This window comes from Actinotignum timonense (assembly GCF_900155575.1).
Taxonomy (GTDB): domain Bacteria; phylum Actinomycetota; class Actinomycetes; order Actinomycetales; family Actinomycetaceae; genus Actinotignum; species Actinotignum timonense.
The window spans coordinates 1,478,444-1,533,576 of sequence record NZ_LT706966.1 but is presented as its reverse complement, the minus strand read 5'-3'; the positions used below and the strand labels follow the sequence as shown (position 1 = coordinate 1,533,576).

48 protein-coding genes, 2 tRNA genes and 1 CRISPR repeat array are annotated in these 55,133 nt (G+C 58.8%); of the genes, 15 read left to right on the top strand and 35 right to left on the bottom strand.

The annotated features are described in order from the left end of the window. Window positions 1–119: 119 nt before the first annotated feature. From CZ322_RS06460 to CZ322_RS06445, 4 genes are all read right to left on the bottom strand, one after another. On the bottom strand, window positions 120–587 hold the full coding sequence (locus tag CZ322_RS06460; RefSeq protein WP_087070655.1) for a hypothetical protein: 468 nt from the start codon (window positions 585–587) through the stop codon (window positions 120–122). A gap of 176 nt (window positions 588–763) precedes the next feature. Continuing rightward, the gene (locus CZ322_RS06455; RefSeq protein ID WP_087070654.1) at window positions 764–1,426 is read right to left on the bottom strand and encodes an HAD hydrolase-like protein; all 663 of its coding nucleotides are present in this window, start codon (window positions 1,424–1,426) and stop codon (window positions 764–766) included. After that, a complete protein-coding gene (locus CZ322_RS06450) occupies window positions 1,423–2,037 on the bottom strand; it encodes an L-threonylcarbamoyladenylate synthase (protein WP_087070653.1) in 615 nt (204 codons plus the stop codon). The genes CZ322_RS06455 and CZ322_RS06450 overlap by 4 nt, the downstream gene beginning before the upstream one ends. Before the next feature lie 48 nt (window positions 2,038–2,085). Beyond that, a complete protein-coding gene (locus tag CZ322_RS06445) occupies window positions 2,086–2,700 on the bottom strand; it encodes a hypothetical protein (RefSeq protein WP_087070652.1) in 615 nt (204 codons plus the stop codon). 34 nt (window positions 2,701–2,734) lie between these two features. Here CZ322_RS06445 and CZ322_RS06440 point away from each other — a divergent pair, with 34 nt between their 5' ends. After that, complete coding sequence (locus CZ322_RS06440; protein WP_087070651.1) at window positions 2,735–3,172, top strand: phosphopantetheine-binding protein; 438 nt, start codon at window positions 2,735–2,737, stop codon at window positions 3,170–3,172. Between the two features lie 18 nt (window positions 3,173–3,190). Here the strand turns inward: CZ322_RS06440 and CZ322_RS06435 are convergent, their stop codons facing one another. The 7 genes from CZ322_RS06435 to CZ322_RS06405 form a co-directional block, all read right to left on the bottom strand. Further along, window positions 3,191–3,697 (bottom strand): DUF3145 domain-containing protein, encoded by a 507-nt coding sequence (locus tag CZ322_RS06435; RefSeq protein ID WP_026428785.1) that lies wholly within the window; start codon window positions 3,695–3,697, stop codon window positions 3,191–3,193. A gap of 55 nt (window positions 3,698–3,752) precedes the next feature. Then, complete coding sequence (def, locus tag CZ322_RS06430) at window positions 3,753–4,265, bottom strand: peptide deformylase (RefSeq protein ID WP_087070650.1); 513 nt, start codon at window positions 4,263–4,265, stop codon at window positions 3,753–3,755. A gap of 114 nt (window positions 4,266–4,379) precedes the next feature. After that, window positions 4,380–5,804: an IS3 family transposase gene (locus tag CZ322_RS06425; protein ID WP_087070649.1), complete on the bottom strand. Its 1,425-nt coding sequence runs from the start codon at window positions 5,802–5,804 to the stop codon at window positions 4,380–4,382. 121 nt (window positions 5,805–5,925) lie between these two features. Then, window positions 5,926–5,997, bottom strand: a tRNA-Asn gene (locus CZ322_RS06420). 87 nt (window positions 5,998–6,084) lie between these two features. Then, window positions 6,085–6,402, bottom strand: coding sequence for a hypothetical protein (locus CZ322_RS06415; RefSeq protein WP_101595603.1), 318 nt, complete (start codon window positions 6,400–6,402; stop codon window positions 6,085–6,087). Window positions 6,403–6,411: 9 nt separating this feature from the next. Next, complete coding sequence (locus CZ322_RS06410; protein ID WP_087070647.1) at window positions 6,412–6,753, bottom strand: cupin domain-containing protein; 342 nt, start codon at window positions 6,751–6,753, stop codon at window positions 6,412–6,414. A gap of 11 nt (window positions 6,754–6,764) precedes the next feature. Continuing rightward, entirely contained in the window at window positions 6,765–7,661 is an 897-nt protein-coding gene (locus tag CZ322_RS06405; RefSeq protein ID WP_307886424.1) for a methyltransferase domain-containing protein, read from the bottom strand. Window positions 7,662–7,963: 302 nt separating this feature from the next. Between CZ322_RS06405 and CZ322_RS06400 the strand changes: the two genes are divergently transcribed. Genes CZ322_RS06400 through CZ322_RS06375 form a run of 6 tightly spaced genes read left to right on the top strand, consistent with a single transcriptional unit; the run spans window position 7,964 to window position 15,291 of the window. Next, window positions 7,964–9,388, top strand: a complete 1,425-nt coding sequence (locus CZ322_RS06400; protein ID WP_087069845.1) for an IS3 family transposase — start codon at window positions 7,964–7,966, stop codon at window positions 9,386–9,388. Window positions 9,389–9,446: 58 nt separating this feature from the next. Continuing rightward, complete coding sequence (locus CZ322_RS06395; RefSeq protein ID WP_159455011.1) at window positions 9,447–10,475, top strand: LacI family DNA-binding transcriptional regulator; 1,029 nt, start codon at window positions 9,447–9,449, stop codon at window positions 10,473–10,475. A 60-nt stretch (window positions 10,476–10,535) separates the two neighbouring features. Then, on the top strand, window positions 10,536–11,492 hold the full coding sequence (locus CZ322_RS06390; protein ID WP_016442592.1) for an ABC transporter substrate-binding protein: 957 nt from the start codon (window positions 10,536–10,538) through the stop codon (window positions 11,490–11,492). Window positions 11,493–11,494: 2 nt separating this feature from the next. Beyond that, the gene (locus CZ322_RS06385) at window positions 11,495–12,985 is read left to right on the top strand and encodes a sugar ABC transporter ATP-binding protein (protein ID WP_081690054.1); all 1,491 of its coding nucleotides are present in this window, start codon (window positions 11,495–11,497) and stop codon (window positions 12,983–12,985) included. Continuing rightward, window positions 12,982–13,956: an ABC transporter permease subunit gene (locus CZ322_RS06380; protein ID WP_026428778.1), complete on the top strand. Its 975-nt coding sequence runs from the start codon at window positions 12,982–12,984 to the stop codon at window positions 13,954–13,956. Before CZ322_RS06385 ends, CZ322_RS06380 begins: the two co-directional genes overlap by 4 nt. After that, complete coding sequence (locus CZ322_RS06375; protein ID WP_087070645.1) at window positions 13,957–15,291, top strand: hypothetical protein; 1,335 nt, start codon at window positions 13,957–13,959, stop codon at window positions 15,289–15,291. It abuts the gene before it with no gap. A gap of 155 nt (window positions 15,292–15,446) precedes the next feature. On the opposite strand, the gene CZ322_RS06370 is transcribed toward CZ322_RS06375, so the two are convergent. After that, window positions 15,447–16,229, bottom strand: coding sequence for a GntR family transcriptional regulator (locus CZ322_RS06370; RefSeq protein ID WP_087070644.1), 783 nt, complete (start codon window positions 16,227–16,229; stop codon window positions 15,447–15,449). A 246-nt stretch (window positions 16,230–16,475) separates the two neighbouring features. Between CZ322_RS06370 and CZ322_RS06365 the strand changes: the two genes are divergently transcribed. From CZ322_RS06365 to CZ322_RS06350, 4 genes are read left to right on the top strand one after another with little or no spacing between them, the layout of a single operon-like run. Next, window positions 16,476–17,966: a CoA-acylating methylmalonate-semialdehyde dehydrogenase gene (locus tag CZ322_RS06365; protein WP_087070643.1), complete on the top strand. Its 1,491-nt coding sequence runs from the start codon at window positions 16,476–16,478 to the stop codon at window positions 17,964–17,966. Window positions 17,967–17,991: 25 nt separating this feature from the next. Continuing rightward, on the top strand, window positions 17,992–18,981 hold the full coding sequence (iolC, locus tag CZ322_RS06360; protein ID WP_087071188.1) for a 5-dehydro-2-deoxygluconokinase: 990 nt from the start codon (window positions 17,992–17,994) through the stop codon (window positions 18,979–18,981). A gap of 2 nt (window positions 18,982–18,983) precedes the next feature. Beyond that, window positions 18,984–19,847: a Cgl0159 family (beta/alpha)8-fold protein gene (locus tag CZ322_RS06355; protein WP_087070642.1), complete on the top strand. Its 864-nt coding sequence runs from the start codon at window positions 18,984–18,986 to the stop codon at window positions 19,845–19,847. A 27-nt stretch (window positions 19,848–19,874) separates the two neighbouring features. After that, window positions 19,875–21,242 carry a GntP family permease gene (locus CZ322_RS06350; RefSeq protein ID WP_087070641.1) on the top strand — a complete coding sequence of 456 codons (1,368 nt, stop codon included), beginning with the start codon at window positions 19,875–19,877 and terminating at the stop codon, window positions 21,240–21,242. Between the two features lie 497 nt (window positions 21,243–21,739). Here the strand turns inward: CZ322_RS06350 and CZ322_RS06345 are convergent. From CZ322_RS06345 to CZ322_RS06325, 5 genes are all read right to left on the bottom strand, one after another. Further along, window positions 21,740–21,813 (bottom strand) — tRNA-Ile (locus tag CZ322_RS06345). Between the two features lie 160 nt (window positions 21,814–21,973). Continuing rightward, the gene (locus CZ322_RS06340; RefSeq protein WP_087070640.1) at window positions 21,974–22,864 is read right to left on the bottom strand and encodes a dihydrodipicolinate synthase family protein; all 891 of its coding nucleotides are present in this window, start codon (window positions 22,862–22,864) and stop codon (window positions 21,974–21,976) included. Window positions 22,865–23,008: 144 nt separating this feature from the next. Then, entirely contained in the window at window positions 23,009–24,433 is a 1,425-nt protein-coding gene (locus tag CZ322_RS06335) for an IS3 family transposase (protein ID WP_087069845.1), read from the bottom strand. Between the two features lie 146 nt (window positions 24,434–24,579). Then, on the bottom strand, window positions 24,580–26,037 hold the full coding sequence (locus tag CZ322_RS06330; RefSeq protein WP_016442581.1) for a GntP family permease: 1,458 nt from the start codon (window positions 26,035–26,037) through the stop codon (window positions 24,580–24,582). Window positions 26,038–26,173: 136 nt separating this feature from the next. Then, the gene (locus tag CZ322_RS06325) at window positions 26,174–27,457 is read right to left on the bottom strand and encodes an enolase C-terminal domain-like protein (RefSeq protein WP_087070639.1); all 1,284 of its coding nucleotides are present in this window, start codon (window positions 27,455–27,457) and stop codon (window positions 26,174–26,176) included. A 373-nt stretch (window positions 27,458–27,830) separates the two neighbouring features. Between CZ322_RS06325 and CZ322_RS06320 the strand changes: the two genes are divergently transcribed. Further along, a complete protein-coding gene (locus tag CZ322_RS06320) occupies window positions 27,831–28,589 on the top strand; it encodes an IclR family transcriptional regulator (RefSeq protein WP_087070638.1) in 759 nt (252 codons plus the stop codon). A gap of 28 nt (window positions 28,590–28,617) precedes the next feature. Here CZ322_RS06320 and dnaG read toward each other — a convergent pair whose 3' ends face one another. The 3 genes from dnaG to dusB all read right to left on the bottom strand — a co-directional run bounded on the left by dnaG (window position 28,618) and on the right by dusB (window position 33,449). Beyond that, window positions 28,618–30,714 carry a DNA primase gene (gene dnaG, locus CZ322_RS06315; protein WP_200807181.1) on the bottom strand — a complete coding sequence of 699 codons (2,097 nt, stop codon included), beginning with the start codon at window positions 30,712–30,714 and terminating at the stop codon, window positions 28,618–28,620. A 128-nt stretch (window positions 30,715–30,842) separates the two neighbouring features. Further along, window positions 30,843–32,093 carry a deoxyguanosinetriphosphate triphosphohydrolase gene (locus CZ322_RS06310; protein ID WP_087070636.1) on the bottom strand — a complete coding sequence of 417 codons (1,251 nt, stop codon included), beginning with the start codon at window positions 32,091–32,093 and terminating at the stop codon, window positions 30,843–30,845. 102 nt (window positions 32,094–32,195) lie between these two features. Continuing rightward, a complete protein-coding gene (gene dusB, locus CZ322_RS06305; protein WP_087070635.1) occupies window positions 32,196–33,449 on the bottom strand; it encodes a tRNA dihydrouridine synthase DusB in 1,254 nt (417 codons plus the stop codon). 288 nt (window positions 33,450–33,737) lie between these two features. Between dusB and CZ322_RS06300 the strand changes: the two genes are divergently transcribed. Then, window positions 33,738–34,547 carry a YsnF/AvaK domain-containing protein gene (locus tag CZ322_RS06300; protein ID WP_087070634.1) on the top strand — a complete coding sequence of 270 codons (810 nt, stop codon included), beginning with the start codon at window positions 33,738–33,740 and terminating at the stop codon, window positions 34,545–34,547. 100 nt (window positions 34,548–34,647) lie between these two features. Then, window positions 34,648–34,992 (top strand): PRC-barrel domain-containing protein, encoded by a 345-nt coding sequence (locus tag CZ322_RS06295; RefSeq protein WP_087070633.1) that lies wholly within the window; start codon window positions 34,648–34,650, stop codon window positions 34,990–34,992. 458 nt (window positions 34,993–35,450) lie between these two features. After that, window positions 35,451–35,783: direct repeats of the CRISPR family, unit length 28 nt; unit sequence CTCTTCCCCGCGTACGTGGGGGTAATTC. A 183-nt stretch (window positions 35,784–35,966) separates the two neighbouring features. On the opposite strand, the gene smpB is transcribed toward CZ322_RS06295, so the two are convergent. The 13 genes from smpB to CZ322_RS06235 all read right to left on the bottom strand — a co-directional run bounded on the left by smpB (window position 35,967) and on the right by CZ322_RS06235 (window position 46,430). Beyond that, on the bottom strand, window positions 35,967–36,497 hold the full coding sequence (gene smpB / locus CZ322_RS06290; RefSeq protein ID WP_026429507.1) for an SsrA-binding protein SmpB: 531 nt from the start codon (window positions 36,495–36,497) through the stop codon (window positions 35,967–35,969). A 15-nt stretch (window positions 36,498–36,512) separates the two neighbouring features. Next, on the bottom strand, window positions 36,513–37,268 hold the full coding sequence (locus CZ322_RS06285) for a YrzE family protein (RefSeq protein ID WP_087070632.1): 756 nt from the start codon (window positions 37,266–37,268) through the stop codon (window positions 36,513–36,515). Window positions 37,269–37,350: 82 nt separating this feature from the next. Then, entirely contained in the window at window positions 37,351–38,664 is a 1,314-nt protein-coding gene (locus CZ322_RS06280) for a murein hydrolase activator EnvC family protein (protein ID WP_234984490.1), read from the bottom strand. A gap of 86 nt (window positions 38,665–38,750) precedes the next feature. Next, window positions 38,751–39,665, bottom strand: coding sequence for a permease-like cell division protein FtsX (gene ftsX, locus CZ322_RS06275; RefSeq protein ID WP_026429510.1), 915 nt, complete (start codon window positions 39,663–39,665; stop codon window positions 38,751–38,753). Beyond that, a complete protein-coding gene (gene ftsE, locus CZ322_RS06270) occupies window positions 39,665–40,357 on the bottom strand; it encodes a cell division ATP-binding protein FtsE (RefSeq protein ID WP_026429511.1) in 693 nt (230 codons plus the stop codon). The genes ftsX and ftsE overlap by 1 nt, the downstream gene beginning before the upstream one ends. Before the next feature lie 117 nt (window positions 40,358–40,474). Then, a complete protein-coding gene (gene prfB, locus CZ322_RS06265; protein ID WP_087070630.1) occupies window positions 40,475–41,674 on the bottom strand; it encodes a peptide chain release factor 2 in 1,200 nt (399 codons plus the stop codon). A 9-nt stretch (window positions 41,675–41,683) separates the two neighbouring features. Continuing rightward, window positions 41,684–42,115 (bottom strand): hypothetical protein, encoded by a 432-nt coding sequence (locus CZ322_RS06260; RefSeq protein ID WP_087070629.1) that lies wholly within the window; start codon window positions 42,113–42,115, stop codon window positions 41,684–41,686. Between the two features lie 32 nt (window positions 42,116–42,147). Then, window positions 42,148–42,588: a hypothetical protein gene (locus CZ322_RS06255; RefSeq protein WP_087070628.1), complete on the bottom strand. Its 441-nt coding sequence runs from the start codon at window positions 42,586–42,588 to the stop codon at window positions 42,148–42,150. Further along, complete coding sequence (locus CZ322_RS09900; RefSeq protein ID WP_143231871.1) at window positions 42,585–43,019, bottom strand: hypothetical protein; 435 nt, start codon at window positions 43,017–43,019, stop codon at window positions 42,585–42,587. The genes CZ322_RS06255 and CZ322_RS09900 overlap by 4 nt, the downstream gene beginning before the upstream one ends. After that, window positions 43,016–43,228, bottom strand: a complete 213-nt coding sequence (locus CZ322_RS06250; RefSeq protein ID WP_219619189.1) for a hypothetical protein — start codon at window positions 43,226–43,228, stop codon at window positions 43,016–43,018. The genes CZ322_RS09900 and CZ322_RS06250 overlap by 4 nt, the downstream gene beginning before the upstream one ends. 41 nt (window positions 43,229–43,269) lie before the next feature. Continuing rightward, window positions 43,270–44,175, bottom strand: coding sequence for a type II secretion system F family protein (locus CZ322_RS06245; protein WP_087070627.1), 906 nt, complete (start codon window positions 44,173–44,175; stop codon window positions 43,270–43,272). Window positions 44,176–44,190: 15 nt separating this feature from the next. Then, window positions 44,191–45,222, bottom strand: coding sequence for a type II secretion system F family protein (locus CZ322_RS06240; RefSeq protein ID WP_087070626.1), 1,032 nt, complete (start codon window positions 45,220–45,222; stop codon window positions 44,191–44,193). A 2-nt stretch (window positions 45,223–45,224) separates the two neighbouring features. Continuing rightward, entirely contained in the window at window positions 45,225–46,430 is a 1,206-nt protein-coding gene (locus tag CZ322_RS06235) for a CpaF family protein (protein WP_087070625.1), read from the bottom strand. Window positions 46,431–46,695: 265 nt separating this feature from the next. Between CZ322_RS06235 and CZ322_RS06230 the strand changes: the two genes are divergently transcribed. Beyond that, window positions 46,696–47,754, top strand: a complete 1,059-nt coding sequence (locus CZ322_RS06230) for a phosphotransferase (RefSeq protein WP_087070624.1) — start codon at window positions 46,696–46,698, stop codon at window positions 47,752–47,754. On the opposite strand, the gene CZ322_RS06225 is transcribed toward CZ322_RS06230, so the two are convergent. Both CZ322_RS06225 and CZ322_RS06220 read right to left on the bottom strand, forming a co-directional pair. Beyond that, window positions 47,702–51,610: an ATP-dependent DNA helicase gene (locus tag CZ322_RS06225; protein ID WP_087070623.1), complete on the bottom strand. Its 3,909-nt coding sequence runs from the start codon at window positions 51,608–51,610 to the stop codon at window positions 47,702–47,704. The two genes, CZ322_RS06230 and CZ322_RS06225, sit on opposite strands and share 53 nt — an antisense overlap. After that, the gene (locus tag CZ322_RS06220) at window positions 51,607–55,050 is read right to left on the bottom strand and encodes an ATP-dependent DNA helicase (RefSeq protein ID WP_143231870.1); all 3,444 of its coding nucleotides are present in this window, start codon (window positions 55,048–55,050) and stop codon (window positions 51,607–51,609) included. Before CZ322_RS06220 ends, CZ322_RS06225 begins: the two co-directional genes overlap by 4 nt. Window positions 55,051–55,133 lie beyond the last annotated feature (83 nt).

Here is a 55,133-nt window from a genome sequence, read left to right as displayed (position 1 = left end):
CGCCCGCCTCTACGAAAGCCAGTGGGCCTGAGCTAGCGGCGGTTCGAGCCTGTGCTGGCGGCGGTGTGAGCTTATGCTGGTGGTGCGCCATGCTAACCGCGATCCTGAGATCTGCGAGCCTAGGCGACTGGAACCGCGAGCTTCTCCTCCACTGAAATTTCCCGGCTGGCAAGATACCTGGACATGAGCCGCGCTACCGCGCTGGCACCCAGGCTGAGCACCCACAGGGCAGCCATGAGAATGAGTATGCTCGGATGCCCGGCATCCTTAATAATGAGGAAGACCAGGAGGATCACTCCGAGGGCAGCCGCGATCACCGGGACGGCCTGCATGGTGGGGCGCAGCCACGCCGGTGCAGAGCGCCGGGGTTGTTCCAGCAGCCCAAACCACTGGTAGACCCCCAGGACATAAACCTGGCCGAGCGCGACCCAGAGCATGCCAAAACAGGTACAGGTCCAGATAGCGAGGCTAAATTCTGAGGCCCATTGCAAGATATCCAAGGCGTTAATGTAGAGGAGCGGATAACCAAGAAAACCACTGAGAACCGCAGCTCCCGCCGCGATCTTTCCAGCCTTATACGCGTTCATATCAGATCCCTCCGTTGAATTAGGTATTCAACCGCCACGGTGACGATCTTATGTGGGAGTCTAACGACGCCTCGGGGGGATGTATACGGCCGCACGCCTCGCTACTCAGATCTTAATCAAATTGTATCCAGCCTTAATGCTGCTGTGACCCTATGTTAATATGCCCGTGCCCGATATTAATGGGATTGTGACCGCTCCACCCCGGCGAAATCCCACAGGATCTCACCGAGCTCGCGTGCGGTTCCCACGTGCCGCCAGGCCAGCTCCCATTCGGAACGCGGGGCAGTCCCCCACTCCACGAGCACCGTGGGAAGGCCGTGCTGGCCTGCGCCGTCGACATCGTGAATACGATCCCCCACCATGAGGGCACGCGAGGTATCAATTCCCTGCGCCCGCAATTCGCGCAGCGCGGCCCCCACCACCTCAGCTTTCCCGTACCCGGGGATATCTTCGGGATCCCCGGCAATATAGCGGAAGTGCTGCGCCACGCCCTGGTGTTCCAGAATCGCGCGGGCATTCTTTTCGTTTTTCGACGTCGCAATGGCCAGCGGCACCCCGGCCGCATCCAGTTCCTCGACCAATTCGCGCATCCCGGGGAAAATCGGGGTGTCGAGCATGCGCTGTTCGTAACGCACCCGGTAGCGGCGCACCATCTCCACCGGGTCGGCCGCGCCGAGCTTCGTGAAAGTATCGATGAGCGGCGGGCCGATGAACTGCACGAAGAATTCTTCGGGGTGGTCCTCCCCCATTTCTTCGCGCAGGGTGGCCCGGAAAGTTTCTTTGACGATAGCGGCGGAATCGTGGAAGGTTCCGTCCAGATCAATAAGGATAGGGTTCACAGGTCAAGTCCGGCGGTATCGCCTGCTCCTTGTCTCGCGATTTCGTTAGTTACCAGGTCAAGTACGGTGGTGGGGCCGCGCCCCACAGGCCCGTTCACCACCACATCTAGGGCATAGCCCAGTTCATCTTCCACAATCCAGCCCTCTTCGAGGGGTTCTTCCGCGCCGGGAAGAATCAGCGTGGAGGAAAGTAGCGGTTCGCCCATTTCCGTGACCACAGCTTGGGTGATGCGGTGATCGGGAATGCGCACGCCCACCGTGTGTTTCTTCGGGTTGAGGGTCATGCGCGGCACTTCTTTGGTGCCCTTGAGAATGAAGGTGTAGGGCCCGGGCGTGAGGCTTTTGATGAGCCGGAAATCGGGATTATCTACGATCACGAGCTGCCCGAGCTGCGCGAAATCGTGGCATAGCAGGGTGAAATGGTGTTTATCACCCACCTGCCGGATGCTGCGAATCCGCTCCAGGCCCTCCTTATTGCCCATCTGGCACACAATGGCGTAACCGGAATCGGTGGGCAGGGCCACCACCTCACCGCGGCGCAGCCGATCCACCACTTTGGTGACGAGCCGCGGTTGCGGATCCTCAGGATGAATATCAATGAAGGTAGCCATAGCCCCTAGTCTAGTCGAGGCTGCGACACGAAAAAGCGGCGGTTTTGACTACTCCGCCGCGCTCACCGCCTCCCGCAGCTCCGCGAGCTCGGCCGCCCCGGCATAGGGTTCCATTTCCCGCAGGTAGGCGCGGGCTTCATTGGTGCGCCCGGCCGCCAGTGCGGTGCGCACCAGCGCCTCCCCAGCCTCGAAACTGTGGGTGGCCGGATCCCAATGGGCCAGCCCCAAACTGAGGGCCTGATCCGGGTGCCCGGCATCGCGCAGAATTGCCATGGCCCGGGCGAGGATGTGCCCATCCGGATTGCGATCCGTGGCGGTGGTGAGGAGCCGCAGGGCCCGCTCGGGATCGGACTCCACCGCAAGGCGAGCCATATGCAGCTGCGGGTACCAGGAAGCCGGTGAGCTGGAGAGTTCTTCGGCGAGGGCATAAATCGCCAGGTCCGCAGAAAGGATGCTTCCGGTTCCGATGCCCTCCGCGGTGAGCGGATCGGCGGGCGGGAGTTCACCTTCGGCCTCGCGTGCCAGGGTGACGAGCTGGGTGAAAGCCTCGACGTCGTTCGGATCCTCAGCAAGCCGATCACGCAGCGCCTGCGCGGTGGCCGTACCGGCTTCCGGGGCCCGGGTATGCTGGAAGAGTTGCTGCATCAAATCGAGGAATGCCATGATGCGAGCGTACCGAAAATAGGGAGGTCGTGCGATGGAGGTAGCGCAACTCATGTCGCTGGGCGCGGGTGTTCTGGAGCGCGAAGGCTACCCGGATGCCACCGAAAGTTTCGAGCTGAGCCGCGTGGATAGCGTGACACGCTGGGCTATTGCAGTCACCCTGGAAGATGCCAGCGGCGTGGTGGTGCCCGATAGCGAGATCTGCGCGGCGCGCACCCTCGGGGAGCTAGTGCGGCTCAGCTGCCCGGGCGCGGACCTCAGCCTCACCACCTCTTCTTCTCAGCACGACGGCGCAGCTGCGGCCCGCCCCACTCCCGCTGCCACAAGCGCGGATGCGGCGGCGGGGCCTAGCCCGGAGCAGTCGGATAAGGCGGATGCGCAGGATCAGTCGAATCAATCAAATGCACCGGATGTGCCGGATGAAAATGCCCCGCTGTCCGCGGAGGATTTGCGGGCTGCCCTGGGGCTTTAACCCGCTATTTCTCGGGCTTTAGCCCACGCGGTGCAGCCAGCGTACCGGTGCGCCCGCGCCGGCATAGCGGAAGGGCTCAAGCTCATCATCCCAGGCTTGGCCGAGGGCAATATCGAGGAGCCGGCGCATTTCTGCGGCGTCGTTCCCCGCGTTTTCCAGGGCGGCCCGCACCCGGTTTTCCGGGATCACCACATTGCCGGTCAGGTCTGTTTGGGCGTAGAAAATACCGAGGCCGGGGGTGGCGGACCAACGGCCTCCTTCGGATACCGGGCTGGCATCCTCGGTGATCTCAAAACGCAAATGCTCCCAGCCGTTGAGGGCGGAGGCGAGCATGGCTCCGGTTCCCACTTCTCCCGTCCACGAGGCTTCTGCCCGGTTCATATGCGGGGCGGCGGGTTGTTTCGTCCACTCAAAATGCGGTTCGTATCCGAGCACGCTTGTAACCGCCCATTCAACGTGGGGTTGAACGGCCGGCATAACAGAGTGAATGAATATGACGCCGCGAGTGGCGTATTTGTGTGCCATAGCATTCCTCCTGCGCTTGGGTGGCTTTCCCCGTGCTACCCACGCGGAGGGGCTACTAGAGCGATTGTAGCGCAGAAGAGACGCGCAGCTGGCGAATATCGCGCATCGCTTGCTTACGGACCTCCCGCTCCAGGCGGTCGAGGTAGAGGTGGCCGTCCAGGTGATCGCATTCGTGCTGGATGCAACGCCCGAGGAGTCCCTCCCCTTCCACGATTTTCTTCTTGCCGTCCAGGTCGATACCTTCCGCGCGGGCGTTCCAGGCGCGCTTGGTCGGGTAGTACAGGTCCGGGACGGATAGGCAGCCTTCCTCGCCATCCTGGTATTCATCTTCGGAGAGGGCCACGATCACGGGGTTGAGGATGTAATCGATCTCGCCGTCGATATGCCAGGAGAAGGCGCGCAGGGAGACCCCGATTTGGTTGGCTGCTAGGCCCGCCCGGGCGGCGTCGTTCACGTTTTCGAGGAGGTCTTCGACCAGGCGCACGATGCCCGGGGTGATCTCCCGAATCGGATCGCAGGGGGTGCGCAGGACCGGGTCCCCCACCACGCGAATCTCCCGGTATGCCATCACGAACTCCTTTATAAGATTTCTCACAGTAGTAACGCTCGCACGCCACGGCTTAGGCTTATAGCTTACAGGGCCGCGCCGCGGGGCTAATAGACAAATGGGGCTGCGGACTGTTTATTGGACATTATCGCTTAAAACCGCTTGACGATGCTCCACAATCGTTAAACCATCGAACTTCAAGGTAATACGCTTCTGGTTATAGAAGAACATATACTCGTCTATCGCCTCGCATAACTCATCGGTTGTAGCCCACTTCTTCCCGTGATAAATCTCGGTTTTCATCCGCCCGAAAAACCCCTCACAAGCAGAATTATCCGGACTACACCCCTTCTTCGACATCGACCGCGTCAACCCGTAACGCCGCGTAAGCTCAATCCAGGACACAGACCGGTAGTGGACTCCCCGATCCGAATGGATCACGAGTGGATGCTCACTCTGGCCGGCTTGTAGCTCGTTTAGACGCTGGTGCGGGAGGGTTGCCAGGGCGTTTTCAAGGGAGGAATCAGCCAACACTGAGGTTGGGTGTAATCCCCTCGTATACGCCACGACTTTCCCGTCATAACAGTCAATAATCGGGGAGAGATAAACCTTCCCGTTAGCTGCGTGGAACTCGCTGATATCCGTGAGCCAAAGCCGTCCGGGCTCATCAGCGTGGAAGTCACGCTCGACTAGGTTTTCCGGTGCCGGGCTGATCTCCCCGCCGTAACTAGAGTACTTCCGGCGTGCTTTGGCATACCTGACCGGGATTTCCTCTTCCCGCATCAAGCGCTGGATGACTTTCTCCGAGACCACATACCCAAGCTTTCTAAGCGCTAAACGGATACGCCGATACCCATACGTATACAAGCCCTCGCGCGCGATCTGAGCGATCAACTCACGCAAGCGAGCATGCTTGTCAGGCCGCTCTAGCTGTTTAGCGGTGTAATAGTACGAGCTTGCCGGCAAATCCAAGGTATCTAAGACCATGGCTAGCGGCGTGGTAGAGCGTAGCTGGTTAGCTACCCGTGTTTTCTCTCCCGCTTCACTGCGCCCGCCTGTGCGGGCTTTTCCTTTTTTTGCTAGCTCGAGCTGGGCTTTCAAGACGCGTTTCTGCACGATTAAATCGGCTACAAGAGCACGTAATTCTTCCGGGTCTTGGGGTAGCTGGGCTTCCAGTTGGTGGCGGGTTTTCGCTTTGATCTGGTCGCATTCTTTCTCGTTCATGAGTCCTAGACTGCCTTCCGCATCCCACTTTTTAACCCAAGCATAGATGTTTGTGCAGTTCACGATTCCTAGATCCTGGGCGATAGTGTAGGCGTTTTCCCCGCTGCGGAATCGCTTGCAGGCAGTTACTTTCACGTCCGTTGATATTTTCTGGTTAGGGGCGTGTTTCTTCGGTTTTCTCTGCTCTGGTTTCTCGTTGCTATTCCGGATCCATTTGTAGAGCGTGTCTCGGCCTGGGTAGCCCAGTTTACGGACTGTGGCGGTTACCGATTGCGTGCGTTGGTAGGTGGTGAGGGCTTTACGGATCTGCTCTCTCGTGTACGTACGCTTACTCATTGAACGTTCTCCTTAAAAATCTCTAGGAAACCGTCCGCACCCCCTTTTGTCTATTAACCCGCGCCGCGGGTGCCGGACAGAGCAGAACGGCGGCGAGCCTACGCTCACCGCCGTTCGTTCGCTCCCGCAGCTGGACTCGAACCAGCAACCGTTCGATTAACAGTCGAATGCTCTGCCATTGAGCTATGCGGGAATTTGCAACAGAAAAGATAATAGTCAATGGCGGGCCGTGAAGCAACTTGAGAGGTGTGCGCTCTGCCACCCTTAGCTCAAAGGGCCGCTATAGGCCGGGCTCCTGCCGTACATCAGCCGCAGCTACCTGCTCCCCCGCGCCAGCATCAGGCGCGGCCAGGTGCTGGCGCAGGGCGCGCCCGGCGAAGAACATGACGATAAGCAGGATGACTCCCACAATCGCGGCGGCGATCATACGCCGGCGCGCGATGCGCTGAATCTCCTCCGCCTGGGCAGCGTCCAGGGTACGGGTTTCCGGCGCCTCGGGCCCCCTCGGCTGCTCCGTTTCGGCCTGCGGCTCGGCATTGTCCGGAGCCTCGCGCACCTCAGGCTCTTCAGGCAGCTCCGGTTTCTCGGGTTGTGACATGGGGCTACTCTAGCCCACGCTCTGCCCGGTGAGCATGAACAGCACCATCTTGGTGGGAGCCAGGGCGCGCACCGCATGCGGGAGACGGGTGGGCAGGTGCACGAGCCCGCCGGGGCGCAGCTGCACCGTGCGCCCCTCGGTACGCATCTCCACTTCCCCTTCCAGCACCTGGATGAGCACGGGCACGGCGGCAGTGTGCTCGGAGAGCTCCTCGCCGGTATCGAAGGAGAAGACCACCACATTCGCGCCTTCAACGCGCAGCGCGGTGGTGGAAACGGTCGAGGCGGCGGCGTAATCCACCGTGGCGCCCAGATCCTCCAGGTAGGAAAGTTGCGGGGTGTTTTCACTCATCGGTTGTCCTTTCAGTTAGCGGTGGTAGCGGAAGTGCCGGCATCCGCAGAGCTGGCGATGCCAGTAGATTCGGCGGCGCCAGTAGCACCAGCAGCACCAACGGATTCAACGGGCTTACGGGCCACCATGGCCACGCCGGCCAGGTGGTGGCGATACTTGCGGAAGAGCGCGCGCATGGCCAGCACTCGCGCACGCAGCTCTTTATCGCGCAGCACGTTGCGGAGGATACGCGCCACCCCGCGCAGGCCTTCGTCGGCGAGGTTGCGGCGCAGAGAAAGCAGGGCCATGGGGGCATCCCCCACCCATTCCACCTCGAAACCGGCATCGGTGAGCACCTGCCGCCATTCGGCCTGGGTGAGCGGGCGCGCATTGACGCGAATCGTCTGCGCCAGGCCTTTGCGCAGGGTATCGGCAATGGCCGGGTCGATGCTATCCGGGGTGAGGCTCAGTTCATGGATGGCGTAGCGCCCGCCCGGGCGCAGCAGCCGGAACGCCTCGCCCACAATCGCGGCTTTCGAGTTCGCGCCCTGCATGGTGAGCATCGCTTCGCCCACGACCACATCGGCACCGGCATCGGGTAGTCCAGATTTTTGCGCGGTGGAATTAACGACGACGCCGCCCACTTTCTCCACAATCCCCTTGACGCGGGTCACCGCATTCTTGTCTTGATCTACCCCGGTGTAGGAGTGAATGGGCTCGGAGATAATGAGTTCTGCGGTCCGGCCCAGGCCGGGGGCGAATTCTACAACGTCCGCGCTGGCCAGCTGGGCATACTCAAGCATGGCCTTCGTCAAATGCAAGCCGCCGGGGCGCAATACCCGTTTGCCGGCGCGGGCGAGCACCCAGTGCCCGGCGGCGGTAGCGGTGGGACGATCAGATTGCGGAAGTGGAGCATTGTCATCGATCATGGATTCACCTTAATCCCGCGGGCCTGGTGAGAAAAGGGCGTGTCACAACGATTTCACACCAACCTGACAACTCATAAAAGCGAATAATTACCACTAGAAATCCACCCATTGCCTTAGCCACCAAGTCACCCGATGCTAATAAATACAAAACTGTTGAGAGTAAGCATCTTGAAATGCCCACAACACAACCACCTGTGGCACACCCCACATCAACTTAGACAAACGCACATCCTTGCCCTAAACGTTTAGGTGACATAGGGGGGTGCGGACGGTTTCCTAGAGATTTTTAAGGAGAACGTTCAATGAGTAAGCGTACGTACACGAGAGAGCAGATCCGTAAAGCCCTCACCACCTACCAACGCACGCAATCGGTAACCGCCACAGTCCGTAAACTGGGCTACCCAGGCCGAGACACGCTCTACAAATGGATCCGGAATAGCAACGAGAAACCAGAGCAGAGAAAACCGAAGAAACACGCCCCTAACCAGAAAATATCAACGGACGTGAAAGTAACTGCCTGCAAGCGATTCCGCAGCGGGGAAAACGCCTACACTATCGCCCAGGATCTAGGAATCGTGAACTGCACAAACATCTATGCTTGGGTTAAAAAGTGGGATGCGGAAGGCAGTCTAGGACTCATGAACGAGAAAGAATGCGACCAGATCAAAGCGAAAACCCGCCACCAACTGGAAGCCCAGCTACCCCAAGACCCGGAAGAATTACGTGCTCTTGTAGCCGATTTAATCGTGCAGAAACGCGTCTTGAAAGCCCAGCTCGAGCTAGCAAAAAAAGGAAAAGCCCGCACAGGCGGGCGCAGTGAAGCGGTAGAGAAAACACGGGTAGCTAACCAGCTACGCTCTACCACGCCGCTAGCCATGGTCTTAGATACCTTGGATTTGCCGGCAAGCTCGTACTATTACACCGCTAAACAGCTAGAGCGGCCTGACAAGCATGCTCGCTTGCGTGAGTTGATCGCTCAGATCGCGCGCGAGGGCTTGTATACGTATGGGTATCGGCGTATCCGTTTAGCGCTTAGAAAGCTTGGGTATGTGGTCTCGGAGAAAGTCATCCAGCGCTTGATGCGGGAAGAGGAAATCCCGGTCAGGTATGCCAAAGCACGCCGGAAGTACTCTAGTTACGGCGGGGAGATCAGCCCGGCACCGGAAAACCTAGTCGAGCGTGACTTCCACGCTGATGAGCCCGGACGGCTTTGGCTCACGGATATCAGCGAGTTCCACGCAGCTAACGGGAAGGTTTATCTCTCCCCGATTATTGACTGTTATGACGGGAAAGTCGTGGCGTATACGAGGGGATTACACCCAACCTCAGTGTTGGCTGATTCCTCCCTTGAAAACGCCCTGGCAACCCTCCCGCACCAGCGTCTAAACGAGCTACAAGCCGGCCAGAGTGAGCATCCACTCGTGATCCATTCGGATCGGGGAGTCCACTACCGGTCTGTGTCCTGGATTGAGCTTACGCGGCGTTACGGGTTGACGCGGTCGATGTCGAAGAAGGGGTGTAGTCCGGATAATTCTGCTTGTGAGGGGTTTTTCGGGCGGATGAAAACCGAGATTTATCACGGGAAGAAGTGGGCTACAACCGATGAGTTATGCGAGGCGATAGACGAGTATATGTTCTTCTATAACCAGAAGCGTATTACCTTGAAGTTCGATGGTTTAACGATTGTGGAGCATCGTCAAGCGGTTTTAAGCGATAATGTCCAATAAACAGTCCGCAGCCCCTAGCTTGACCTCAACGCAACCAATTGGGACAAAGGAGACCCTGATGAAACCGGCAACTCTTAAAGACGTGGCTCGGGCCGCCGGTGTGTCTATTTGGACTGTTTCCAATACGTTTTCCGGCAAAGCGCCCGTCACGCAATCGACCAAAGCCCGAGTATTGGAAGCGGCTAAAACGCTCAACTACATCCCGAACCAGACAGCACGCGCCCTGCGTCGCGAAACTCCCGGCCCAATCGTCGTGATGACCGCATCAACATCTAATGCTTACTACGTCGATATGCTCGATGGCATTCATGAAATGTTGCGCGCATCTTCCCATGGAGTACGCACAGCCGATCTTGCTCCTGAAGGCCGATTTGATCAGAAAACTGAAGATTTGGTTGTCACCGAAGCAATCCAATCGCGGGCAGCCGGAGTTATCAGCACTCTTACTTTATCTGTAGACAATCACGAGAAACTTTGCGAGTGGGGAATCCCCATTGTCTATGTCGACTCGCAAGGACCGACTGCGCCGTCCGGTTCGGTATCTGTAACCTCAAATAACGAACAAGCCGCTCATCAAATCGGTGAACATCTTAATTATCATGAACTCGACACGTGGCTTTTATTGATCTATCCCGAGCGGTGGTCGACAAGGCAAACTCGAATTAAAGGCATGAAAAACGCCGCCAAGAAATTCGGGGCAACTCTCTCGATTCTCGAATGCGCTAATGACTCACAATCGAGCGCAATTGCGTTAGAGGAATATCTCAGAAATACGAAGGTAGAGAAGCTCGCGATTATTGCCGGTAACAATCCTCTCCTCCTCGGAACCATGCACGCACTCCAGGCATGTGATCTCCATGTTCCTGATCAAGTCGCCTTAATTGCGTTTGACGAATTCACCTGGTCAACTTTCGTCAATCCTCCAGTGACGTTGATTGACGAAGATTCTCGCGATATCGGCGCAAAAGCCGCTCTAAAACCTATTCACATCATGCAAGAGCATCCGCAGGGAGCTATCCGTTACCACAACCAGGAGTCTGAGGAGGTGAACGTCAAGCTCAGAATTCGCGCCTCCTGCGGCTGCTAAACAAATTAGAAAACCAAATTGGGCTAAACCGGCCTATCTAACCAAAAGGAGATCTCAACGATGAGAACAGCAAAAAAGGCGCTCGCCTTCACGACAAGCATTCTGCTCGCCGCAACTTTCTCGGGTTGTACTTCAGGTGACTCCGCTACGGAAGCGCCGAAACCTGACAAGATCGAGAAAATCGGCTTAATGGTGCAGGACATGTCGAACCCGTTCTTCTCAGCTATGGATAAGGGAGCGAAAGAAGCAGCCGAGAAGATTGGCGCAACCCTCAACGTCCAAGACGCCAAACTTGATCTGGCGAATCAGAATACTCAGATTGACACATTCATTCAGCAAGGCGTAGACCTTATCGTTGTCTCCGCCGTTGACGAGTCCGGCCTCCAACCCGCCATCGAACGTGCGCGACAGGCAGGGATCTTCGTGGTAGCTGTTGATACTCCTGCGAAGGGCGCGGATGCCATTGTTATGACCGATGCCGTTCAGGCTGGCGAAATTGCATGCACCTATCTATTCGAACAGATGGGTGGCAAGGGAAATATTTTGGTTGTTGATGGCACACCTATCCAGACGATCACGGATCGCATTAAGGGCTGCAATCAAGCAATGAAGAATTTCCCCGGCATCAAGGAAGTCGGGCACCAAAACTCGCAAAATGACCGCGCCACCGGTCTCTCCGTCACTACCGACATGCTTACTGCAGCCAGCGATGTCCAAGGCATCTTTGGAATGAATGACCCGTCCGCCCTTGGTGCGACGCTTGCCGTGCAGCAAGCTGGACGTACTAATGAAATTAAGGTGGTAGGAATCGACGCTTCTCCCGAAGGACTCCAGGAACTCCGAACCGCTGGTTCTCCCTTCGTCGGCACGGCCACCCAAGAACCCGCAAAAATGGTCGAAAAAGCAATCGAGGTTGGGCAGCAGCTTGCTCGTGGAGAATCACTCACCGAAACCACTATCCTCATCCCCTCGCAAATCATTACCCGGGATGCGGTAGACGAATACCCGGGATGGTAGAAATGACTCTTCTCAAGCTCGAAGGGATCAGGAAAAGATTCGGCGCTACCCAAGCGCTTGGAGGAGTTTCCTTTGATCTGAACGCCGGAGAGATTCATGCCCTCATGGGAGAAAACGGCGCTGGCAAGTCAACGTTGATGAAAATCCTGGCGGGGAATCTTGCTGCCGACAGTGGAAAGATCTTCGTTGACGGTCAGGAAGTCCATATCTCATCTCCTAACGATGCGCGTAAACATGGAATCGCAATCATCCACCAAGAGATCAATACCGTCCCAAATCTGACGGTAGCCGAGAATCTCTGCCTCGGCGTTGAACCACTCAAACACGGGATCCTTGACCGTGAAAAGATGCGTTCGGATGCACGCGCTAAGTTATCGGCTATTGGAGTGGACATCGACGTGAACAGGCCTCTCGGCTCGTTTTCCATCGGTATGCAGCAGATGGTCGAAATTGCTCGTGCTGCTGCCGAGGATGCCCGCATCCTCGTTCTCGACGAACCAACTGCCGCGCTTTCCCGAGCTGAAACAGAGGATCTTTTCAGAATTATTCGGGAACAGCAGCAAAACGGTGTCGGCCTTATCTACATCACTCACCGCATGGAAGAAGTGTGGAAATTGGCTGATAGGGTGTCCGTTCTTCGGGACGGAACGTCCGTCGGAACACAGCTTCTAGCCGAATTAACACCTGACGAAATCGTGCGAATGATGGTCGGTAGAAAAATCGGTGATCTCTACGAACACGCGGACCGTGCATCGGGAGAAGTGGTGCTTGAGGCAAAGGATCTCAAAGCGCCTGGAGTTGACGACGTTTCCTTCAAAGCTCGCGCCGGTCAAATTCTTGGATTTGCAGGCTTGGTCGGTGCCGGGCGTTCGGAAACCGTCAGGCTACTTATGGGAGCAGATCCCATGAGTAGCGGAACGTTGCTACTCAAAGGCGAAAGATATCATCCTAAAAGTCCCAAGGAGGCCCTGGAATCTGGCATTGCCATGGTGCCGGAATCAAGAAAGGAACAAGGTCTGTTCTTGGATCACACAACGGCATCGAATATCTCGATTGCCTCTCTGGGTGACTTCACCAAACTCGGCGTACTCGCGCGAGGCGCAATTCGAAAGAAAGTTCGCCAGATCATGGAAGTGCTCAATATTCGAAAGACCTCCACAAGTCTTCCGGTAAGAGCTCTTTCGGGAGGAAACCAACAAAAGGCACTTCTCGGCCGCACTCTCATGGCAGGTGCCGATCTTTTGATTTTCGATGAACCTACGCGCGGTGTTGACATCGGGGCGAAAAGGGAGATCTACGAAATCATGAATGATCTGGCTAAAGAAGGTAAAACCATCATCATGGTTTCTTCTGACCTCCCTGAAGTTCTGGGAATGTCTGATCGCATCATCGTTATGCGAAAAGGAAAAGTCGTGGGAGAACTCGATGCACGAGATGCCACAGAAGAATCGGTCATGAGCCTCGCGACCGGAGCAACAAAGGAACAAGCATGACTATAGAAGCTGCACCTCGACGGAAAATGAACTTCGCTGCGTGGTGGGATAAGGTTGGGATTCTCGCGGTCCTCGTCCTTCTCGTCGTGATTATGGCGCTCATCGCCCCGAACTTCATGTCGATGAACAATCTCATGAATATCGCCCGTTCGATCTCTATCAACGCGATCATTGCGGCCGGTATGACCTTCGTTATTATTACTGCCGGCATTGATCTCTCTGTCGGATCAATCGTTGCCGTATCGGGTGTAACCGCAGTACTGGCTTGTATCTCCGGTGCTCCAGCCATCGTCGGGATAATCGCTGGCATTCTTGCCGGTGCAGTTGCGGGATGGGTAAATGGTGCCCTATCGGCGTATCTAGCCCTCGCGCCCTTTATCGTGACGCTCGGCATGATGACATTCCTCCGTGGCCTCGGATACACACTGACCGGCGGCCAACCCATCGTAGATAACAAGCTGGCTTTCAGAGATCTCGGAAACGGATACATGGCTGGAATTCCAGTTCCCGTCATTGTAATGATCATTGTCTACATCATCTGCTGGTTCATCCTCGAACGCACGAAGTACGGCAGGCATGTTTACGCAGTCGGCGGCAATCCCGAGGCAGCACGGCTCGCTGGAATCAACGTGAAGCGTGTACTCACATCTGTTTACGTCATTGCAGGGGCACTCTCAGGGCTTGCGGGTGTCATTTTCGCCGCACGCGTTGTTTCCGCGCAGCCGACCGCTGGAACCGGATACGAACTTGATGCTATTGCCGCAGTTGTTCTAGGTGGAACATCCCTTGCCGGTGGTAAGGGCAAGATCATCGGAACCCTCATCGGTGCGATCATTCTCGGCGTGCTCTCGACCGGCATGATTCTGATGAATGTCCAATTCTTCACTCAGCTACTAATTAAGGGCGTCGTCATTATTCTCGCCGTCGCCATTGATTCCCTCAAGCAGAAGAGCACCAAGGCAGGAAAGTAGATGAAGACCCATAAAGTAATCAGTAGTATCGAAGGAAAGCGGGCATTCGAGCCGATTTACTTCGATGAACCACAAGTGCTCACAGAGTCTTTATGGCTAGCACGAACCAATACTGGAGAGCAGATCCTTTGCCAGCGATTGGTTGATCAGCCGGCTCCACAAGAGGCCACCAGATTTGTCACTACACTCAGTTTTGAGGGCGAGGCAAGTTTCACACTGGATGAACCAGTCGAATCCGGAGAAGGAATCACAAAAGGACCCGGTACTGAAGTTGACTCATGGGCCCGCGTTAATACCGGCTACTTCGATATTGATGTATGCACGGGTACCGCCGAGGGCACTGGTGCCTCAAAGTGGGGGCTCAAGCATTTCCGCACCCTTGATGAGGGTATTGATCTCCTCCCCTCTGGAAACAATGCGATTGGTGGATTTTACGGCCCGTTCTTCACTCCTGAAAACGGACTGATCAATCCGCCAGAACACACAAAGGTGAAGATTGAGATCCGTGAAGACGGACCGGTCTTGCTTTCTTTCAGAATGCTAGGTGTGATTCCCGACGGGCTCCTCCCAGAGCTCAGGGGTAAGAACTTCTCAATCGAGTGGGCTTTCACTTATAGGACGCCTTGGTTCAGCCGTCGTTATTACGTAGATGATTTCCAAACCGTGATCAACGGGCGTTCTGTAACTAACAAGATCACCGTTGGGGATGAATTCGAGGCCGGGCAAGGAAAGCTGCTCTTTGATCGGTTTGCGTGCTACGGTGGATCCCGATATCGCAGCGGCGATCCTTATGCTGGACACCTGGCCGACATGGTCGAGCAGACCATTTCTGACGGTACATTGCCTCAGCGCAAGAAACTTGAAGAGTTTAAGGCCGTCCTAACGGATGATATTGAGAACGCCCATTGGGATTTGTACTGGCGCCTATTCTCGACTTTCGAAGGTGCTTTAACGGACGAAACGATCCGCGACCGGCTGGCAATTGTTCGCGAGAAATCGTTTGTTGATGCAGAGCTGCGTGATTGGCGAGTCGATTCTGAACCTATCGACGTCCAGAAAGAGGAGCACGAGACTATCTTCCCCGGAGCTTCCGATAAGACAGTCGAATATGACACATCTACCGGTCGTGCAATGATCTGGTATACCTCGAAGCCATCGGGAGGCTTCCAGATCGTGCAGCGCAAGCAGTCGGGATGGGGAAACTGGGGTACCAACCTCGAAAACGAATGCCCGGAGCTCCCTGTGGGTGTCGATATCAAAACGGCATACGGCAAATTCGCGTCTAACTGGAAAGATATAGCCGACCAGTTAGAAACTCCTCCGGAAGTACTTTAGGACCAGAGAATCCCGTATGGCACTTGCCGGATTTCTAGATGTCCCAGAGTAGGACAGCACGGTTACCGTATACAAAGCTGGGTGGCTGGCGCGATCATTCTCGCGTTAGCCACCCAGTTCCCTTTTACCAAGAAACTGATTCCTCCAGGTGTGATTCACGCCGGGAAGTTGAGTGGGAGGGTGAGGTCGTATTGTTCCGCGTCATACAAATGGTCGGCTAGATCCACGACCCGCCCGGATTCATCATAAGCACTACGCCGCACCCGTAAGAGAGGTGCCCCGGATGCTACGTGTAAAAGTTCTGCTTCCGTAGGCGTCGCGCTACGCGCGCTAATACGCTGGACCCCACCACGTAACACGATCCCGTGGCTCTTGAAGAAATCATAGAGACCACCCGATGATATCGCGGTAAGAGAGGGCGCTAGATCGGCTGGGATCCAGTTACGCATAATCCCCATACGGTTCCCCTCCGCCCACCGCAACCGCTCTAAAGCCACGATCTCTTTACCTTCTTGGCAATGCATATCGCCAGCTAGACCACTATCAGCAAACACCACCCGATACTGGAGAACATCCGTGCGTGGTTCACGGCCCGCCGCCCGCAAATCATCGGAAAGACTCGCCAGGGAAGGATCCCGTTGGAAAACCCGTGGCATCACCCTGGTTCCCACGCGCGGACGCCGTGAGAGTTTGCCTTCATCAGTCAACACTTGCAACGCCCGCCGTAGTGTAGGACGTGAGACTCCCAGCCTGCGTGACATAGATACTTCGTCTTCAAGGAGCTGACCGGGTAAAAGCGCGCCGGAGTCAATCAGGCTCCCTAATGATTGCGTGATTTGTTGATGCAAAGGAAGCGAGGAGCGAGAGTCGAAAACAATCTGCGGAGCAACCGGGATATCCAGCTGATCCGGGTTGTCTTTCCCACCCAGGTTTGACATTAACGTGACCCTCTCACTCTTATTTGTTCACCCAATTGTAAACATAGCGGACAATAGTGAGATTAGCTAGTGTTTCTCTCATTTTATCGCTTCGATGCTGTCCTATATGGCCGTGTTCATTCAAGTTTGCTGGCCGCCCTGGCTGGTCTTTTGTGTTTACAAGTGGGTGGGGTGGGGTTATTTTGGAAACCAATGAGACACCCCGCTGGTGGGGTGCTGGTTTGGACTCACAAGGGAGTGATACGAATGGATATACCTCATTGGATTAATGGTGGCCTCTATGCGGGGCAACCTGAGGGAAAGATTGAGGTTGATGACCCGGCGAGTGGTGAGATTCGCGGGTATTTGTTACAGGCAAGCCGTGAAGATCTTGACTACGCGGTAGGGGTTGCTGTTAAAGCTCAAAAAGCTTGGGCTCGTACCTCGTTGGCTAAGCGTACCGAGATCATGTATCGGATGCGTCAGCTTGTTTTGGATCATCAAGACGAGATCGCTAAAGCGATTGTGGCTGAGCATGGTAAGGATTATTCGGATGCTATCGGGGAGATCCAGCGTGGGCGGGAGACCCTTGATTTTGCTTGCGGGATTAACGTCGCTTTGAAAGGTGAAACCTCGTCGAATATTTCCACCGGGGTAGATATTCACACGCTACGCCAGCCCCTGGGTGTTGTTAGCGGGATTTGCCCGTTTAATTTCCCGGTGATGGTGCCTATGTGGATGCACCCGATTGCTATTGCTACCGGGAATGCTTTCATTTTGAAACCCGCACCGGCCACGCCCTCGGCTTCTCTTGTGATTGCGCGTTTGTATAAGGAAGCCGGACTGCCGGACGGGGTCTTCCAGGTTATTTCCGGGTCGAATGATTTCACGATGGCTATGATTGACCACCCGGATATTAGGGCTGTTTCTTTCGTGGGTTCAACCCCGGTTGCGAAACTGATCCAGGAGCGTGCGGTGCGCGCGGGTAAACGTGTCCAAGCATTGGGTGGGGCTAATAACCACGCGATTGTGATGCCCGATGCTGATATCGAGTTCGCTGGTAAACACCTCTCAGCAGCGGCTTTCGGCGCGGCAGGTGAACGCTGCATGGCCCTGCCCGTTGCTGTCGCGGTGGGTGGGATCGGTGAAAAACTAGCGAAAGCAGTCAAAGAACACGCCGAGCTTATCCGGGTGGGTTACGGCCTGGACGAAGGCGTCCAAATGGGCCCGGTTATCAACGCCCAATCAAAACAACGCATTATTGATGCGATCAATGATGCCGAAGAAAAAGGCGCGAAAGTCATTCTTGATGGCCGCACGCTTCGCGTGAGCGGGCACGAGAAAGGGTATTTCCTCGGCCCAACTATCTGCACGCACGTCCCCCAAGACTCCCTCCTCTACAAGCAAGAAACTTTCGGTCCCGTCCTGGCAATCGTCGAGGTAGACACCTACGAAGAAGCCATCACTCTTGTTAATTCCTCGCCGTATGGCAACGGGGCAGCGATCTTCACGAATGATGGTGGTCTGGCACGTCGTTTCGAACTGGAAGTTGAAGCTGGCATGGTCGGTATCAACGTCCCCATCCCCACCCCCGTGGCCTACTACTCCTTTGGCGGATGGAAAGACTCTCTCATGGGAGATACCCATATCCACGGGCCCGAAGGCGTGCGCTTCTACACGCGCGCGAAGGCCACCACGGTGCGTTGGCCTTCCGAGGGCACCTATGAAGCAACAATGTCGTTTGAACGCACCGAATAAACAATAAGGTAAGGAAGTGATGGACATGGTCGTCCATGATGTACTAACAATCGGACGCTGCGGCGTCGATATCTATCCCCTACAAACTAATTGCACCCTCGAAGAAGTCACAACGTTCGGGAAATTCCTGGGAGGATCGCCTACTAACGTTGCGGTAGCAGCAGCACGCCTGGGAGAAGACTGCGCCACCCTCACCGGGGTAGGTGATGATCCTTTCGGGCGGTGGGTCCGCCTGGAAATGCGCCGGCTCGGCGTATCAGATGAATACGTGATCGTTGACGATACCCTGAACACGCCTGTTACTTTCTGCGAGATTATCCCACCCGAACATTTCCCGTTCTTCTTCTACCGTGAACCCTCCGCCCCTGACCTCCAGATCAAGGACAGTGATCTGGATGAAGACCAGGTACGCGAGGCTAAACTCTTGTGGGTATCCGGGACGGGCCTGTGCGAGGACCCCTCGTATTCCACCCATATGAGCGCGCTTGCCATGCGGGGGCGTAAAGACCATACCGTTTTCGATATGGACTGGCGTCCAATGTTCTGGGAGTCAGTTGATCTGGCACGTCAGCGTTATGCGGAAGTTCTTGAGTATGCGACAGTCGCGGTGGGTAACGTGGAAGAATGTGAAATCGCGGTCGGGGAAACTGATCCACACGCGGCTGCAACAGCACTACTGGAACGCGGGGTCCAGATCGCTGTGGTCAAGCAAGGCAGCAAGGGCACCCTCGCGAAATCGAGCGCGGAAGAATTCTTTATCCCCGCGATGAACACGACCGTGGTCAACGGGGCTGGAGCCGGGGATGCTTTCGGTGGGTCCCTTGTCCACGGGCTTTTACAGGGCTGGAGCCTGGAGAAAACAATCCGGTATGCCAACACTGCCGGCGCGATCGTGACCTCGCGTATCGAATGCTCTACCGCGATGCCCACCCAGGATGAAATCGAGCAAGTACTGGCCGCTAACCACACCGACGCGCTACTCGATACACCCAAATCAGTAGAAAGCAACCAGTAACCATGGATATTGCCAGGCTTATTGCAGGACGGCGTTGCCCGGGCACTGCTCACCAAGCCTTGCTCACACGCGAGCAACCCGCCAGCCTCCTACCCAATGGGAAATTCCTTATCATGGCCGCTGACCACCCCGCCCGGGGCGCGTTCGCGGCTGGCGCTAACCCCCGCGCTATGGAAGACCGTTTCGACCTGCTCGCACGCCTGTGTGACGCGCTTGCCGTGCCCGGGGTTTCCGGCCTGTTAGGAACAGCCGACATCATTGAAGACCTCGCACTCCTGAGAGCCCTGGACGGCAAATGGGTATACGGGTCCATGAACCGGGCAGGACTGGCCGGCGCCGCGTGGGAACTCGATGATCGTATCACGGGCTATACGGCCAAAGGGATAGCTAAAGCAGGCCTGCAAGGAGGGAAAATCCTGCTCCGTATCGCCTACCAGGAAACACAAACCGTTGGCACGTTAGAGATGGCCGGGAAAGTAGTCACCGACCTTGCCCGGCGCCAACGCATCGCCATGGTCGAACCCTTCATCTCACGGCGTGAAGGCAGCCAGGTCGTCAATGATGTTTCTACCGATGCTGTCACCCGCTCGATAGCAATCGCTTCAGGTTTGGGGGCTAATAGTTCCTACACGGTCCTCAAACTCCCCGATACCCCAGACCTGGAACGCTTCGCTCGGGCTACTACCCTACCCATCGTTATCCTCGGCGGGGAAGTCAGCAACGACGCTGCTAAAACCCTGCACAGGTGGGCTCTCCTCTTGGAGATCCCTAACGTGATCGGCCTGGTCATTGGCCGGTCATTGCTCTATCCACAATCAGGCGACGTTCAAGGCGCCGTGGCCAACGCCGCCCAGCTTCTCTCCTAGAGAAGCCCACATATCCAAGGAGCACTCATGACTCTCACAACAGGAGGCCTCCTCGGTATCGCTCTAGCAGCGATAGCCGTTTTACTCTTCCTCATCATCGTATTCAAAGTCAACGCCACAGTTGCGCTTATCCTCGTATCAGCTCTGACTGCTATCGCTACCGGAGTCCCAGTCAGCGAACTATTCGATATGCTGCTCACCGGGTTCTCAGGCACCGTTGGCAAACTCGCTCTCATTATCGGGTTCGGAGCAATCATCGGGCGTATGCTCGAACAATCCGGAGGCGCTGAAGTACTCGCCCAAACCCTGCTACGTTGGTTCGGTGAGAAACGAGCACCCCTCGCCCTCTCGGTAGCCTCGCTCTTGTTCGGCTTCCCGATTTTCTTCGACGCCGGGCTCATCGTCATGTTCCCGATCATCTTCTCCGTTGCCCGCCGCCTGGGCGGACCAGTCTTGCTGTATGCCCTACCAGCAGCCGGCGCATTCCAGGTCATGCACGGACTCATGCCACCCCACCCCGGACCAGTAGCCGCCGCTACCACAATGAACATCAACATCGGGACCGTGCTCCTGGTTGGTTTGATCGTCGCGATTCCCACCTGGTACCTGGCCGGCTACCGCTTCGCATTGTGGCTCTCCAAGCGGTTTGATGTTCCCATCCCTAACGTTCTCGGATCGAAAGAATCCGGGCGTGAACTACCCGGGAAAGAACCCGCCTTCGCGACCGTTCTCTTCATCCTCATGCTCCCGATCTTGTTGATTACCGGTAACACGGTCACCAGTACCCTTCAATCAGCTGGAATCATCCCGGAAAACGCTGCCTGGGCAAGCGCCCTGAAATTCTTCGGTGAAACCGCTGTCGCCCTGTTCGTTACCGCACTCGTAGCTTCAATCATTTTGGGTTATGTACGTAAAGTACCCTGGAAGAATATCGATAAGATCAACGACGCCGGGTTCAAATCAGTAGCCGCGATCGTCATGGTCGCCGGTGCTGGTGGCATGTTCGGTTCCGTGTTACGCGAAACCGGTATCGGTACCGCGCTTGCTAACACGCTAGCCGATCTTGGTATTCCCTTGCTCCTGGCTGCCTACCTTATCTCCCTGGCACTACGAGTCGCGCAAGGCTCAGCAACCGTGGCCATCCAAACCACCGCGGCCTTGCTCGCGGCTACCGTGTCGGGTGCCGGACTCAATGACATCCAAACCGCGCTCGTCGTGGTGGCGATGGGAGCAGGATCCTTCTTCGCTTCCCACGTCAACGATTCCGGGTTCTGGCTAGTAGGTGGCTTCCTGCAAGTAGATACGAAAACGAATCTGAAGATGTGGACCACGTTCACCTCAGTAATATCCCTCGTATCCTTCGGTTTCTGCTCCCTGGTCTACCTCATCGTCTAGAAAACTCAAACTCACAAAACCACGTGTACGCACCCGCGGGCTGGATCTACACCCACCACGGGTGCGTACATGTTTAACTTCCTCACGCACCCCCCTGAATGAAATGCTTCCGTGGGCGTCAAGCACGAGTTAAATCCGCGCGTCTTACGCGATTGTCAAACGCAAGTTAAAACTGCACGCCTAGCGCAATACGAATTGCATGCCTAGCGCAAGGAAAATGCACACCCAGCGCAACCAAAACTGCACCCCCTCACCGAACAGGCAATCTCGCCCGGCGCCCAAGCATCCCTACCGATACCACCACTCAACACTCGCCGGCGGTCGGCGTTACTGCCACCCCACAGGCCGACCACTGGCCGGGTAACCGTGTCAAAAGTAGGTGGATATATTGTCGAAGAAGCTACTGGACTCCTCGTCTAAAAAGTCAATGAACTCCAAGTCCAAATACACGAAAATCCCACGTAGCTGGCGGAACTATGACGCGGGACATCACATAGTGCCCCCGGCAGGACTTGAACCCGCGACCGATGGATTATGAGTCCACTGCTCTAACCTGCTGAGCTACGGGGGCAGCGCGTAAATTCTAACAGCTCCTAATTGGTCTGAGCCCCAATCATCAGGCTCATCTTTCACATCCAAGAAAACAGGTAGAATACAAGGGCGTTCCGGCCTTTAGAGTGCGTCAGACCGGAACGCCCAGCTTTTGAAAAATAGAAACTTGTCGGCTAAATCTATGCGCGTACGTCGCGCAGCAGCGTCGCGATTTTCTCCGAATCCTCCGCACTCAACGGGACCTGCGGGGCACGCATCAACGGCGAGCACTCCACCCCGCACAAACGCACACCCTCCTTAATCGCAGCAATGAAAATATCACCAATCTCATACACCGCAGCCAAACGCGTAATCTTTTCGAGCTCCGCAGCCGCGCGCGTAACATCCCCGGCCTCATACGCCGCATGCATCGCCGCAAACACCTCCGGAATCAAATTCGTCAAGCCAGAGAGCACCCCGGCCCCGCCACACACCCGATTCCCAATGTAATACTCATCAAAACCAGAAAGCACCGCGAAATCCGGGCGCACCTTCCGCACCTCGCGAATCACCCGCCGCGTATGACTCTGGGTATCCACCGTATCCTTGAGCGCCACAATATTTTCGTGCCGGGCAGCCAGCTCAGCCACCAATTCCGGAGTTAAATCCGCACCCGTGCGCTCCGGGAAGTTATAGAGCATAACAGGAAGGGCCGTCGCGCCCGCAACAGCGTCATAAAAATCAAGCGCCCGCCCGTGCGAATGCCCGAAATAGAACGGCGGGAGGGCCACCACCCCATCCACACCAGCCGCCTCAGCAGCCGCGATATTCTCCAGCACCTCACCCAAACGCGCCGCGCTCACACCGGCCAACACCTGGAAACGCCCCGCGGCCTGCTTGACCGCGAACTTCAAGAACTCGGCCTTCTCCTCAGTGGAGAAAGAGAAAAACTCCCCAATCGAGCCGAAGAAGAGCACCCCGTTGAGCCCGGACTCGGCAAGACGATCAATATGGGCAGCCATCGCCGGATAATCAATCGCACCCGAATCGTCGATCAACGTGACCGACGGGCAATACACACCAGAAAACATTCCAACCCCTTCCAGGTTTGGGCAAATAAAAGCTACCCATTTCCATGTCTCACGCATCATTGCGACTTACTTCGAACGATAACAGGAGGAATGCGAATCCATACCCGCGCAAAACACTAGAAGACAATAGGGGCTGCGGACTGTTTATTGGACATTATCGCTTAAAACCGCTTGACGATGCTCCACAATCGTTAAACCATCGAACTTCAAGGTAATACGCTTCTGGTTATAGAAGAACATATACTCGTCTATCGCCTCGCATAACTCATCGGTTGTAGCCCACTTCTTCCCGTGATAAATCTCGGTTTTCATCCGCCCGAAAAACCCCTCACAAGCAGAATTATCCGGACTACACCCCTTCTTCGACATCGACCGCGTCAACCCGTAACGCCGCGTAAGCTCAATCCAGGACACAGACCGGTAGTGGACTCCCCGATCCGAATGGATCACGAGTGGATGCTCACTCTGGCCGGCTTGTAGCTCGTTTAGACGCTGGTGCGGGAGGGTTGCCAGGGCGTTTTCAAGGGAGGAATCAGCCAACACTGAGGTTGGGTGTAATCCCCTCGTATACGCCACGACTTTCCCGTCATAACAGTCAATAATCGGGGAGAGATAAACCTTCCCGTTAGCTGCGTGGAACTCGCTGATATCCGTGAGCCAAAGCCGTCCGGGCTCATCAGCGTGGAAGTCACGCTCGACTAGGTTTTCCGGTGCCGGGCTGATCTCCCCGCCGTAACTAGAGTACTTCCGGCGTGCTTTGGCATACCTGACCGGGATTTCCTCTTCCCGCATCAAGCGCTGGATGACTTTCTCCGAGACCACATACCCAAGCTTTCTAAGCGCTAAACGGATACGCCGATACCCATACGTATACAAGCCCTCGCGCGCGATCTGAGCGATCAACTCACGCAAGCGAGCATGCTTGTCAGGCCGCTCTAGCTGTTTAGCGGTGTAATAGTACGAGCTTGCCGGCAAATCCAAGGTATCTAAGACCATGGCTAGCGGCGTGGTAGAGCGTAGCTGGTTAGCTACCCGTGTTTTCTCTACCGCTTCACTGCGCCCGCCTGTGCGGGCTTTTCCTTTTTTTGCTAGCTCGAGCTGGGCTTTCAAGACGCGTTTCTGCACGATTAAATCGGCTACAAGAGCACGTAATTCTTCCGGGTCTTGGGGTAGCTGGGCTTCCAGTTGGTGGCGGGTTTTCGCTTTGATCTGGTCGCATTCTTTCTCGTTCATGAGTCCTAGACTGCCTTCCGCATCCCACTTTTTAACCCAAGCATAGATGTTTGTGCAGTTCACGATTCCTAGATCCTGGGCGATAGTGTAGGCGTTTTCCCCGCTGCGGAATCGCTTGCAGGCAGTTACTTTCACGTCCGTTGATATTTTCTGGTTAGGGGCGTGTTTCTTCGGTTTTCTCTGCTCTGGTTTCTCGTTGCTATTCCGGATCCATTTGTAGAGCGTGTCTCGGCCTGGGTAGCCCAGTTTACGGACTGTGGCGGTTACCGATTGCGTGCGTTGGTAGGTGGTGAGGGCTTTACGGATCTGCTCTCTCGTGTACGTACGCTTACTCATTGAACGTTCTCCTTAAAAATCTCTAGGAAACCGTCCGCACCCCCATAAGTACCGTAGGAAACATCGCTGACCGGCGCGCTGAATCATTGAACACGCCGGCCAGCGATAGCCCTACGTTAGGACCAATTCAAATTATTGAATTTACACTACAACAGGAAGAGTCCAAGACCCCAAACCAGAACTAGCCCAACAATGGAGATCAAACATGTCATCACTGTCCAGGTCTTAAACATCTCGGGAAGAGTGAACCCGAAGTATTCCTTTACCAGCCAAAGGCCCGCATCGTTTACGAAGGAGAAAATAAACGACCCAGCACCGATTGCAAGGACAAGAAGACCTGTTTGGATCGGATCATAAGCAAGCGCAGTGGCTGTCGGCTCCAGAATGCCGGCCGTAGTAATGGCCGAAACGGTCGAGGATCCTGTAGCCACACGCACGAACACCGCAATCACCCAAGCGATCAAGATGATCGATATATTTGTGTTTTCTACAAACTTAGTGATCATATCTCCAATGCCGGTATCAATCAGAAGGTTCTTGAAACCGCCACCAGCTCCGAGGATAAATACAATTCCAGCAATGGGACGTAACGATTTCCCGGCTTCATCGTTGAGCTTTTCCCACGGGTACCTTGTCGTAACGAAAAGCGTGAGAGATGCAAATACCAGTGAAATCAGAAGGGCAATCTCGGGATTCCCGATAAACTGCAAAATCTGAGCACCCATTTCCTTGGAATCGTGAAGGTCAGGGCGGACCATCATGATAATTGAAGTGATCAAGAGAAGAATGGCCGGCATGGTGACACAAAGCAGAGACAACCCGAAGGAAGGCTTACGACGACCTTCAACACCGTCCTCTTTATCCGCCATAGCGAACGTGTCCGGCGCACCACGCGGCACGATACGCGTCGAGTACTTCGCGAACAGCGGTCCGCAGATAATAACGAGAGGAATAGCAAGGACAATGCCCATACCCATCGTGATACCCATGGAACCATTCTCAAAGGTTTGGAGAGCGGCGGTGGGCCCGGGGTGTGGAGGAACGAGTGCCTGCATCGCACAAAGGCCCGCCAGGGCTGGCATCGCGATCATCATAAGGGGCATCTTAGATTTCCGCGTAACCATGATGATCACCGGAGCCATGATGATCAGTCCAACATCAAAGAACAGGGGCAACCCAATAAGAGACCCGATGAGAGCCATAGTCCAAGGGAGCATCTTGCGAGACGACTTCGAAATCAGAACGTCAACTAAAACGCCGGTCGCTCCCGTTACCATCAAAACCGCACCCAGCATTGCACCGATACCGACTAAGATACCGACACTTTTAGTGGTGTCTCCAAAGCCGTCAAGGAAGGCGTGGACGGTGTTCATCAGCCCGAACCCGGACCCAATTCCGGTAATCAGGGCCGCAAGCATAATCGCGAGGAAGGGGTGAACTTTCGCCCAGCTAACCAAAATAATGAGGATGGCAACGCCGGTTACGATACTGATGAGAAGCGCTGCCGGGTTAAGACTTACTTCCGGGATATCGCGAGCGAAAGGTAAAAGTCCCTGGGGTATTGAGCTTTGTAGCTGACTCACACCTACAAGTAAAGCATTCATCTATATTTCCTTTTTCTGACGAGTGCAGCGTCCGCACTGCCGCACGCGGGGAATCCAAATGGATTACCAATAGCAAGCAGCGACAGCTATTTATTTAGCCCGCGTGCGGCAGTGGAACGTGGTTTTCCCGGGAGAATTAGCCTCGGTAGAGGTACTTTTCAGCGGTTGCCTGAGTCATCTCAGCACCGTTGCCGGGAGCCGTTTGCGGCATATAGTTGCCATTCTTGATAACTGTCGGGTGCACAAAGTGTTCATGTTGGTTATCAACGTACTCAATCAACCGGTTCTCCATAGTTCCGGATACCGCGACGTAATCAAACATCGCAAAGTGCGCCACAGCTTCGCATAGGCCAACGCCGCCAGCGTGCGGGCAGACAGGCTTATTAAACTTCTTGGCAAGCAGGTATTCGATAACCAGTTCCTGCGGGCCCGCAACACGGGTTGCATCAATCTGCATGATTCCAAACGCATTCATTTGGAGATACTGCTTGAACATGATCCTGTTCTGCATATGTTCGCCAGTTGCTACAGGAATCGGATTAATAGCGCGTGCAATGGTTGCGTGTCCCACCACATCATCCGGCGAAGTCGGCTCTTCAACCCAAGCCAAATCGAAATCATGGAATTCGTTAATCCAAGAAATCGCATCAGGAACGTCCCACACCTGGTTAGCATCAACAGCCAACTTTACATCGGGACCAATCGCTTCGCGAGCTAACCCAAGACGCCGAATATCATCCTCGACGCGGCGCCCCACCTTCAGCTTGATAAGCTTAAACCCTTTTTCTTGAGTCTCTTCCTTACACAGCGAGACCATCTTTTCATCTGAGTACCCTAGCCAACCCGCGGCAGTGGAATACCCGGGGTAGCCATTTTCAAGAAGGTTGGCAATTCTTTCTTGCTTACCACGCTGACCGTCCTTTAGGAACTCAATAGCTTCTTCAGGACGAAGCGCATCAGAAAGATAACGGAAATCAAGAGTTGCGACCAACTCTTCCGGTTCCATTTCACCCAGCAGGCGCCACAGAGGCTTTCCAGCACGCTTGGCTTTAATATCCCAAAGCGCTGAGAGCAATGCACCGATAGCCATATGCTCCACGCCCTTCTCGGGACCAAGCCACCGCAGTTGGGAATCCCCTACGAGCAGATCCCACGCGAGTCGCATATTGTCGAGCAGCTCTTCAACATTACGCCCGACGAGCGTGTGAGCCATAGAGTTCATTGCCGCGCAAACAACATCATTTCCACGACCAATGGTGAACACAAACCCAACACCGATAATTCCATCATCAGCATCAGTAGAAATCTCCACATAAGCCGACGAGTAGTCAGGGTCGGGATTCATCGCATCCGAGCCAGAGAGCGTGTTAGATGTGGGGAATCGAAAATCGTACGTTTTTACGCCGGTAATCTTACTCACGAGTAAACTCCTTTGTTTTAGTTACCCACCGTGGAAGTTCCACGTCATGAACCCTAGTCCCATTTGGGGAACTATCCTAGGACCTTTTGCGACCAAGATTTGCACCCAGTGCGTAAAACTGCACAAATACGCGGGTTTAGTATTTAGGTATGACACCCTTCACACATTCTCATAATCTCGCCAAAGCTACAGGAAATAATAATTTCAGGTTCAAAACAAATGCGGGGCGACTCTTCCCGCATGACTTTGAATCGTTTCCGGTTCCTCAAGGCTCCTTACGAGAGGAGGCGCACAAGCAACAGTCAACCATCTACAATTGAGTTCCATAAAATGGAACTGGTGGTCCGTATCGATCTAGAAGAAGGTTCTTCTCTTGAGTACCAAACAGAGCCCGAGCGCAGCCGATAAAACTCTCATTGTTCTTCAGGCAGCACTGCAACACCCCCGTTTTACCGACATCGTTAACGCGACCGGCCTGGCAAAATCTAGTGTGCATCGCCTTCTCCAAACTTTGGTGAAGTACGAGTTCATTGCGGTAAGCCCTGACGGAAACTATTACGCCGGACCGGCTGCTTTGTCACTCGCCGCAACAGCATTCGAAAGAATCGACATCTCTCAACAAACGAAACCCTACATCCGACAACTTGCCCGCGAAGTTGGGTGCCAAGTGCACATTGGGGCGAGGAACGGTAAAGATGCCGTTTATGTTGCCATACAAGAAACTGATACCCCGTACCGCATACCATCACGAATTGGGGATCGGCTTCCTCTCCATTCAACTTCAATTGGTAAGTGTTTCCTCGCCGAGGAAGAGGATGAGGCGATCATTCGTTACGTGGCAGAGATGCAACTCCCTAAACATACACCCCGAACTATTTCGACAACCGCTGAACTGATAAAAGAAATCGACACAGTTCGTGACCGCGGGTTCGCTATTGACGACGAAGAGAATGTTCCCGGAATTCGATGTGTTGCCGTCCCTATTCGCAACCATCTTGGACGGGTGAACCATGCATTATCAATCACGACTTTAACATTGGAGAAAAGCATGGACGAAGTCATTGCCTTGGTTCCTCAAGTTAAACAAACCGCAGCAAAGATCTCGCGTTCTCTTGGTGCTAAAGAATCCTGAGAATAATCAACCGAGTATTTGGAGTGAACTACCCCAGCTCCATGCGCTCCTCACATGTGCGGCGCTGCGCCTCGAGTTCCATGAGGCGGGCGAAGTGCTGCTGGTAGGCGGCATCTTCCGGATTGGTGCGCTGGAGCGCGGAACGCACGTCCTCGATTTGGCGTAGCACACCTAGCCGAATGAGCGCGAGGGCAATCCCCCACACATAGTGCGGGAGGCGCTGCACATCGGTCTCCGGGAGCGGCTCGGCGGCGAGCTGGGAAATCACTCCGGCTAGCTCCGGGCCACCGGCCGCAATCACCGCCTCCACGTAAGCGGCACTCGCCTGGGGCTCGGCGTGTTCTACGTCCATACCCGCGCCGGTCAGCTGCGCGAAGCGCTCGGCAAATACTCGGGTTCCGCCCGCCGCCCGAATCGCCGTATGAATGGCGTGGTGCACCGGATGGGTGAACGTATGCGGAGGCAGATTATCCATCTCCGCCCGTGCCGCAAAAGCCGGAAGCTGAAGATAAATCTCCAGCGCAGCCCGCTCGACTTTTTCGGTAGGGTCACGCAGCTGCGACACCGGCGGCAAGGTCGCCGCCCGGTGGGTACCGGCATCGGCCGCACTCCCCTGCACTGTACCCGTCCTTTGCGCTGCCGCCTGGTACGACGGCGCATTCCCCGGCTGCACCGCGACTCCCGCCTGCTGCGCACCGCCGGCCGCTAGCGCCCTCGGGGTGTGCTCGCTGGCTGCCTCCAGCACCGCGCGCGCCTGGGCTCGCCCCTGGCGCCCGGCTTCCGCCACCGCCTGGCGCACCACGTGCTCATCCATGCCGAGCCAGCCGGCCAGATTCCGGGTGTATTCCCCGCGCAGTACCCGATCTCTAATCCCCGCCACAATCGGCGCGCTCACCCGTAGCCCGGCGCTGCGGCCCTCCGCGGTGGTGAGCGGAAGGTCCTCAATCAGGGAGCGAATCGCGAATTCGAAAAGGGGGCGCCGCCCGGCGATTACCTCGCGCAGCGCCTCATCCCCGCGCTGGAGCCGCACATCGCAGGGATCCAGATTATCCGGCGCAATCGCCACGTAGGTTTGGGTGGCGAAAGCCTGATCTTCCCCGAAAGCACGCAAAGCTGCCTTCTGGCCGGCACTATCGCCGTCGAACGTAAAAATAACCTCGCCGCCGTAAGCCTTCCCGGAGGAGAGCACCACCCCGGCGGCCGGATTGGCGCCGTCGCCCAAAAGCCGCCGCACAATTTTGACGTGCTCCGCCCCGAAAGCTGTACCACACGTTGCTACCGCCGTGGTGATTCCGGCCAGGTGCGCGGCCATGACGTCCGTATAGCCCTCCACGATGACCACGGAACGCGAGGTCGCGATCTCCTTTTTCGCGAGGTTGAGGCCGTACAGCACCTGCGATTTTTTGTAGATCGGTGTTTCGGGGGTATTGAGGTATTTCGGGCCGCGGTCATCCTCCCCGAGGCGGCGCGCCCCGAAGCCGATAGGTTCGCCGGTGATGGAGAAAATCGGCCACATGAGCCGCCCGCGGAAACGGTCGTAGAGCCCGCGGTTGCCCCGGGTGGCCAGGCCCGCCGTTTCGATTTCCCGGTCGGAAAAGCCGTGGCTGCGCAGGTGCGTATAGAGCGCGTCCCAGGAGTCCGGGGCGTAGCCGCATTCAAAATGGTCAACGGCCGCCCGCTCAAAACCACGTTCGGCCAGGAGCGTGCGGGCCGGGGCCGCCGCCGGGGTATCGAATTGGGCGCGATAGAACTGCACGGCAACCCGGTGCGCATCGATGAGCCGCCGCTTGGACGGCTCCCCCGGCCGCCGTTCACGCGCGCCCTCGTAATGCAGCTCGATTCCGGCGCGCCGCGCCAGCAGCTCAACCGCCTCCACAAAATCAATACTTTCGGCCCGCTGCACGAAAGCGAAAACGTCGCCGCCTTCCCCGCAGCCAAAGCAATGCCAGCGCCCCAGGTTCGGGCGCACGTGGAAGGACGGAGTTTTCTCGTCATGGAAGGGGCACAGGCCTTTGAGGGAGTCCACCCCACCGGGGCGCAGGACCACGTACTGGGAGGCGACGTCGTCGATCCGCACCGCGGCGCGCACCCGATCGATGTCTTCCCTTTTGATGAGCCCGGCCATGCCGCCTAGTCTAAGCGAGCCCGCCGCGCAGCGCACGCTCGAACCGTTTCACGCGCTCACCGCGTTCCGCACGCGCGAACCGCGGCGCACGCCGGGGCCGCGGGCGCCGGAACATCAGTGCCGGAACATCAGTGCCGCAGCATCCCGCACAGGTGCGCGTGCCACTGCCGCGCCGAGAGATCGGTGAGCGAAGCAACCTGGTCAATCACCAAACGCAGCCGCGCGTCCTTATCGCTGCTCGCCCACAATTCCGCCAGATGCGGCTCCAACTCATCCGGATTCTCCAAGAGCGCCTCGACGAGGTCGAAAATAATGGCGCGCTGCTCCACGTAATGCGGTTCGTGTTCGCGCGGAGCCATAACATAGGCCACCGCGATCCCTTTGAGAACCGTAATTTCGGCAAAAGTTTCTGGTGGTACGACGACGTTACCGTTGTAGCGCACCAATTTGCCATGCCCGGACTGCGCCCAGGTTGCCTGGCATACGGCGGAAACAAAACGGCCGATGAGGTCGGAGGTGAGGTCCTTCATGCGGGCAAAATCACGGTAGTTGCCACCGAAGTGCACCGGCCAGGCTTCTTCGCGCAGCAGGCGGTCAAGCGCATCAGAAAGCTCGCCCGCGCTCGGTTCGCCATACCAGGCCAGGGTATCCTCCACGACTTTCTGGCGCTCCCCCGGGTCGGTCAGGCAGGACGGGTCGAAGAATCCGCGGGCGATCGCATCTTCAACATCGTGGACGCTATAGGCAATATCATCGGCCAGATCCATGATTTGGGCTTCGACGCAGCGGTTGTGCCCGTGTTCTCCGTGGATCCACTCGAAAATATCAGCATCATCGCGGTAGTAATTGAATTTCGGGGTGCCGCCCGGGCCTTCGTTATTACCCCACGGGTATTTGATCACCGCATCCAGGGTGGCGCGGGTGAGGTTGAGGCCCGCCGGGCGCCCAGTGCGGGTAGTGCGTTTCGGTTCCAGGCGGGTGAGGATGCGCAGGGTTTGGGCATTGCCTTCGAAACCGCCGATCTCCTCCCCCACTTCCGCGAGGGCCCGCTCCCCGTTGTGCCCGAAGGGCGGGTGCCCGAGGTCATGGCACAAACACGCGGTTTCCACGATATCCGGGTCGCATCCAAAGTTTTTCGCCAGCGAGCGCCCAATTTGGGCCACTTCGAGGGAATGGGTGAGGCGGGTGCGCACAAAATCATCCGATTCAGGCCCGAGCACCTGAGTTTTCGCGCCCAGGCGGCGCAGCGCCGAAGAATGCAGCACCCGCGCGCGGTCGCGTTCAAAATCGGTACGCGAACGGGATTTGGGTGGTTCATGCACCCAGCGCTCGCGGTCATCCGGCCCGTAAACTTCGGCCGCCCCAAATAAATCCGTCACAGCTAGAGGGTACCAAGCCCGCGGGCGGTGCGGTGGCGGCGAGCGGTGCGGTCGTGACGGGCGGGGCACCGGGCCTGAGGCAAGCGCCGCGGCGTGGTTGGTTTAGCCGCCGGAAATATCGAGTTCGGCTTCGTGGATTCGGGCCGCTTGCTCCGGGGTAAGCTCGCGCGAATCGAGCCAGCCATCGGGAAGATGCGGGCGTTTTTCCCCGCCTGCGCGCCCGCGTTTACCTTCCGCAGCCGCCGGATAAGGCTGATCCAAGTCCAGGGCCTGGAGGCGTTCGTGGAGTTCCTCCAGGGTGGAGACCAGCCCCAGCGAGTGGCGGGTTTCCCCACCCACCGCGAAGCCCTTGAGATACCAGGTGATGTGCTTGCGCAGCTCCCGCATGGCTTTATTTTCGCTTCCGAAATGCTCCACCGAGAGGCGGGCATGGCGCTCGATCATCGCGGCGACTTCGCGCAACGTGGGGCGGCGCTGGGCGCTAGCCCCGTGCATGAGAGCAGCCAGATCATAGAAAATCCAGGGCCGGCCCTGGCAGCCGCGCCCGACAGCCACCCCGGCGCAGCCGGTATGGGCGCGCAGCGCGGCGGCATCTGCGGCGTCGAAAACATCACCGTTACCAAAGACGGGCAGGTCCGTGGAGTCTACGAGCTCTGCAATAAAATCCCAGTTCGCGTGGCCGGCGTAATGCTGCGCGGTGGTGCGCGCGTGCAAGGTGAGCCCGGCGACCCCGTAATCTTCGGAGATGCGGGCCACGTCCCGGAAAGTTTCGTGGGCGGCGTCGATCCCGATCCGGAATTTCACGGTGATGGGTACGGCGTGATCGCGCCCGCGGTTCGCGGCGCTCGCTGCTGCGGTGGCCTCTCGCACGAGGTCCTCGTACAAATCCAGTTTCCACGGCAGGGCCGAACCGCCCCCTTTGCGGGTGACTTTGGGGGCCGGGCAGCCGAAGTTAATATCGATGTGGTCCGCGCGGTTTTCCTCGATGAGGAGCCGCACCGCCGCGGCCACCACCTTGGGTTCCACCCCGTAGAGCTGGATGGATCGCACCGGATCGCTCGGATCGGGCTGGATCATGGTCATGGTTTCCGGGGTGCGTTCCAGCAGTGCCCGGGAGGTAATCATTTCGCACACCCACAGCCCGGCTGGGGCGTAGGAGCCGGGCGCGTGGGGTTCTGGGGAGGGCGCATCCGGTGCACTGCTGGCCATCGCGCGCCGAATTCCCGCTTCGGCTTCTTCACGGCAGAGCTGGCGGAAAGGCGGGTTGGTCACGCCGGCCATCGGCGCGAGCATGACCGGCGTGGCCAGAGTCAGATCGCCCAGCTGAATCGCCGGCCATGCGGCATTCTCCGCCATATGCTTCCCTTCTTCCCTTCCTGCGTCATGGATGAGGGTACCGCACGGCCAGCAGCGAGAGTTATTCCGTGAGCTAAACACCCAGCTATATGACCTGCATCACGGTAGGCTGCAAGTGAACTCGCCAGAGTTCCCAGGCAGATTGCGTTCTTCCCGCACCGCCCACGCCGCGTAGGGGCCAAACTCTCCGGCCGTGGCTGGGAAGTAGGTGTCACCACCACACGTGAGCAGTTAGCTTCGGCTACCTGGCCTCGGTTCTACATTTTCTATCAGGAAGGCACACCACATATGGCCGAGAACAAGAATGTTCAGGATCTCCTGAACGCCACCGCATTTGATTCCCATAACGATAAGCTCGGCGGAGTAAAGGAGGTATTCCTTGACGCCGAGACGGGCCAGCCCTTCTTCGTGGAAGTGGGCCACGGGCTCTTCGGTATGTCCTCCAGTCTCGTTCCGCTGCGCGGTTCGCACCTCGAGGGTGAAGAACTCCACCTGGCTTTCGTCAAGGATGCGATTAAGGATGCCCCTGATTTCGATGTGGAACAGGGCATCACCCCCGAAGAGCAGGACCGCCTGCTCGCCCACTACCACCTCACGGATGCACGCGAAGGTGACCGGTACTCCACCGAGGTTCCGCCGGTAGGTGCCGGTGTACCGGAGACGGCCGGCGGCGCTTCAGAGGGCACACCCCGCACTGCGGCCGAGCATCCCGCCCCGGTAACTGACGCGGATGATCATTCCGTGGTTCGTTCTGAAGAGCGCCTCAATGTTTCTAAGGACAATGTGGCGACCGGTACCGTGCGGCTGCACAAGTACGTTGTGCATGACACCGAAACGGTGGAGGTGCCCGTGACTCGCGAAGAAGTGCGGGTGGAACGCACCCCTATCAAGGAAGGTGAAGAGTACGTTGGTGAAATTTCTGAAGGGGGCGCCGCTGTCACCCTTCATGAAGAACGCGTCAATGTAGAGAAGGAAACCGTACCCGTTGAGCGGGTATCTCTCCATAAGGATGTCGTGCAGGATACCGAAACGGTCTCCGAAGATGTAGCCAAGGAACAGATCGAAATCGAAGATAAAACGGGTCGCTCCACCAAGTAGTAGGCTCGTGAAAAACCTGGCCTGCTAGGCAGACAGCCAGGCAGGAACGTGAGCCGCGCAGGCACGTCAGCCGCGCAGCGAAGCTAGGGAAAGAGGAAGAATGGCTGAGGTAACCGTCCGCGACATTATGGATGCCACCGCTTATGACCGCTCCGAAGCGGAGATTGGGCCGGTGCGCGAGGTTTTTCTCGATGATGCCAGCGGGCAACCCACTTTCGCTCTCATCGGGCGGGGATTATTCAATCTTCGCTCCGCCCTGGTTCCGCTGCGCGGTTCGCGCCTGGTTGAGGGCAGGCTCATCCTCTCGGTTTCCGCAGAAGCAGTGGCCAGCGCTCCGGCCTGGTCGGTGGAGGACGGCCTGACCGAGGACCAACAGCAGCGTATTTACGAACATTTCGCCCTCACCGATATTGCCGACGGCAAGGAGCACGCTACTGACGCTTAGGAACCTGCTTTCCGCAGGAACCAGATCTCCAAAGGAACCCGGTCACCAGCACATCTCACCGCTGCTTGGCCACATAGCGCCGGGCAAGATTGCCTGTTCGGTGAGGGCGTGCAGTTTCGGTTACGCTAGCCGTGCAGTTTTAACTTGCGCTTGACAGACAGCATGTTAAGGGCAAAGAACCAGGCGAAGAAGATACACATGCCCCGTCATACTGGGGCACCGCCGGTCTGGTAAGCGCTCTGTCACCATAGTCAAACCTGGTAATCAGAAGCGCCCCCCTTGTGTCCGATAACGACAGGCAGGACGTAATAAGCTAAATTTGAGGTGTGGGAACTGACATGCTCGTGACACGCGGAGCACTGGCGTACCGGGAATTTCTCGCAGCGAACCGTAAATTTGGAACTCTATTCCAGTCAGATTTCCGGATCTGCCGCGAGTAAACAACCAGGTCAGGCAGGCTCTTCCCCGCGTACGTGGGGGTAATTCTGGATTCAGGAAAAAGTGGTACCGGCGCTTAAGCTCTTCCCCGCGTACGTGGGGGTAATTCCATGGGTAAATGATTGGAGTGAGGGCGCCGAAACTCTTCCCCGCGTACGTGGGGGTAATTCTGATGATCCTACACGCAGCGCAACCCCTCACGCCTCTTCCCCGCGTACGTGGGGGTAATTCCGGCCTGGCATAATCCCGAGGGGTAGTGAGATCCTCTTCCCCGCGTACGTGGGGGTAATTCCAAGGAGTTGCGCCTCGATCTGGAAACAGCAATCTCTTCCCCGCGTACGTGGGGGTAATTCCGCCATCGAAACGGTTAAGGGATTCTTTAGCGACTCTTCCCCGCACGAGCGGGGGCAACTCCGCTGCTACCCCACACCACTCACCTAAAGTAAACGACGTGCAATTTCGTTTGCGGCAGATTGGTAACTTCACCAACCCCGAGATCTACAGCTTCAAGCCGTGCCACTCATTGCGCGGAAACGCTACCGCACCAGCCCTTCGCGGCGCCGTGCAGCAGACATCGCCCGCTGCGCCTCCCGGTCCGCCTCGCGCCGGCGGATTGTTTCGCGCTTATCCCATTCCTGCTTGCCCTTGGCCACCGCGATTTCCAGCTTGGCCAGCCCGCGCACGAAATACAGCTCGAGGGGCACAATCGTATAGCCCTTCGCCTCGACCGCCCGCGCCAGCTTCTCGATCTCCGATTTGTGCAGCAGCAGGCGGCGCTTGCGGGTAGGCGCGTGATTCGTCCACGTCCCCATCGCGTAAATCGGGATATTAATCCCGTGCGCGTACACCTGCCCGCGATCCACCTCAATCCAGCCGTCCACCAGCGAAGCACGCCCCATGCGCAGCGCCTTCACCTCGGTCCCGGATAGCGACATCCCCGCCTCAAAGGTGTCCTCGATGAAATAATCGTGGCGCGCCTTCTTATTGCGCGCGATCACCTGATGCGCATCGGCCGCGGCTTTCGCCTGCTGGGCCGCGCTCAGCTTTCCTTCTTTTTTCTTCGCCACGCGGGCTTCTCCGTTCTAATCCTTGAGTTCGCGCTGGTCAGTGATGAGGAACCATACAAAAATCAGGGTTCCTGCCAGCAGCACCACCGCCGGCGCGCTCACGTCCAGCAAATGATCGGTGAAGAACGACGGCGCAGCTGCCGCATCGGTATTCACCGTCAAGGTGATAATCAATCCAATAACAAAAGTAGTCACGCCGGTAGCTACCCCGGCTACCGCGATTCCCCGCCGCGTGGCAATCGTATTAATCATGCGGCGTACCATCGCCAGCACAATGAGCGCCGCGAAACCGACCGCGAAAAGCAGCGTTCCCACCGCGTAAGGCGAATCGGTAATAGCAGCCCGATCCCACACAAACCAGGCAAGCACCAATCCCAGCACCCCTGTGAGCACTTCGTAGGCGGTGGCTTTGCGCTGCCCGCGCGCGTAACGCTTCTCTAATTGCCGGCGCGAATACTCGCTCACATCAGTTTTCTGCTTCTTCTTCGCCGGCACGGATGCTTCCGCGGAGGCCGAAGCACCTGCGCCCGCGCCAGCCGAAACTACCTTCTCGGTTTCCCCGGGCTGGGTAGCGGCACCGGGCTGACTAGTCGTCCCGGCCGCCCCAGCCGCCCCGGGCTGGGCAGCTTCCCCGGCCGGCTTCTCCGCACTAGGCAAGCTGCCCGGCCGTTGCGGCGTCGTCGTACTAGAAACGCCCGGCGCGGTGTCACGTACGGTTGAGGCTGCGTCGGTGGTGGGAGCGGGATCGGTTGAGCCGTGTGCTTGTGTCATGACATCCTCTTCGTCAACTTCGCGTCAGGCCCCTCCTGGCGCCGGGCCATTCGGCCGCGGCGAGGCGAACGGGTACGCCGCGCTATTCGTAGAATCCGGGCAGGGACATCGGGTCGATGACCACGCCGTCCTGCCACACCTCAAAGTGTACGTGGCAACCGGTGACCATGCCCGTCATGCCGGTCCAGCCGATCACATCGCCCTGGCCCACGCTCTGCCCCACGGATACATTGAAGCCGGAGAGGTGGTTGTAGACCACCACGTAGGACGAACCGTTGATATAGCCGAGGTTGAGAATGACCTGGTTGCCGTGCGTGCCGTTGCCGGAGGCCGGGCGCACCGCCGCGACCACCCCGGCGGCCGCCGCGTATTGCGGATTACCGCAGGCAGAACGCAAGTCCACGCCCTCGTGCATCCACCAGCCGCCGTCGAAGGGATAGACCCGCATCCCGAAGGGCGAAGTCACGTACAGCGGGGCCGGAACGGGCGGAATGAGCGCGCCCGAAGCTGCCGGGGGCGCCGCCGGGGCACCTCCCCCACCGCCCTGAGCTGCCGCTTCCGCGGCGCGCCGCCGGTTTTCTTCATCAATGCGCGCGATCTGCGCGGCGGTATCATCGCGGGCCGCGTTCATGGCCGACAGCGAGTTCTGGAATTCCCCGCGCCGGGCCTCCAAAGCCTGAGATTGCTGGGTGACGGAAGCTTCCAGGTCCGCGAGCTCCTTGGTGCGGGCCGCGGCCTGCGCTTCTTTCGATTTCTTTTCCGCCACCGCGGCATCGGCCTGGCTCTTGAGCTGGGAGATCTCCCCTTGCACGGCCTTTTGCCGCTGGGCGCGGGTCCGGTTCGCGGCCGTTGTTTGGGTGACGTCGGTGAGAGTTTGGGATTGCACCCGGGTAATCGCCTGGTTCGCGGAGAGCGCATTGAAGAAATCCGCGCTCGACTTCGCACCGATCAGAAGCTCCACGGTGGAAACCCGGTTATCGCCGCGGTATTCGGAACGCGCAATCTCGCCGAGGTTATCGCGCGTTTCGCTCAGTTTCTTCTCCCCCTGGGCAATCGAGGTGGTGATGGAATCGAGCTCTCCCTCGGCCGCGTCCAGGCGCGCACCGATCTTTTCCTGTTCGCGCTGGGCTGCTGCGGCGTCGTTCTGCGCCTGCAATAACGCGGCCTGCGCCCCGGGGACCTGCGCCTGCGTCTCCTGCAGCTTGAGGTAGACGTTCTGCAAATCCACGTCCACGCCCTCGAGGGAGGAACGCAGATTCTCAATTTCAGCTTCCTGCTGTTCTTGCTGGCGGACGAGGTCGTCGCGGTCATCGGCACGCGCCGGCGTCGCTAACCCGGCAACGCCCAGCGCCCCCGCAGCCAGCGCTCCCAACCATCGTCTGCTCCCGATTCTCACCGGTTCACCTTTCCTATGTATATCTGTTCCAGCGGCCGTACCGTCAGGATTGGCGACGACGCCGCGGCGCCGTCGCCCCACTTTCACTACACGCGTGCGTACCTGCGCAAAGCGATCCAGGATGCCAGGCCGGACACCACCACCGAGCCGATGAGCAGCCAGGGTGCTACCTGGAGGGCTTCGCTCACGCCGATCACGCGAATCCACGGCAGAGATTGGGAAATCCAGTCCTCGAGCAGGAATTTCGCTGCCAGCCACAGCCCGCCGACCGCGAAAATCGCGCCGACGAGCGAGGCGATAATTCCCTCGAGAATAAAGGGCAACTCGATGAAGAAATTCGAGGCGCCCACGTAGCGCATAATCCCCGTTTCGTTACGCCGCGACATTGCCGAGAGGCGGATCGTGGTGGGGATGAGGAGGAGCGCCGTGAGGATCATGACCGCGGCCAGTCCGCCGGCAATCGCGGTGAAGCGGTTGAGGGTGGCGAAAACCGGCTCGATTTGTTCGCGCTGGTCGTACACGCTCTGCACCCCGGGGCGGTTGCCGAGGTCTTCCACGAGCACCTGGTACTTTTCCGGGTCGTGCAATTTGACGCGGAAGGAAACCTGCATCTGGTCGGCGGTCACCGTGTCACGCCACACCGAATCGCCCATTTGTTCGCGGTAGTTCGCGAAGGCTTCTTCTTTGGTTTCGAATTCGTAGCGCTCCACTTGGGAGGCGAGCGGTTCGGTGGTCAGGGCGGTATCGATGGCCTTGATTTGCTCGTCGGTGGCTTCGTTACCGGCGCAGGGTTCGGTGGCGTCATTCGCCGCGCACATAAACACCGAGACTTCCACCTGGCTGTACCAATCGGCACGCAGGTGGCTGATCTGGGTTTGGAGCAGCGCGGCCGCGCCCACGAAAAGCAGGGAAACGAAAGTGACGAGGGAAACCGAGGCAGCCATCGCCTTGTTATTGATAAGTCCCTTGAATGTTTGGGACAGGACGAAACGACTGCGCATTAGTGTTGCCCTCCTCCGTACTGGCCGCGATCCTGATCGCGGACGATCACGCCGTTGGCCAGCTCAATAACGCGTTTACGCATCTGGTTGACCACGGTGGCATCATGGGTGGCCATAACCACCGTGGTTCCCGAGCGGTTGATGCGATCCAGGAGGCGCATAATCGACAGCCCGGTGTTTTGGTCCAGGTTGCCGGTCGGTTCGTCGGCGAGAAGGATTTCGGGGCGATTGACCATGGCGCGGGCGATGGCCACGCGCTGCTGCTCCCCGCCCGAAAGCTCGTTCATGCGGCGGCGTTCCTTGCCGTCCAGGCCCACCATTTCCAGCACTTCCGGCACTTCGGTGCGGATGCGGTGGCGGGGCGCGCCGATGACCTGGAGCGCGAGCGCCACGTTATCGTGCACGTTCTTATCGGGAAGGAGCCGGAAATCTTGGAACACCGTGCCGATGCGGCGCCGCAGGAAGGGGACGCGCCGCTGGGAAACAGTGGCGAGATCCTTGCCGAGCACCTCGATTTTTCCGGATGTTGGCCGTTCGGCAACGTTGATGAGCGAAAGCATCGTTGATTTTCCCGAACCGGAGGGGCCCACGAGGAAAACGAATTCGCCGCGGTCAATATCCGCGCTCACCGAGTCCAGCGCGGGTTTCGCGCCCTTCTGGTAGAGCTTCGTCACCTTGGTAAATGTGATCATAAACTTGCCCTTAGATTACTACTATCGTGCTTTACCCTACGGAACAGGCCGTAAAATCGCGCGGGACGCGCCGCGTACCCGGGGAAATTCATGCGTTTCCTCCCCCGCTTTCCCCACTTAGTCACCGGTTTTTTCGCCTGCCTTGTCGCTGGTCTTGCTGCCGGTTTTGTCGCTGCTCTTTTCGCCGGCTTTTTCTCCGGCTTTTTCGCCGGTGGCGCGCCAGCGGATACCGGCATCGATGAAACCGTCAATATCGCCGTCGAAAATCGCGTCGGTATTCCCCGATTCGTACCCGGTGCGCAGATCCTTGACCATCTGGTAGGGCTGAAGCACATAGGAACGCATCTGGTCGCCCCACGAGGCTTTGATATCTCCGCGCAATTCTTTCTTTTCGCGCGCTTCCTCTTCCTGTTTGAGGAGGAGCAGGCGCGATTGTAGGACCCGCATCGCGGCGGCGCGGTTTTGGATCTGCGATTTCTCATCCTGCATGGAGACCACGATCCCGGTGGGAAGGTGGGTGATGCGCACCGCGGAATCGGTGGTATTCACGGACTGCCCGCCCGGCCCGGAGGAACGGAACACATCGATGCGAATATCGGTATCGGGGATATCGATATGGTCGGTTTGTTCGATCAGCGGAATAACTTCGACGGCGGCGAAGGAGGTCTGGCGCCGCCCCTGGTTATCGAAAGGCGAGATGCGCACCAGCCGGTGGGTCCCGGCTTCCACCGAGAGCGTGCCATAAGCGTAGGGAGCACTCACCTCAAAGGTGGTTGATTTCAGCCCGGCTTCTTCCGCGTAGGAGGTATCGAGCACCTTGGTGGCGTAGCCGCTGCGTTCAGCCCAGCGCAGGTACATGCGCTGAAGCATCTGCGCGAAATCGGCCGCGTCCACTCCCCCGGCCCCGGACCGAATCGTCACCACCGCATCGCGCTCATCGTATTTGCCGGAGAGCAGGGTGCGGATCTGGAGTTCTTCCAGCGCTTTTTCGGTGCTCGTCATCTCTTCGCCGAGCGCTTCGTAGAGTTCCCGAGCCGAAGCCGGATCCGAAAGTTCTTCTTCCTGCGCGATCTCAAGGAGCGCACCAGCATCGTCAATACGGACGCGCATTTTCTCGAGTTTCTCCAGTTCGCTTTGGGCATGGGAGAGTTTCGAGGTGACCTCTTGGGCGCGGGCAGTATCATCCCAGAGCCCGGGCGCGGAGGATTCTTCCGTCAGCGCGGCGATACGCGCGGTGAGGCCCTCCACATCGGTCACCGCTTCGATTTGGTGAAAAACACTGCGCAGATGGTCAAGACGTTCGGAAAAATCACTCACGGCATAAGGCTACCTCAGGTCAAGGCGCGCCCGGGCCTGCGCACGTATCGGCACGGGAAGGTCCAGTACCGGAAGCCGCACCGTTTTTTCCAGGGCGACGACGACGCCGGCGCTATCCGCGCCGGTATCTGGCAGCACGCGCTCCGCGGGACATGTTGCAGCGGCGAGCTGGCGCACGGTGGCCGGGCTGGGATGGCAATCGCTCAGGGTGGCGCTGCTGAAATAACATTCGCGGGTGATCTCTTGGCTGATCGCGAGCGCGGCGGAATCGGCTTGCCCCTGGAGTGTGTGCCGGGCGGTGAGGACGGTGGCGAGGTAGACGAAGCCTAAGCACAGCACGGCACTGAGCGCCCAGGTTCCCAGGCCCAGGATGAGGATATTGCCGCGTTCCCGGGGTGCTGCTCGTGCCCGCAGTGCCGGAGATTTCACCAGGGTGTGCACGGCCGCGCCTCTCGGAAACGATCCACGCTTGTTCACGGCCGCGCCTCTCGAAAACGGTCCACGGTTGTTGAGGCGCTCTGCTCTATAAGAACAGTGCGCCCAAAATAAGCGAGCGGAACCGAGACCTCGACCGTGACGGTGATACGTGCTCCCGGGCTTAGGCACGGGTGGGCGGAACAGGAGATCCGCGGGGGCGCACCGCTTAGGGCGGCGCCGCTAACCGCAGCATCGCTTACCGCGGCGTGGACAACCGCCCGTGCTCGCGCTGTTCCGCTGGCTGTGTTGTCCGCGGTTGCGAAACTGCGGGCTGCTTCCTGAGCTGCCTGCGCGGCGACCGCCCGGGCGCGGGTAATCCCGGTGCTTTCCACGGTAAACATGAGGAGCGGGAGAACAAGCATGACGAGGATAGCGAGGGCTTCCAGAGTGCCGTTTCCCTTTTCGCGGATGCTTCGGTGGTTCACCTGGTTTTTCATAACCGTGCTCCTTTCGCGGGTGGCGGGTGGGTGTGCGCCCCGCGAGCGGTGAGGACGTGTGCGTGGGATCGCAGCTTGACCGGGTGTGTTCCCAGGAGGGAGGAATATGTTCCGGTGATCTCGACTCGTAGGAAGTCCTCTTCCCCGATGCGGATCGTGCTCGCGCTGGCTGCGCACTGGCAGGCGGGGACCCGCGCGGTGATGTCCGCGGTGGCCTGCGCGGCTATCTCGGGCAGGCTGAGCTGGCGTACCGCTCCCGCGCGAGCGGCCCGTACTGCGCAATCACGTATCTGTTCGATTGCAAAGACGCGGGATCCGAGAACCGCGAGCGCCAGGGCAGCTAGTACCACCACCCCGGCGAGCAGGCAAAAATCGACGACTGCACTGCCGCGTTCGGAAGTGGGAGCACAGGGATCACGTGTCTTTCTCATGAAAAACTCGAGATGCGTTCGATGGCGGTGGAGAAGAGATTCGTGAGAGCCGGGCCGGCTACTGCCCAGATGGCGAGCACCAGGCCGACGGTCATGAGGGTGACAAGTACCCAGCCGGGCACGTCTCCGCGTTCGCCGGAATCCGGAGCGGTCCACGTTGAGTCTGGTAGATCAGAGTGGATAAGCGCGCCGTGCGTACTCACTGACATAAGTAGTTCCTTTCGCTAGATAGGTTGGTTGTGGCGGTGGTTTATGGGGAGGTGAGAGGAAGGAAGGTGAGTCGGGCCAGGCCCGGGTAGAGGGCGATGACCACGATGAAGGGCAAAATGAGGAAAACAACGGGAATCATCATGAGGATTTCGCGGCGTCCTCCGCGTTCAAGGAGTTGGCGGCGCGCGTAATCTCGTGCTTCTTCGGCCTGTACCCGCAAGGTGTCTGCGAGTGGGGAACCGTGGGCGAGAGCAGCAAGTAAGGCTTCGCATAGGCTTTGCAAGGCCGGGTTGTGTACCCGTTCGTTGAGGCGGCGCAGGGCCGTGGTGAGCGGGTCACCGGCATAGACATCTCCGAGGGTTCGCCTCAGTTCTTTTCCCAGGGCTCCGCCGGCAAAGCTCGCAACGTATTCGATAGCTCCCACGATGCTGGTGCCCGCCCCCACCGCGATGCTCAGGAGGTGGGCGATATCAGGAAGTTCGGCGGTGATAGCGCTGTCGCGGCGGCGCAGGCGTGCGGTGAGCTGAGAGTCCACGGCGAGGATGGCACCAATGAGGAAGAGCACGGGGCAGGCGGCCGCGAGCGCCGCGGGTAATCCGCGGGCCAGGCAGGCTAGCCCGAGCGCGATACCGGCTGCTCCGGCGAGTACTCCCGCGCGTAATTGGGCAAAGCGGAAGTCTGCGACGTCGCCCTCCCCTAAACGGTGGAGACGGCCCGTGACCGATGCATGAGTGGAACCGAATTTTTCCGCGCCGCGCAGCACCATCCGGATGATGCGATGGGGCAGGCGCGGGCGGGCACCGCCCAGGTAGGGCGCGATGCGTGAGACCAGTGCGGGGCCCGGCCAGAGCCACCACCAGCCGAGGAGCACGAGGCCCGCCGCGCAGAGACTCCCGGTCAGTGCGGGGAGGGGTGCGGGAACGAGCATGGGAAGGGGAAGAAGCATAGGAGCGGTCCCTTCCTATACGGCGGCGCGTCGGGCGCGACTGGGACGGGGAGGCGAGTGCTGGCCGGCCATTGCGGCGCCTGGCACAGCAGCCGCCGAGGCTCCCGGCGGGGCTTCCGGTGAGGCTCCCGGGGATACTCCCGCTGAGGCTCCCGGCGCTGATCCCGGCGCAAATCCCGGGGAGCCGGCCAGGACTCGTTGTTCTTCGGGGAGTCGGCCCAGGTGGAGCATGAGTCCGTAGGCGAGCAGTGTGGCGGCCAGGCCAACCAGCAGGATGAGGGTGCCGGTTGGCGAGGTGAAGGCGTCCATCGTGCCCGGCCTGGTGGAGAGCAGCAGGAGGACGAGCCACGGGGCGAGTGCGGCCACCCGTGCCGCGTTAACGGTCCAGGATTGCCGGGCGAGGAGTTCGCCCCGGGCCCGGTTTTCTGCTCGCAGGGATACCGCGAGGGATTCCAGGACGCGGGGTAGATCGTGGCCGCCGTGGCGCACCGCGAGTCGGAGAATTTCGAGGACCCGGTCTGATACCGGGTCGTGGAAGGAATCTTTGAGACGGGTTAGGGAGGTGTCAAAGCTTCCGGCTGTTTCCAGGTGGGTGGCGAAGGAGCGCAGCGCAGGAGGGGCATCTGGCCGGGTGGCGAGATAGAGAAGAGCTTCGGGGATAGTGCGCCCGGCCCGGAGGGAGGACAGCAGCTTATCGATGCGGTCGGGCCAGGCGAGGCGCTGTATATCCCTCGCTTTCCGACCTGCGTGACGGGCATGCCAGACCGGCAGCCAGAGCCCTATTACTCCCCCGGCGGCGACGAGGAAAGGATGCCCGGTGCCGAGCACGGCAGCTAAGGCCAGGCCGAGGCCGCAGCAGATACTTATCCCGAGCCGGCGCCAGGAAATCGCGACGCGAGCCGATCCGAGGCGCCCCGGCAGTCCCGACCAGCGCGAATCGCCAGCGTAGCGCGGGCGATCCGAACCGCCCACCACCGCCGAACCGCACAGAGCGCGGATAACCGTGAGAATCCCGGTGGTGAGTAAAGCTCCAACGATCAGTCCCATGATCAGCTCACCGCCCGGGTAAGAATACTTCCATCTGGCCCAAGGCCCATGACCTCCAGGATTTGAGCGACCTTACGCTGCCCGCTGGCCGCCCGGCTTACGTGGATGACGAGGTTAATAGTGGCGGCAACAGTGGGCGTCACAAAGTTCGGGGTGATATTTTCACCGGCGAGGAGCGGGAGGATCTCCAATTTCGTGAGGGCTTCCCGCGCGCTATTGGCGTGAATAGTGCAGGCCCCGGGAATGCCCGCATTGAGGGCCACAAGAAGATCGAAGGCTTCCGCACCGCGTACTTCTCCGATAACGATGCGGTCCGGGCGCATGCGCAGGCTTTCGCGCACGAGGTCGCGGAGCGTCACCGCGCCGCGCCCTTCCAGGGACGGCGGGCGCGTTTGCATCGCAACAACATCGGGAAGGTCGATACCCAGCTCAAAAACTTCTTCCGCGCTGATAAGACGCTCAGTTGTTGCTATCCCTCCGAGGAGAGCACGTAGGAGGGTGGTTTTGCCAGCCCCGGTTGATCCCGATACCAAAATATTGCGCCCGGCGCTCATGGCTGCGCTTAGGTAGTCTGCTTGCGCTTCTTCCAGCATCTGCACATTTACCAAATCGCTGAGCTGGCGGGCCCGCACCGTGTATTTTCTGATATTGATCGCCCAGTGTCGCGCGGTGATATCGGGGATGGCCACGTGGAGGCGTTCCCCGGTAGGCAGCTGGGCATCAACAAACGGGGTGGAAAGGTCCAGGCGCCGCCCGGAAGCGTAGAGCATCCGCTCCACCAAGGTGTGGATCTCATCTTCGGTCATCGTGAGATCAATACGAGTGGAAACACCCGAGCGGGCCACAAAGATCTTATCGGGCGCATTGATCCAGATTTCTTCTACCTGTGGATCGTCAAAGAATTTCTGTAGCGGTCCGTATCCGCTCAGCTGGGAGATGAGGTGGGAGCGTACGCTCTCCGTATCCGCCAGGGCCGCGTGCTCCCCGCGCACTGATTCGTCATTAAAAGTACTAAGGGTTTCTCCCACGATGTTTGCCAGGAAGGCGGCATCACGGCGCGGATCAATTCCGCGGTGCCGAATCGTTGCCCGAACTCGCTCTTCTATGGCCTGCCGGTTGGCGGAGGCAGGGCGATAGGCACGACTGGCCACGTGCGCTGAGCGAGCCGAGGCGAGGCCCGCGGGCCCCGGATATGCCGTTTCGTGCATGGCGCCTCCTTTGGATAGTCGGGTGGTGATCGTGGTGAGCTGCTCTCACTGTAGGGTCTCCCGCGTGTGGGAATAGCACCTAGCCGGCTGGCTGTGGATAGGGGATGCATTTCGCGATCATGTGGATAGTTCCGGCGGCCGGTCTATATCCGGGCATAGCGACAGACCTATCTGGACGCAGCACCAGACTTATCGGGCCGTGGCAGCCGGCCTATATCCGGGGTGTAGGCAAGCACGTGGCTGAGTTTTCGGATAAATTGAGGGGGTGACTACTTCTCCGCTCTATCTTGCTGCGCTTGCCGTCGGGGCTCTCGGCGTCGAGATTGTCTCCACGCGCCAACCGTTTGTTGAGACGGAAGATTTTGTTTCCGGGTGTGTCCTTGATTCTCAGGGGCGCCACTGGATGGTCAAAGTTCCTCAGAATGGCACGGCGGCGACGTCGCTAGAAGCCGAAGCGGCTCTGGCTCCCCAGCTTTTGGAGGAATTGCGGGCCGGTCGCCTGCCTTTCGATATTATGCGGCCGGCCGGTTTTGTTGATGCTGATACCGGGGGTCGCGCGGTGGTCTACCCGGAGCCTTTTGGGCGGGCGCTGGTTTTCGAGGCTCTCGGTGAGGAAGAAGTGCGGGAGATGGGCCGTACTCTCGCCGCGATTCACAGCATTGACCGGGATGTGGTGGCTCGTTCCGGGTTGCCTGTTTATACGGCTGGGCAGTGGCGCGCGCGGGTGCGGGCCGAACTGGAGGCAGCAGATCAGGAAACGTCCCTTCCCACGATTTTGCGCCAGCGCTGGATGGATGTGCTGGATAGTGATGAGGTGTGGGATTTTGAGGAAACGGTTGTCCACGGTGATGTGGCGTCCGATAATTTCTTGTGGTCGAATGGCTCGGTTGCGAGCGTGCTCGGTTTCGGTGAGGCACACGTGGGCGACCCGGCCCGGGATTTAGCGGCGATGCTTGTTCTTGATGATGAACAGTGGCCGAGTTTTATTACTTCTTATGAGAATGCGCGCTCGGTTGAGCTGAGGGAAGCGGATTACACCCGTATTATTTTCACGTCGGAGTTCGCGATTATTCGCTGGCTCATGTACGGGATTCGTACGGGCAGCATGGAGATTAGGAACGACGCCGTCCAGATGCTCGGCGCGCTGGCCGAGGACGTACGTGAGGCCCCGGATTTGCTCCCCGCTACCCCGGCATCGGAGCCGGCTTTCACGGAAAGTGCTTCCGATGCCGAGGCGAGCGGTGCGGATGAGCTGACCGGGGAGACCGCGGTTACTGCTCCTGATTGGGCAGACCCGCACGAAGCAGAATTTCCTCCTCGCTGAGCTTCCCAGCCCGTAGTTCTTCAGCCCTATTTCCCCGCAGGTAGACGAAGGACGCATCAATTTCCGCGAGGGGGATGCTGTGGGCCCGGGACCAGGCAAGCCGGTAGAGGGCGAGCTGGAGTTCCCGGGCAGCCTTCGTTTCCCCGTAGGGGCGCCGCCCGGATTTCCAGTCCACGATAGTCACCGGGGCACGCCCGGGTACCTGTGAGGTGTCGAAAACAGCGTCGAGTGCGCAGTGGACAACATGCCCCCCGATGACCACGCCGAGTTGCTGCTCGATGGCGAGCGGCGGGTAGCTAGCCCATTCGGACGCTTCGTAATTCTCATACATACGCGCAATTTCTTCTGCGCTGAGAACGGGATCATGATCGAGCGGATCCTCGCTATCAATATTGAGCACGGCGGCGCTCGCGTAACTATCAGCGATTTTTTCGTGCAGGATCGTTCCCAAACGCGCAGCTCGCGAGGGCTGGCGGGGAACCGGGCGGCGTTTATTGAGCAGGTATTCTTCGCGGTGTTCAGCCCGGTAGACGAGCTCGGTGGCGGTGTAATGCCCGCCGGCCTCGGTGTACTCGGACGTTTCGGCTTGCTGTTTGCGTGCAATAAGCCGGCCGATGACCTGGGTGAGTTCGGCGCGCTGGTCAGCATCGAGAGTTTCCGCCTCGATAGGGAGGCTGCGGGCCAGGTCACGCGGCCAGGCAAGCAGATCGGGCGCCTCGAAATAATGCGGTACCGGTTCGAGGACCGGCGGGTACACAACTTTTTCGCCGAAAATGTCGACGAGCTCATCCACGCTCAAGCTGTCCGGTGCAATATCCGGGAATCCTTCCGGCAGCTTCACGGAGGAAACCGTGGCGGGCGAGGCAGCCAGCGTGAGCTCCCCGCGGGCGGCAGCTTCTCGCACCGCGCTCAGGAAGCAGGAGGGCGGCCGTGTTTCAACGCCCAGCGCGTTATCGCCCCCATCTTCCGGGGTTTCGGCGGCGTTTTTCTTTGCTTGCTTTTCTGCTTTCTGTACCCGGCCGGACACATCTTTATCATCTTGGAAACAGTATCCGGCTAGCAGGAGCTCCCGAGTGGATCGGGTAAAGGCCACGTAGGCGAGGCGCCGCATTTCTTCACTTTCGTGGTACGCCAATTCGTCAAGGAACCGCGCGTAAGTATTCGCGACGGTGATTTTATCGAGATTGCGCGCTCCGGCCAGTGTGAATTGGGGTAGGTACGGATAGTCGGTCCGCAGGGGGTACGGGAAAATACCGGTATTGCGCGGCCAGGCTTTCACTCCTTCGGTCACTTCGGAGAACTGGCCTTTCACGAGTTCAGGTACGACGACGAGGTCACGCCATTCCAAACCTTTGGCAGCATGAACGGTCATCAATTGGATAACCCCGGGGGTAACATCGACCGCGCTCTCTACCCGCGGAATATCTGCCCCGGATTCTTCTTCCCCGCCGTGTTCTTCTGTTTCCACCACATCGAGCCATTCCACGAATTCGCGCATGCCCCGCTGGCTATCACCGTGCGCATAGGTGCGGGCCAGGGAGATGAATTGGTCGATGGAGGTACGGACTCGCTGCCCGCCTTCACTGCGGGTAGCAGCCGCGGTATCCAGGCCGAGCAGGTGAACGGCCCGATCAATCTGATCGGCCAAAGCGTTATGCAAACCGGAACGCAAGGACGCGAGGGTGGCATTCAAGCGCCGCAGGCGTTCCCAGCCAATGCTGGAGAATTCGCCGCGTGCGGATCGGGCTGCTTGCCTGAGCTCAGCTTCGCCCGTTCCCGCCAGCTCCGCCGCATCCGCGCGCTCACCTGGGCACTCGCCCCCGTGTTCACCCGAGTTGCCATCCGCATGCGCATCGAGATGTCCATCCCCATCCTCATACATGCCAGGGGTGCTTGGGGTGCTCACCAGGAGCATAAGCGCGTGGAGCGCCTCGCCCAGATTGGCTTCGTCACGACTGTTGAGAAGGGGTTGCGCGGTAGCCAATTCACCCGCGGCGCCAGACGCGCCCTCGTGGCCGGGTGCGGCGTCGTCGTTAATAAAACTGGCACGCACGTCGCTATCGACTTTGGTGACAGCCGCGGCCGCGTAGCGACGCGCCCAGCGTGAGAGCGCGCGGATATCCGCCACCCCAATATTCCAGTGGGCGAGTAAGCGCGCGAGGAGGTCGCCGCGGGCCGGGTTGGCGGCCAGGCCGAGGGCGGCCCGCAGGGTAATGATTTCCGGGCGCGCCACCAGCGATTCCCCGCCCACGATCTCAAAGGCGAGGGGCTGAGGCGTGGCACCGCCAGGGTGAGCGGCAGATTCCCTGGCGAGCTGGCTGTTGAGTTCGCGCAGTGCGGCGGCCATCATATCGATATAGGAGCGTTTGCGGCACAGGACGGCGATCTCGGCCCCGCGCGGTGCTTCACCGCGAGCGCGCCGCTCTTCGTTTTCCGCGGCCACCCGCTCGCGTACCGCGAGGATATGCCGGGCGATACTCCGGTAGGAGTCTTCGCGAAGGAGGGTACGGATTTCGCTGACGCGCCCGGCTCCCGCTCCGGGGCGTTCACGCAGCCGCAGTGGCGCGATATCGGTACTTTCCCCCGCGCTCCCCGCGGTTCCCGCGCTTGTTGGGGCGGGCCTGAATTCGGGTGGGAAATTCGGGTGGTCACGATCTTCGCGTAGGAACGTGTCGCGTTCTAAGGGAGTGGCGACGGCGTTGCCTGCGGCGAGCACGGCTCGATCATTACGGAAAGCGGTGGAGAGCTGGAGTTTCTCTACGTGCCCGAAAATGCGGGTGGTGTGACGTGCGAAGTTGGTCAGGGCGGCGGCGCTGGCGCCTCGCCACCCGTAGATGGCCTGGTTCGGATCGCCTACCGCGGTGATGGATAGGAAGCCGTCTCGTTTCGCGGTGAGGGCGCCCAGGAGGAATTGTGCTTGGTTTTCGTCGGTGTCTTGGTATTCGTCGAGCAGGATGAGGCGATACCGGGAGGAAATTTCCTTGGCGATTTGGGGATAGCGGGTCATGATGCGCCCGGCGATAGCGACTTGGTCGGCGAATTCGGTGACGTTGAGTTCTTTTTTGAGCTGCAGGTAGGACTCCACTAGCCCAAGTACGACCTGTTGTTGTTTGGGTACTGCCGCTCCCCCTTTCAAATTGGTGAATTTCTTGGAGGCATCCGGGTACCAGCAGCGCGCGCTCATGATGCGTGTTGAGTCGGCACACAGAGTTTCCAGGGCGTGATCTTGGGCGGTGAGGAAAGCGCGGGCTTCTGCTAGCTCCACGCCGTTGGTGAGGATTCCTTGAGCGAAGGTGAGGGCGTCGTTGATGAGGCTGGAGCGGCTGCGTTCGGCCAGGACCGCGGTGCTAGCGCTGCTGGGCAGGGCGCTGACGACCTGGTCCATGAGCTGGACGCGTTCGGCATCGGTGATGAGGCGGGCGGTGGGATCGGCTCCGACCAGCATGCCGTAGGCTCCGGCGATGTCGTTCGCGAAAGAGTTGTAGGTGGATATGACGGGCCGGCGCATGGCGCTCCCCGCGTTGCTTCCTTCCGGGGCGAGGAGGCCGAGTTTTTCTAAGCTGGTGTTAACTCGTTCAGCTAGTTCTCCGGCGGCTTTCCGGGTGAAGGTGAGTCCAAGGACTTCATCCGGGCTCACGTTGCCGCAGGCGAGGTGGTAAGCGATCCGGTCCACCATGGTTTTTGTTTTGCCCGATCCGGCTCCGGCAACCACGAGTATGGCCGGGGCGGTGGAGGTGATGACCCGGCGTTGTTCCGCGGTGGGTGGGTGTTCTTGGCCGGCGAGGATGCGGTCTAGAGCGGCATCGGGTTCCGCTGGCGTCTGTGCTTCAACGTATTCGTGGGGTGTGGGTGTCATGAGAAAATCCGTCCTTCTTGCGTGAGGGGACTAATGGATTGAACCCGGTCATTGGCTTCTTCCAAACTGGGCGAGACCGGTACGAAGCCGCTCACCGCGATCTGGGCGGCGCTGCGCACGCGATCTTCCGCTCGAGCTGCACTCACCTCATCAAGGGGTTCTTGGGTGAGAACGGAGGGGCTGTGCTGTTTCTTCAGGAAATTGTGCGGGTGGACGTACACGAGTTCCGCACCGGCAGGCGTGTGTTTTTCGTTGAGTGCCCACTGGTAGACCTGGAGCTGGGCGTGGTCCTCAGCCTGTGCCTCGCTAGGCTTATATTTTCCGGTTTTCAGGTCAATGACCCGGGCGCCTTCCCCGCGGTTGACGAGGCGGTCAATGGAACCGGATACCCGTACGGGCGGGGTGCCGGGAAGCTCGCGACTAATCCGGTGTTCTACGCCTAGCAAGGTGTCATCCCGGTGGGAATCAAGGTAAATATAGAGGTTATCGACCATGTCACTGGCTTGGTCGAAGAGGAGTTTGTCGTAATGGGTGGGAGTTTCGGATAGTTTTTCAGGCCAGAGTTCTACCAGGCGGGCGTGCATCTGCTCCTGGTTGGGTTCCTCAGCGAATTCTTCCGCGATGCGGTGAACTAGGGTTCCGATGGAGGCGCTCTCAGTGCCTTCTTCCGAGCGCAGGCCCACCGCGGAACAGAATCCGTCAAGCGGGCAGGCAAGGAGGGATTCCACCGCTGAGGGACTCACGTAGACCGGGCCGGGTACCGCTGCTTCGGTTGAGGTGGCGAGCTCATCCATCCAGGTGTGCGGATCCGCCGCGCTAAATCCGGCGCCACGCATTTTCTCCAGAGCCGCCCGGGCGAAATCGCTGGATTCTCCCCCGGCACGTAGTGCCCGGCGCAGTACCCCAACGGTTTCCTCACTGCTGAGGAGCGCGGGTGGGATCGGTTGGGCAACAAGGGGCCGGCGCCCGAGGGGAAGGGCCATACCCCAACGCGGATCGCTGAGCGAGCGCACGGTACGTGGAAGATTGGGACCGCTCCCACCGGCTCCCGTTCCTACTCCTGCACCCGTGCCTGCGCTAGCACCTGCTCCGGCTGAGTTTTCCGAGATATCAAAGCCGAGCAGGGGGAAGAAGCGCGAAGGGGTATCTCCCATGCTGTCCGTGGTGGTCACGAGGAGACTGCGCCGGGAGCGCGTAACCGCGAAATGTAATTGGCGTAGTTCATCAGCGATGACCGTGGATGTGGAATCGCGATAGACCGCACCTCCGCCAGCCGTGGCAGCCGAACTGACCCCGGAGCCCGAACTGGATCCACCGGCGAACCTTCCGGTCACAAGTTCACTCAGGAGTCCGGTACCCGTGAGGGCATCACGCGGGCGCGGATTAGGCCATACGCCATCCACCACGTGCATGAGGACAATATGGTCCCATTCGCGCCCTTGGGCTCCCGCGGGAGTAAGGAGGGAAACGCTATCAGCTTCCGCCCCACCCCGCGCGATGGAATCTTCGGGGAGTTCTTGGGAGCTCACTTCTTCCAGGAGAGTATCCACCGTGACAGCCGGGTCACGATCAGCCATGCGTTGCGCCACCCGGAAGAGGGAAATAACCGCATCGAGATTCCGGTTGGCCCGGTCGGCATCCGGGCCGTGCCCGAGGGCTAATTGTTGCCATTCTTCGGATTTTCCAGCTCCCTCCCACGCGGCCCACAGCACTTCTTCCGCTTGCATGGCGCAGGCCTCCCCCGCTTCCCGAATCCGGGCGAGTAGAGCGCGCAGGGGTTCGAGTTCCGCTGCGGTAGGCCCACCGCTCCCTAGGACTGCTCCGGTAAGAAGTTCCGCTTCACTGCCACGCTGCCCGGAGAGGAGGGCTTGGGCACGCAGCCACCTGCCTACCCTTTTGATTTCGAGGGGGTCCATTCCGATGATGGGTGAGGCGAGTAATGCCGGGATATTAACGCCCTCCGGGGTGGCGAAGGCGTGCGGGCCGCTGGTGAAGGCAGCGCGGATGAGGTCAAAGAGTGCGGCGACTGCCGGTTCGCGATGCAGGGGCTCATCACTAGCCAGGGGCGCTACCGGTATTCCGCGCCGCACGAGTGCATCGCGGATCAGCCCGTGTTCACTGCGCGCACGGGTAAATACCGCCATCTGCGCGTAGGGGGCACCGGTGCGTAGATGTACTTCTTCCAGGTAGGAAGCCACGTAGGCGATTTCTTCTTCCATGTGGGCGAAGCTGGCCCCGCGCAACGCATCATTCCACGGATCGGTTGGCCCGCAGGGCAATTGATCGGATATATGCGAACTTGCCGCTTCTGCATCCACCCTGGCGCCGTCACCATTGCCACTGGTATGACCGCTGCCATACTCCGAGAGCGCCGGCCCGGCAGCGCGGTGGGCATGCACACCCCCGCCCACCGGGAGGGCCTGCTCGATGCGCTGAGCTTGGCTAATAAGAACGGAACCACCGCGATGCCGGACGTTGAGGTAAACAAGATCAGCATCCAAGCCGCGCGGAGCGGGATAAGCAAGATCACCCGGGAGGGAATGCACCCCGCCGCGAAATCCCTGAACCGCACTATCGGGATCACCGGCCACGATAATCCGGGTTCCCTGATCGCGCATTACCCGCAAGAGGGGAAGCATGGACCGCGGTGCGTTCTGGGCATCATCAACAAGGACCATTGCCCAGCGCGGGCGCGGTACCGGGACCGTGCGGCCCGCTGCCGCCAGGTGTTCTTCCCAATCCGAGAGCATATGGGTAGCCGCACCGACGAGCTGGCTGTGATCAAGACGATCCGGGCTAGCGGCCGAACCTGCCAGCGCATCCCCCAAGGTGCGCACCTCATCGTACCGGCGCATAAGCGCGCCGGCCAGGCGCCACATCTGTGCTTGGAGTTCGGGCACGCTCCCGTTTTCCGCCCAGGCTTCCAACTGGCCGGCATCCAGACCGAGTTCGCGAGCGCGGGTAATAAGGTTACGCAGCTCTTGGCGTAATCCGGGAAGATCACGCACATCCTCGGTAACAAAATCAGGGAAATGGATACCCGAGTATTCATCACTGAGAATCTCACGCACGATGCGATCCTCATCAGGACCGGAGATCAATTCGGGTTTTTCCCGCCCCAGGGCTTGGGCATAGCGCTGCACAATGGCGTAGGCGAAGGCAGAAAGGGTACGGACCTCCAGGTTTTCGGGGCGCACCCCGGCCGCCAAGGTGAGCAGGTGTTGGAGGCGCGCTGCGGCGCGCCGATCCTGGGTGATGACCGCAATATTTCCTTCATGGAGAGCCGCGCGGGCAATATGGGCGAGGACGGTGGTTTTCCCACTTCCGGGCGCACCAATAATGCTCAGGGTGCCCGGGGCTAATCCGCCCGCAGACCGTGCCAGAGCCGCGCTGACCGCTGCCTCTTGTGAGGCATCGAGTTGTTCGACGATCCTGTCCACCACGATCCTTTCTTCGCAGGTGCGTTGTTAGGATTAACCATACGAGAGGCTTACGACAAATTTTTTTGTCGTAAGGGGCCGCT

Coding starts and splice junctions, on each gene's coding strand:
- CZ322_RS06460 (WP_087070655.1), bottom strand. CDS start 587: ATGAACGCGTATAAGGCTGGAAAGATCGCGGCGGGAGCTGCGGTTCTC.
- CZ322_RS06450 (WP_087070653.1), bottom strand. CDS start 2,037: ATGGCTACCTTCATTGATATTCATCCTGAGGATCCGCAACCGCGGCTC.
- CZ322_RS06445 (WP_087070652.1), bottom strand. CDS start 2,700: ATGGCATTCCTCGATTTGATGCAGCAACTCTTCCAGCATACCCGGGCC.
- CZ322_RS06440 (WP_087070651.1), top strand. CDS start 2,735: ATGGAGGTAGCGCAACTCATGTCGCTGGGCGCGGGTGTTCTGGAGCGC.
- CZ322_RS06435 (WP_026428785.1), bottom strand. CDS start 3,697: ATGGCACACAAATACGCCACTCGCGGCGTCATATTCATTCACTCTGTT.
- def (WP_087070650.1), bottom strand. CDS start 4,265: ATGGCATACCGGGAGATTCGCGTGGTGGGGGACCCGGTCCTGCGCACC.
- CZ322_RS06425 (WP_087070649.1), bottom strand. CDS start 5,804: ATGAGTAAGCGTACGTACACGAGAGAGCAGATCCGTAAAGCCCTCACC.
- CZ322_RS06415 (WP_101595603.1), bottom strand. CDS start 6,402: ATGTCACAACCCGAGAAACCGGAGCTGCCTGAAGAGCCTGAGGTGCGC.
- CZ322_RS06410 (WP_087070647.1), bottom strand. CDS start 6,753: ATGAGTGAAAACACCCCGCAACTTTCCTACCTGGAGGATCTGGGCGCC.
- CZ322_RS06405 (WP_307886424.1), bottom strand. CDS start 7,661: ATGATCGATGACAATGCTCCACTTCCGCAATCTGATCGTCCCACCGCT.
- CZ322_RS06400 (WP_087069845.1), top strand. CDS start 7,964: ATGAGTAAGCGTACGTACACGAGAGAGCAGATCCGTAAAGCCCTCACC.
- CZ322_RS06395 (WP_159455011.1), top strand. CDS start 9,447: ATGAAACCGGCAACTCTTAAAGACGTGGCTCGGGCCGCCGGTGTGTCT.
- CZ322_RS06390 (WP_016442592.1), top strand. CDS start 10,536: ATGAGAACAGCAAAAAAGGCGCTCGCCTTCACGACAAGCATTCTGCTC.
- CZ322_RS06385 (WP_081690054.1), top strand. CDS start 11,495: ATGACTCTTCTCAAGCTCGAAGGGATCAGGAAAAGATTCGGCGCTACC.
- CZ322_RS06380 (WP_026428778.1), top strand. CDS start 12,982: ATGACTATAGAAGCTGCACCTCGACGGAAAATGAACTTCGCTGCGTGG.
- CZ322_RS06375 (WP_087070645.1), top strand. CDS start 13,957: ATGAAGACCCATAAAGTAATCAGTAGTATCGAAGGAAAGCGGGCATTC.
- CZ322_RS06370 (WP_087070644.1), bottom strand. CDS start 16,229: ATGTCAAACCTGGGTGGGAAAGACAACCCGGATCAGCTGGATATCCCG.
- CZ322_RS06365 (WP_087070643.1), top strand. CDS start 16,476: ATGGATATACCTCATTGGATTAATGGTGGCCTCTATGCGGGGCAACCT.
- iolC (WP_087071188.1), top strand. CDS start 17,992: ATGGTCGTCCATGATGTACTAACAATCGGACGCTGCGGCGTCGATATC.
- CZ322_RS06355 (WP_087070642.1), top strand. CDS start 18,984: ATGGATATTGCCAGGCTTATTGCAGGACGGCGTTGCCCGGGCACTGCT.
- CZ322_RS06350 (WP_087070641.1), top strand. CDS start 19,875: ATGACTCTCACAACAGGAGGCCTCCTCGGTATCGCTCTAGCAGCGATA.
- CZ322_RS06340 (WP_087070640.1), bottom strand. CDS start 22,864: ATGTTTTCTGGTGTGTATTGCCCGTCGGTCACGTTGATCGACGATTCG.
- CZ322_RS06335 (WP_087069845.1), bottom strand. CDS start 24,433: ATGAGTAAGCGTACGTACACGAGAGAGCAGATCCGTAAAGCCCTCACC.
- CZ322_RS06330 (WP_016442581.1), bottom strand. CDS start 26,037: ATGAATGCTTTACTTGTAGGTGTGAGTCAGCTACAAAGCTCAATACCC.
- dnaG (WP_200807181.1), bottom strand. CDS start 30,714: ATGGCCGGGCTCATCAAAAGGGAAGACATCGATCGGGTGCGCGCCGCG.
- dusB (WP_087070635.1), bottom strand. CDS start 33,449: ATGGCGGAGAATGCCGCATGGCCGGCGATTCAGCTGGGCGATCTGACT.
- CZ322_RS06300 (WP_087070634.1), top strand. CDS start 33,738: ATGGCCGAGAACAAGAATGTTCAGGATCTCCTGAACGCCACCGCATTT.
- CZ322_RS06295 (WP_087070633.1), top strand. CDS start 34,648: ATGGCTGAGGTAACCGTCCGCGACATTATGGATGCCACCGCTTATGAC.
- CZ322_RS06285 (WP_087070632.1), bottom strand. CDS start 37,268: ATGACACAAGCACACGGCTCAACCGATCCCGCTCCCACCACCGACGCA.
- ftsX (WP_026429510.1), bottom strand. CDS start 39,665: ATGCGCAGTCGTTTCGTCCTGTCCCAAACATTCAAGGGACTTATCAAT.
- ftsE (WP_026429511.1), bottom strand. CDS start 40,357: ATGATCACATTTACCAAGGTGACGAAGCTCTACCAGAAGGGCGCGAAA.
- CZ322_RS06255 (WP_087070628.1), bottom strand. CDS start 42,588: ATGAAAAACCAGGTGAACCACCGAAGCATCCGCGAAAAGGGAAACGGC.
- CZ322_RS09900 (WP_143231871.1), bottom strand. CDS start 43,019: ATGAGAAAGACACGTGATCCCTGTGCTCCCACTTCCGAACGCGGCAGT.
- CZ322_RS06250 (WP_219619189.1), bottom strand. CDS start 43,228: ATGTCAGTGAGTACGCACGGCGCGCTTATCCACTCTGATCTACCAGAC.
- CZ322_RS06245 (WP_087070627.1), bottom strand. CDS start 44,175: ATGCTTCTTCCCCTTCCCATGCTCGTTCCCGCACCCCTCCCCGCACTG.
- CZ322_RS06240 (WP_087070626.1), bottom strand. CDS start 45,222: ATGGGACTGATCGTTGGAGCTTTACTCACCACCGGGATTCTCACGGTT.
- CZ322_RS06235 (WP_087070625.1), bottom strand. CDS start 46,430: ATGCACGAAACGGCATATCCGGGGCCCGCGGGCCTCGCCTCGGCTCGC.
- CZ322_RS06225 (WP_087070623.1), bottom strand. CDS start 51,610: ATGACACCCACACCCCACGAATACGTTGAAGCACAGACGCCAGCGGAA.